Here is a 57487-nt window from a genome sequence, read left to right as displayed (position 1 = left end):
GTTCGATTGATTCAAGCACTTGAGTCTCGTTAAACAAAAAACCGATGCACATGCATCGGTTTTTTATTATCTGTTACTTCTAACTTCCATTACTTCACAAGCAACAGCACTTAGAGCACACGTTGAATCACTTTTTCGGCAAGTGCTTCATCGTCATCTTCACTCAATCCGCTGATACCAATAGCACCAATCACCTGCCCCTTTAACTCAATAGGAACACCACCTTTAAAGCCAGTGATCTTTGAGTCGGTCCAGTAACTTAAGTCTTTACCAGTTTCTCTCGCCCAAGCACCTAAGTTACCACTTGGCTGCCTGTCTCTTGCAGACGTATAAGCTTTGTTCTGTGCTAACAATCCGGCTTGAACACTCACATTATCCATGCGAATAAACGCCAGTAATTCACCATGCGTATCACACACGCTCACCGCGATTGCTTGTTGATTACGCTCAGCAATGTCGAGAGCATTAGACACCAGTTGTTGTGCGATCTTTTGATTCAACATATTCATTCCTTATGGCAGAGCTTGACCACGTGAGTACACGTATAGGTTGTACCACTCTTCACGCGACAGGTTTATCTGAGTCGCGATTGCCGAAGCTTTGATTCGCTCTAGATTTGTGGTGCCAATTACAGGTTGGATACGAGCAGGGTGACGAAGCAAAAATGCTAACACAATCGCTTCACTTTCTACGTCATATTGGTTCGCTAACTGAGCCACATAGTGCGCTGTCTTTTTCACATTCTCATGTTCTGAATACAAACCTTGCTCAGCAAATCGGCCTTGTGCCAAACAACCCCAAGCTTGCAGTTGGATGTTATTCATTTGGCAATGCTCTAGCGTGCCTGCGGCGAAGTCTGATTGATGGTGCCCTTGCGAGTTAATCATCACCCCATCGTTCAACCAATCCAGTTTGGCCAAGCTCATCTCAACTTGATTCGCGACAATGGGCTGCCCAAGTGCAGATTGCAGGTACTGAATTTGATGGCTGTTCATGTTCGACACACCAAAGAAATCGACCTTACCTTGCGCTTTTAAGTGCTCTAACGTTCTTGCCAGCTCATCGAGTTCCATCAAAGGATCGGGGCGATGTAATAACAGCACATCAAGCTTTTCAGTGTTCAAACGGTTGAGAATGCCCTCTACCGATTGGCCTACCCAATCAGCCGAGAAATCATAACGACCAACATTGCCCTCGCCTTCAAAACGAATCCCACACTTAGATTGAATGAACATCTGCTCTCGCAGTTCAGGCGCTTGTTGTAATGCTTGACCAAAGGCTTGCTCAGCTTTGCTGAAGGTATAGATATCAGCATGGTCAAATAGGTTAATTCCCGACTCTAGTGCTGTGTCAATTACGCTACGTGTTTGAGCCACATCCGCACTCGTCACTGGATTATCATTCCAGCCACCACCTAACCCCATGCAGCCATAGGCAACTTGCCCAACATTCGGCAGATAATTTGATAATGGAATACTCTTTTGGGCATTCGTTTTATTTGTAGATTCAATGCTGTTCGTCATATCGATTCTCACTTAGAAGATTTGCTGACCAGAAATATGCCTCTATCATATTGTTCTTTTTAAAAAACAGAATATGCTAGTTACGAAATGATTGTTTGATATGACGAACAATAGATTGGTAGGAATGCGCGAATGAACGAACACAAAAGAATAGAACGACTGATCCTGTTTGTAGAACTTGCTCAGCAACTCAACTTTACCAAGGCAGCCGAAAAGCTCGGTATCTCTAAGAGCTACCTTTCTGAGCAGATCAAACGTTTAGAGAACGATTTACAGTGCCCGCTTTTGGTCAGAACCACGCGCAGTGTTCGTTTAACCCAAGAAGGCGAACGTGCGTTACAACAAGGCTTAACGATTCGCTCTCAAGTCTTACTGCTTGAACACAGCGTTTCAGAGCAACATGACATCGTAAAAGGTCTATTACGCCTCACCGCGCCAAAGATGTTTACTGAGGTATATCTATTCGATATCTGCCAACAGTTTAGGCAACACTATCCAGAAATCCGCTTCGAGATAAACAGTAGCTACACCAACTTTAATCTCAACCAAGATGATATCGATATTGCGTTTCGTGCCACTAATACGCCACCTGACAACATGGTGGCGAAACACTTGATTAGCTATCAGCATGATTTAGTCGCAACTCCCGATTATCTTAATCAATTTGGTCGCCCTACCAATGTGAGTGACTTAAGTGATCATCAATGCTTAGCAACGCTGCACCAAACCGAGTGGCCTTTAAAATCGGCAAATATTGATGTGTCCGGCTGGCTTTCAAGTAATGACAACCACTTACTTAAGCAACAAGCTATGGCAGGTAGTGGCATCATCCGTATCGCAAGTTACTACGTTGCGAAAGAAGTCGATCTTGGAGAGTTAGAGCGAGTGCTGCCTGAGGAGTGCCTACAACAAGGCAACAGTATTTATCTCTTCTATCCGCAAGTTATTTATCCAGCAAAGAAACACCAAGTGTTCGTTAAATTTGTTCAGGCTTACTTTGATGGTTTGAGTTTAACCAGCTGACAAGAAACCGAATGAAGCATCACAAATTCAGCAACAATTGAAAGGTTGTTTGCTGCATTTTTGTTTCTGCCTACCACAACACCTTTTCTTATTATGGCTTGTACCTGTATCTCCCTTGGATTAAACGGACAATATTTCAGGCCCGTTATGGCTTCGCTAGACTTAGTTCACCTTATATGGTCTTGGTCTTATTACATTTATATTAATGCCTAGGCATTCATTCTCTGAATCATTTTCACTGACTTAAAAATGAAATCATAACGACACACTAATTTGCATAACTTAGAGGGTGCAAATAGGTAATCAGATTACAGTGCCTATCAGGAGGATGTATGAAACCAAATCGATCTACGGTACTCACTGGACATGTAAAACACTGCCCATGTTGTTCTACCGAACTGGTCATCAAAGACCACATTCACGTTTGCCCGCGCAATGAAATTGGCGACTGTTACTTCGATGGCTACGACCAACACGAACAGCGCGCTAATACCGATTTTATCGATCATGCAAGTGCCAATGATAGCCTTGTTTACGGCATTTCAGAACACTAAGCGTTATTCAGGATTTGTAGAAGTCATTTCGCGCCAAAAAAAATGCAGCGCCAATCGAGTGATTGTTCGCTGCATTCTTAGATCCTGTAAACTTAGCTAACCATTAAAATGGAGCTAGGCAAAACGGATTACCACATTAGATCATCAGGGATAACGAAGTCTTTATACGGGTCATCTTCATCCATTTCATCAGAGCTTGCGGTTTGAGTATCAACAATAGATTCTTCATCACGCATCGCAATCTTGTTCGCTACCGATGTGGGAATCACAACATAACTTTCGCCTTGACGAGCAATACTCAGGATACCTTTACTTAGTTGCTTTTGAGTCAGCTCTTCTACGTATAAGTATTTGACCAAAGTACCGTCAGTGAAGTTGTATTTAATATCACCATCTTTTTGTTCGATCTTGTTCATCTCAATCAGTTGCTTTACCTGAGCTTTAATCTCTTTGCTCAGTTGCTGTTCTTTCAACTGTTGGTTTAACTCTTTGTCTTTCGTTTGCTGCGCCAGTTTCGTTTCTTCTGCTGCCGCTTTTGCTTCACGAGCTTGAACGCGAGATTTTTTAGAACCTTTCTTCGCCTTCTTTAATTTTTTCTCATTTACCAAGCCAGCTTTAAGCATCTGTTCTTGGAGTGTTAACTTTGCCATGACTTTCCCAGTTAAGGATTAAAAACGGCACTATCATACCTGTTTTTATGGTTTCTGTTTACTGAACAATAGCAAAATATACGCCTATCACTCACACACTTCTATATCGCAGTCCAAACCGCATTATACACCCTCCGTCTAGATCAAGACCGCCGATCATTGATCATACAAATATCATACGGTAAGAAACGAACCATAGACACATATCTACATCTGATTACCATACTCAATTTCAATCAATAAAATTAACAAACAGAAGTTTGGCATATCTCTCATATTTGAACAAACGCCTAGAGTTATCACTCCAATGTCATAAGTTTTGACTACGTTATTCTAAACATCAATCAGTAAGGATAACGTAACACATGAAAGCTCAATGGACTTGGTTAGCTGCACTAATGGCATCAACATCAATCGCCTCGACGTCCGCAATGGCAGATACAGATGTGTACCTCACCAACAACACCAATCAAATCATGACCATTCAAGCTCGTCACAGTGGTACAGACTTACTTGAACTCGGTAGCGAGTGGCAACAGCATGTCGAACAAATAGGGCCTTGGGAGACCAAAAAATTGATCAGTTTCAATCGTTGGACTGGCGTAAAATCTGGGGAAACGTATGAGTTTGACACTGTGGTTTCAAATTCCATTGGAGAAACAGTCACACTGAATCAAACCATGGAGGGGCATTGGTATAACTCATCATTACAACATGGTTTGAGTGCGGCCGACATTGGTTTAGCACTGCACGATGACCGCAACATTCACCGTCGTTCGACCGATGCTTTTTACGAAAACACAGAACTGGCGCTCAAAGCTGACTCAACCGCTCGCTACGATGATATTTACTACACCATCACCCCGCAGAAATTGGACGAACAGCCAGAGCCAGACGCCAACACGCTGAAAGTCATGACCTACAATATTTGGGCCCTACCCGCTATCGCTTCTCACATTGGTGACCGTTACGATCTCATCCCTCAATATGTTAAAGGCTACGACGTGTTGGCGCTTCAAGAAGTCTTCGCCAACGGACGAGGCGAGTTTTTGCGTGAACTCGCGAAAGAGTATCCTTACCAAACCAAAATGCTCGACAAAGATGGTATCAACATCTACGACGGTGGCGTGATCATCGTTAGCCGCTATCCAATTGTTAATGAAGCACAATACGTTTTCCCGGATTGCACGGGAACGGATTGTTTCGCGGATAAAGGCGTGAATTACGCTGAGATCATTAAGAACGGTCAGGCCTACCATGTGTTCGGCACTCATACTGCTTCGTTCGATACGGACACGGCTCGTGATTACCGACAGCGCCAGTTTAGACAGATGCGAGAGCTTGCACAGTCACTGGAGATACCAACATCAGAAACGGTGATTTACAGCGGTGATTTCAACGTGAACAAGCTTAAGTTCCCAGGTGACTACCAACAGATGTTCGCTAACCTGCAAGCCGTTGAGCCAGAATATTCAGGTTATACCGCTTCAACCTTTGATCCTCGCATCAATAACTTTGCTGGCGAGCCTATGTCTGGTGGGGAGAATGTTGAATACTTGGATTACGTGGTGGTGAGTTCAGAGTACGCGCAAAAAGCTCACAACAATAACCGCGTTGATATTCCTCGCTCGACCAGCAGTGAATTATGGAAGCACTACAACCTTTCAGATCACTTCCCTGTTAGTGCTGTCATCAAGTAATGCGGTGAACAGATGATGCATCGAGTTATATTAATCCTAATGCTCGTCGTTGTGACGAGCATTGTTGGCTATTCATGGTCATCAAAATCGACTGAAACGCCGCTCTCTTCTTCCCAACACACAGAAGCAAAACAGCACGTTTCTAAAACGACTGATGACAATCGTCCCATATCCAATTCAGCTTCGCGAGGTACACAAATCCAAGCGAAAAAACCACACGAAAAAGCGTATGCAGAGAACTTAACTGAACTTGAAGGTAAGGCGCTGGTGAATCAACTCGATGAATTTTGGAGACTTTGCCAACAAGCTGATAACTGCACTGAACAACTCGCCCAGTTGAAATTTGACTTACCAGAAAAATGGCTGAAGTTATTGAGCGACTACCCACAACTTTCTGCCGACTGGCAAGTAGCAGAAAGCGCGATTCCACTCGAATCCATCGACTCTCTGGAAGAGCGTGTTGAGCTGTTTAAGCAGTCTGCAGAACAGGTTTGGGGAGAGCTAGCCCACCAGATATTTGCTGATCAATTTACGCATTTGGACTTTACGCTCAGTGCAAGCACACTTAAGGAAGTTGAAGCGACTGATTTTGTGTTGCACTACCAAGAGCTGATCGCTGAATGGGAGAATGAAACAGAAACATTAAACGTAGAGACTCCGTCTCAAAAATACGAACTTGCGGTCTCCTTGCTACCGAACAGCTACAGCTCTAGCGAGTTAGCGACTATCAAGTCAAAACTTCAAGAGACATATTTAGATGAAGCACAAGCCGATAATATTGCCGTGCGCGAACAGCAAATGACGCAACAACACCAGGCTGTGAGGGCTTATAACGAGCAGCTTGATCAGCTCAAAGCGACCTTAGACTCTCAACGCTCATCAAATTATGCAGCTTGGACTCAACAAGAATGGGACAGTTACTATCAACAGCAAGTCACCGATTTCCGGGAGCAGTTTTTTAGCAAGTAACGCTTTAACTTAAGCCGTCACGAAACTGCGTGGGCGTTTTGTGCAGCCAACCTTTAAACGCCCTTCTGAAGTTTGCAGGATCACTATAACCGAGTCTTTCACCGATATCGTCGATGTTCATGGTTGTACCGAGCAGTAGTTCTTTGGCTAACTCAACTCGGATTTCGGTAAGTAATGTTTGATAGTTGGAATTGTGAGAGACCAGTTCTCGTCTGAGTGTGCGAGAGCTGCAACCAAACTCTACCGCGAGTTGCTCTATAGTCGGGAAGTTACCTGCTGTTTGATAGAAGATCGTTTTGATCTGACTCGTCAGCAAATGCTTTGAATCGAGAGTTTCTACTATCGACTGACAAGAAGCAAGGTAGCGTTTGAGCGTTGTGGTATCACGCGTGGCTAATGTTTTTGATAGAACCGAAGCGCCAAAGCGCAGTTCGCAAAAATTGTCTCCAAAAACCACCGGACATTGAAAACGCTCTTCATAAAGCTTGGCGTAACTTGGCTGGTCATAAGGGAAAGAGAGTGTTTGAATGGCTAATTGGTCTCCCGTTAACTCCTTGAACAACGAAACAATCGAACTAAGGAAATACTCGTTACAGAATGGAAGTAACTCTCCTACCTCCAAGGTGTTTTCAATTTGAATTACCGCGTATTCAGTATCAACAATCAGCTTAACCGAGAATATAGGCCCATTTAATCGCAGGTATTTAAAGCCAGACTTAATAGCTTCGCCTACGTTGTGACTGGTCGACAATGCATAACCCAACACACCAAAATGGCTCAAGCTAGCATGTTCTCCCAACCATAAACCCAGACCATCATGTGGAAAGCTTTGGTTAGCCACACTGAAGATGGACAGTTTATCCGCGTAAGTCAGCTTCCCATTTGGGTTTTGCCAATCTAGGCTTTCTAACCCAGCACTAGCAAGCAGCGTGTCAATGTCGGCGCCTCTTTGCGCTAGTGTATTCAGCAACAACGCGACATCCAATGTGCCTAATTGGTGGCGATGCTCCGTTGGCATGTATTCAGCGATAATTTCCAATTGTCCCTCCTTATAAGAGCGCGCGCATAACTAATGTGCCGTAGCAAAGTCGTGATTCACCGCAATTTTTGTCCGAATTTGACCTCCAAATTCTACGTTACTCGTCGCACAATACTGTCAATTGTTAAATTTATGTGAACCATCGCAATGATAAAAACGAATCCAGCCCCACACAGTTTGATTGATTTTAATGGTCAGCCGACAATTGGACATTTTGATGGTATCCCTAAACAACTGAATATCGATAACTTTGACTACCGAAATACAATGGATGCAAAAGCAACCCCTTGGCAGAAGCACTTCCATTACAAGCAATTTCAATTTGTAAGCATTGTTACCGAGACACACATCATCGGTGTTGCTATTGCAGATATTCGCTACTTGGGCTCGGCATTTTGTTATCTGTACGACATCGAAAATAACCACCTAGAAGAGTGCTCTTGGTTAAGGCCGTTAGGGTTTGATAAACAGGTGGCTACTTCGCCATTTGACGGTACAACGTCCATTGCAAACCAACGCATCACCTTTGATATTGCAGGAGGACAATGGAAAGTTAGCTTGAGTACCAAGCACATCAAGGCCGAGATCACTTTAGAACCTGAGACGAATAGCTTACCCATAGCGATGTGTAGCCCAACGGGTTACTCGGGTTGGACCTACACCCAAAAGCATAACGCGTTAAAAGTAATAGGCAGCCTTGAGATTAACCAACAACCTATTTCCCTAGAGCAAGCTCGTGCTGGCTATGATTTCTCTGCGGGATACATGAGGCGCGAAACCAGTTGGCGGTGGGCCAGCATCAACACACAATCCAATAATGCCGACATCGGCCTCAACCTCGCGGCAGGTGTCAATGAAACTGGGGGATGCGAAAATGTATTGTGGGTGAATGGAACCAGACATCTTCTTAACTCAGTACAGTTTACGTTCAATCGCCAAGATGCGGATTTACCTTGGCAGATAACATCACAAGATGGACGCATTAACCTAACCTTTACACCCCTTAATAACCGCAGCGAAAAGCTCAACTTATGGCTGCTCAAAAGTAACTTCCGTCAGTTTATCGGTCACTTTTCTGGCTCAATTAAAGACAACGACGGTATAGCCCATGAGCTCGACAGTGTAATCGGCCTAACGGAAGATCACTTTGCTCGCTGGTAGAAGCAACACTCCAGCTCTGATTCTCAAACACGAGTATACGAATAGGAACCAGAAATGAATTTCGACGCATTGATCAATCACCCGGAATGGCTACTGTTAGTATTAGCACCTCTATTCGGAATCTGTATGCTGGCCGAGTATTTTATTGGTCAGAAGCAAGGCCAATTACCAGACAATTCAAGTTACAAGCTATCGGAAGTCATGTGTAACTTCACGCTAGCAGGCATGCATCAGCTATCCGATTTATTAACCGGGTTGCTGATCATTCAACTTTATCTTTGGCTATTTGGTTGGCGCTTAATGGATATTGAAATGGGTGTGTCGAGTTTCATTGTATTAATGGTTCTGCAGGACTTTTTTTACTACTGGTTTCACAGAGCAAGCCATCGAGTTCGCTGGATGTGGGCTGCACACGTCGCGCATCACAGTTCAGAACGCATGAATTTCAGTACCGCATTTCGTCAGAGTTTAATGTACCCAATCGCGGGTATGTGGTTATTTTGGGTACCACTAGTCATCATAGGTTTTGATCCTAAATGGGTGGTGTTTGTGGTGCTGCTTAACCTTGGACTGCAGTTCTTTGTGCATACCCAGTGGATACGAAGCTTAGGCCCGATGGAACACCTCTTCAACACGCCATCACATCACCGGGTTCATCACGGCAGAAACCCGCAATACATCGATAAGAACTATGCTGGCGTGCTTATTATCTGGGACAAGTTATTTGGCACTTTTGAACCAGAAGTGGAAACCGTTCGTTACGGCGTCACCAAACCTATAGAGAGTTTCAACCCCATAACGGTAACCTTTCAAGAGTGGAAAGCCATATTCAAAGATTTGAGGAACCGAGAGTTAACCATGAAACAGAAAGTCAAATTGATACTCTCCCCACCGTCGGATTAAACGAACAATAGACAGATTGTATTGACTAAGAAACGGTCTCAACGGGATTCAAAAGCATACCCACGCGACTCAATTGAATAGTAAAGCACCGTTTTCCGGCAATTTATTTGTGATCTGGGTTGCACGCGTACCACATCCTGTCAGATACTGAGCAAAACTAACCTTTAGCCACAGTAAACGGCCCCCGCTTGCTGTTCAGGAAATTCAATGAGTTCAGATAATCAGCCAACCTACTTCTTTTTCGATTACGAAACATGGGGCGTGAGCCCGGCAAAAGACCGTCCAAGTCAGTTTGCGGGGGTTCGTACCGACCAAGATTTCAATGTTATCGGAGAGCCTTTGGTTATCTATTGCCAGCCTCCTGCTGATTACCTGCCTGCACCTGAGGCGGCATTGATCACTGGTATCACGCCACAAAAAGCAATGACTCAAGGCCTACCTGAACCTGAATTTATCGCTAAGATTCATGCCGAACTTGCTAAGCCAAACACCACAAGCCTTGGCTACAACAGCATCCGATTCGATGACGAAGTAACGAGATACACCTGTTACCGTAACTTCATTGACCCGTATGCATGGAGTTGGCAAAACGGTAACTCACGCTGGGATCTACTCGACGTGATGCGCGCCGTACATGCACTTCGCCCTGAAGGTATTGTTTGGCCAGAGAATGACGAAGGCTTCCCAAGTTTCAAACTGGAACACCTCTCTGTGGCAAATGGCATTGAACACGAAAACGCGCACGATGCGATGGCCGATGTTATCGCAACCATCGAATTAGCGAAAAAGCTAAAAGCCGCACAACCTAAGATGTTTGATTACCTCTATAACATGCGCCACAAGCGTAAATTGAATGAGTTAGTCGACATCGTAAACATGACACCTCTAATGCACGTATCAGGCATGTTCGGCCGTGATTGTAATTACACCAGCTGGATTGTGCCTATGGCTTGGCACCCAACCAACCAAAATGCCGTTATCGTTGTGGATTTAGCAAAAGATCCAACACCTTTATTTGACCTAGATTCAGAAGCTTTACGTGACAGGCTCTATACTAAGCGCACTGAACTTGCTGAAGACGAGTTACCAGTACCAATCAAATTGGTTCATTTAAACAAGTGCCCTATTCTTGCGCCAGCAAAAACGCTGACCGCAGAAAACGCGGAAACTATTGGTATCGACCGTCAGCAATGTTTGAAAAACTTGGCACTATTACGCGAACATCCAGAAATACGTGAAAAATTGATTGGTTTGTACTCACAAGAAAGAGAGTACGAGAAGAGTGACGATGTCGACACTCACCTTTACGATGGTTTCTTCTCACCAGCCGATAAAACGGCGATGAACATCATTCGTGAAACAGACCCGAACAACTTGGCGGCTTTAGATATTACTTTTAGTGACGAACGAATTAAGCCTTTGTTATTCCGTTATCGCGCTCGCCACTTCCCATGGACGCTCGACGAATCTGAACAATTGAAATGGGCGAACCATTGTCGTGAGTTCTATGAGAGCCGCTTAGAAGAGTACATGCTGAATCTAGAAAATCTCGCGCACGAACATGAAAGTGACGAGAAGAAAATGGCGATCTTAAAGGCGGTTTATCAGTACGTTGAAAAGTTAGCTAGCTAATTCCATTATCAAGAGACATGACACTTTGAAAGAAAGATTGATCCAACTGGTTTACTGCTTAATCTCCTTCACCTTAATCATTGGTGCTCTCACAGCAGGTAACGCATTACAGCAATTTTTGGAAACCTCAATTCCCGGTAGTATTTTTGGCATGTTGATTCTGTTTTCCGCCATGGTGATTGGTATTGTCCCTCCGCACTGGGTACAGCCCGGCGCCAGCTTGATTATTCGTTTGATGATCTTGTTGTTCGTTCCAATCAGTGTTGGGTTAATGGATCACTTCGAATTGCTTATCGCCAATGCACTGCCAATCATGGCCAGTGCCGTTGGTGGAACGCTCATCGTCTTGGTTTCGTTATCCTGGTTCTTAGACCGCTTACTTTCGAGAGGTAAATAGTCATGTGGATTCTACTGACTATTGTGGTATTTCTGTTTGCTCGTTGGGTAAGCCAAAAAGTGAACTCTCCGCTGTGTAATCCTTTGTTAATCAGTATTGGCATCATTATCCCAGTTCTAATGTTCTTCAAAGTACCCTTTGAAGCCTATTACGCAGACAACACTTGGATTACTTACATGCTTCAACCTGCGGTTGTTGCACTTGCTTACCCTTTGTATGAACAGTTACCTCAAATCAGAGCTAACTGGCGTATTATTACCTTTGCCTGCACATTAGGCAGTGTGATGTCGATGACTACAACCTCATTAATTGCTGTAGCTTTCAAAGCGGATTTGAGCTTGATTGCGAGTTTATTGGGTAAATCAGTCACTACACCTATCGCGATGGAAGTATCGAGCCATTTAGGTGGTGAAGCAGCCATTGCGGCAATTTTGGTCTTGATTGTCGGCCTATTCGGGGCGATTTTTGCTTACCCTATTTACAACCTGATTGGCATTAAGAGCCCAGTTGCCAGAGGTTTAACCATGGGTACGGTTTCTCACGCGTTGGGCACCGCGACTTGTGCAGAAAAGAACCAAGAAGATGCCGCATTCAGTTCATTGGCATTGGTACTTTGCGGGGTTATCACTTCAATCATTGCCCCTAGCGTGTTTTCCGTCGTGGTTTGGCTCTATTCTTAACTAGCCAGATGACAAGATACGAGCAATAAGCCTCCACCAAACAACACTTGCAAGCTCTTTTAATCGCTTACAAGTGTTTTCAAGACCAAATCAGCCCAAGCAGTATTCTGTTTATTTCAGTGTCTGTTTGGGCTTCTTATTTTGGACAATAAATGCGATATCACGTGTTGTTTTCAATCTTGCAATCGATTTCATTTGTGACCTCACTCTAATTATGCAATACAATGTAACAATGGAATTGAAATAGTGATAATAGTCACAGAAATATCCTGAACATTGCATAAGATTAAAGTCTAAGGTCAATTAAGGATTCAACATGAACAGTCGTATTACCCTGGCGCTGGAAAGTGCTCCCTCTTCAATTCAAGTACTTTTAAGCGACATCGTATTAGCAGACAACTTTGACGCAACATTCTCTCCAGAACAATTTGCCAGCCTACTGCAAGCAAGTGGATTAGCGGATGACGAACTGCGTATTGCGTTGCTTCCTTTTGCTGCAGCCTATGCTTACGTACCGCTCTCAAACTTCTATGTTGGTGCAATCGTGCGTGGTTTGTCTGGTACTTTGTATTTTGGTGCAAACCTTGAAATCGCCGGAGCTCAACTTGGCCAAACCGTACACGCTGAGCAATCTGCGATCAGCCATGCTTGGATGAAAGGTGAAGAAGGTATCTCGGATATCACAATCAACTTCAGCCCTTGTGGACACTGCCGCCAATTCATGAACGAACTGACGACAGCAAAAGAGCTCAAAGTTCAGCTTCCACAACGCGATGAAATGTCACTGCAAGAATACCTGCCAGATTCATTCGGTCCAGCAGATCTAGGCATCACAACGGGATTAATGGCTAAACTGAATCATGAATATCAGTCGGGTGAAACGACCCCGCTTGTCGTCCGTGCCTTAGAAGCGTTAAACCGCAGCCACGCACCTTACACTAAGAACCTAAGTGGTGTTTCACTACAACTGACAACGGGTGAGATGTTCACCGGTGCTTACGCAGAAAACGCGGCATTCAACCCAAGCCTACCGCCGCTACAAGTCGCCTTGGTTCAACTTAAGATGGCTGGCTTCGATTTCGAACAAATTGAAAACGCTGCCTTAGTTGAGATTGCTGATGGTAGCATCAGTCACCTAGCCGATACTCAGTCTACGTTAGAAGCAATTAACCCCGATATTCCAGTGACTTACTTAGCAATCTAAGTACATCTGGTTAACAATATTTTTAAATAAGCAGCCCTACTTTTCGGAGCTGCTTTTTTTATGCCTGTAATGAACGGAACAACAAAAGCAAACGTTTGCTTTTGTCATGTAAATCAGTATGATCACCCCGTTTTCAATCAATCGTTCATAAGGTCGGAAGGAATATCTATGTTTGGTACTGCTACTCGTGAAAATGCTACTCGTGTACTTCTATTAGGTTCAGGTGAACTCGGCAAAGAAGTTGCTATCGAGTGCCAACGTTTAGGTTTGGAAGTTATTGCATGTGACCGTTACGCTAATGCACCCGCAATGCAAATTGCACATCGTAGCCATGTATTAGACATGTTAGATGGCGATGCACTGCAAGCAGTCATTGAACTCGAAAAACCAGATTATGTGGTTCCAGAAATAGAAGCTATTGCCACCAGCAAATTGGTAGAGCTAGAAGCACAAGGCTTGAATGTTGTTCCAACGGCTAATGCGACGAAAATGACAATGAACCGAGAAGGTATCCGTCGTCTTGCAGCTGAAGAGCTAAAACTGAGCACTTCACCTTACCGCTTTGCAGACACCTTCGAAGACTTCGCCGCTGCTGTTGAATTCGTGGGTATGCCTTGTGTTGTTAAGCCTGTAATGAGTTCTTCAGGCAAAGGCCAAAGCATTATCAGAACTGAAGAAGACATCCAGAAATCTTGGGGCTACGCACAAGAAGGTGGTCGTACTGGCGCAGGTCGTGTGATTGTTGAAGGCTTCATCGACTTTGATTATGAGATCACTCTGTTAACCGTTCGCGCTGTTGATGGTGTACACTTCTGTGCGCCTATCGGTCACCGCCAAGAAGACGGTGATTACCGTGAATCATGGCAACCACAAGTGATGTCAGACAATGCCTTGAAAGCGGCGCAATACACAGCAGAACAAGTGGTTAACGCACTAGGCGGTCACGGTATCTTCGGTGTTGAACTGTTCGTTAAAGGCGATCACGTTATCTTCAACGAAGTATCCCCTCGCCCACACGATACTGGCTTAGTGACATTAATGTCTCAAGACTCATCAGAGTTTGCATTGCACGTTCGTGCCTTTACTGGTTTGCCGATCAAAACAATCACTCAGTATGGTCCTTGTGCCTCTGCGGTTGTCCTAGGGCAAGGCACTTCAACGAATATCCGCTTTGAAGGCCTTGCAGAAGTGCTAGACGCACCACAAACACAAGTTCGTCTGTTTGGTAAGCCTGACATTGATGGTCGTCGTCGTCTTGGTGTGGCGTTAACTCGTCGTAACAGCACAGAAACAGCAATCGAAGATGCCATTAAAAGCGCTGCTAAAGTAAAAGTGATTTATTAACCCGCTATTCAATTCTGAACAATCACGAGTTCAAATCTGAACAATAAAAAAGACGGGCTATCGAGCCTGTCTTTTTGTTGGTGTTATCTTTTTATTTGAGCGCTCTTTTCGCTTGAAAGCCCATTGAAATTAAGCGTCTGACTCAATCAAATACACTTCTTCACAGAAACGCGACAAGCCTTTCTTAGCAATCTTAGGATGTTCATCGTCTGCAATATCTTGATTCAACAATGTGATTTTGTATCCCGCGAACAACTGATCGATTTCTAGTTTAGGTACGCTAAACGGAGGCCCTGCCATCTCGTTTTGATCATAATCCAGAGTCACCAGAAGAATCTTACCACCCGGCTTCAATAGTTGTTTCAAACGCTCTACATACTGCACTCGCATCTCAGCAGGCAGAGCCACTAAAGAAGCGCGATCATAAATAATGTCAACAGGCTGAATTGGCGCTGTGAAGTAATCACCCGTGTAAACACTCAGTTCGTCGAACTGGTAGAGCTCATGCTGGCCATTAATTTGAGTCACAGTCGGTGTGTAAAAGTGCTCTGAGAAAAATGCGCGAACCGCAATCTGGCTTAATTCAACCCCTTGAACCTCTTCATGCTTAGACGCTAACCAGATCAGATCTTCGCTTTTACCACAAAGTGGAACAAACACACTCTTCTCGTAATTAGGGTTAGTTTTTTCCCAAAATTCAATCAGAAGTGGATTTACATCTTCAAGGTGGAAACCAATTTGGTTGGCTGCCCATTTATTGTGCCAAAATTCAGGATTATTCATCTTTCGTTCATGTTAAACAGTCATACTGCAAGGGTACAGTATAGAGAAGTAAGAGCAACCTTCGCTTGGTTTAAAATTGCCAGTTAGACTCGCTAAAAATTAAACACTGACTGAGTTCAACATTCTTAAACAGAAGGGGCAAATGCTTGAATTATTTGTCTATATGTTCACATTTTAAAGCAATATTAAACGTTAGAGTTGGTTTCTACCTCAACTAGCCCCATTTAATATATAGTGAGTTTAGTTAGGCTGTTTTCACTCTTATGCGTTACTGGTTACCCCTTTAGACTATCCGTTTTTGTAACCTTGTATTTTGGAGTTTGAATGAGTGTATTTCTCCGTACGACGGCCCTAATGCTTCTAGTATTGAGCCGAGCGCCTGCATTCGCAGCAGCACCTGTTTCAACGAGTTCAACTGATCAATCGCGCACACCTGCGCAAAATCAAGTTTCATCTAACGTATTCCGCCATAGCCTAAGTGGCCTATACGGCATTAAAGCATTCGACTCGCGTCCGACTCAGCCTTACACTGACTTTGACATTCTTTACAGCAAAGCTCACCAAGCACAAGCTGAGCTAGAAACTATCTGTAAAAGTACCGCCCTACTCACTAACTCAGAAGCCCTATTCGCAGGCGTTAAATCTCAATCTCGCGCACAAGAAAAGATTGACCTTGAGCTTGATGGCGATGTAACAAGAATTACCGACCTAGCTCGTGCAACGATCATCGCAAACGACGTAGAGAGTTTGGTTGAAGTGTACGAATCGCTAAGCCGTGAAGCGGACGTAGTGAAATTGAAAAACAAGTTTAAGTCTCCTGCTGACTCTGGCTACCGTGACCTTAACTTGTTGGTTCGTTTACCTAAAACCAACATCATTGCTGAAGTTCAGCTTCACCTAAAAGCAATTGCTGATGTGAAAAGCGGCCCTGAGCATGAACTATATGAAATCATCCAAGGTATTGAGCGTCACGCGATTGCAGAAAAACGCCCGATGAATGACATCGAAGCTGCACAAATCAATAGCTTAAGACGCCAGTCTCTAGAGCTTTACCAACAAGCATGGCAACCGTATATCACAACTCACATCAAAGCGGCATAACGCGTCTACAACTGTAATCTAATAGATACTAATAAGGGCTGAAGTCACAGCCCTTTATTTTTCTTTGTTCTAGATACAAAAAGACCACGCTTGGCGTGGTCTATTGCTTGGCTACTTTTCGATTTTAATATTCTCGACTCGGGCCTTTAGTTTTTGTCCCGGTCTAAAAGTAACAACACGTCGAGCAGAAATTGGAATGTCTTCACCAGTTTTCGGGTTACGACCTGGTCGCTCGTTTTTTTCGCGAAGATCAAAGTTACCAAAACCTGACAGTTTTACCTGTTCGCCATTTTCAAGTGCTTTACGAACTTCCTCGAAAAACACTTCAACCGTTTCCTTGGCATCCCGCTTGCTGTATCCGAGTGTTTCAAACAGGTTCTCAGCCAAATCGGCCTTCGTGAGTGCCATAAAACTTTCCTCAAAGCTATGTTATACATTGCTACCATCACCAGTAGCGCCAAAGCATTTACCCTATTCAATCAAAGAGATAAGGTCATTTACAAGGAAAGTGTATGCCAAGCTTCTGATTTTCGCCAACTTTTTTATTTGAACAATTGGTTTATTCTTTCTAATCAGCAAGATAACCCACTTCGAAACTCACACATATGGCTAAAAATGCTCTCCTCCCGACAATCACAGCAGAACTTAAACCTACCAAAAACAAAAACAACGGAATTTAATACTTTAGTTTTCTAAATGTTAACTTCTGAGACTTTTATCGTATATCTAATTAAATCAGCCACTTGATTTGATATCAAACTCAACAAAGCACAATAAATAACCACCTTCTAATATGAGATTAATATCACCTCAGTATTTTATTCGTTCAACAATCTAGAACTTTACAACCATTGCTTACGTATCAATATTGGTTATTCGATCGAAGGGGAAGTAAAGCATTAATTAGACGACTTAATCGGAATTACCCATCAATGTTCAAACTGAATTTTTGATTTTATGTCCTTTGCTTATGACTATTAAGTCACCAAGTTGTTCATCGCTTTTTGTCATAAAAACACTGACTATTATGCTCATTACAACGAGCGTAGTTCCCCGGGACTGTAAGGAAAAACACTTACCTTAAAACCCTGAAATGCTGAGTTTGCAAGGGGGCGCTAAATTATGCAACTCGGCCAATGACAGCTCATTTATTTTTTCTAAGTATATATCCGTCAGCGCTGGCGTTTTCCTGTATTCGAAGAGAACTTATTATGAGTAATAAATTTGGAAATAAACCATTACCTTCCTTTATCGAAGAACGCTTGAACTTTTATGTTCAAGACCTCATTACCCCAAACAAAAACCAAAGGCACTTGGTATTAGGGAAACGCCCCAAGTCGAACGCCGTGGTTATGCAGAGTAATGACTACCTATCACTATCGCATAACGTGAACATCCAAAAAGCACATAGGGATGCGATCTCAAAGCACGATGATAATGTAGTGATGTCTGCCATATTTTTGCAAGATGAACAATCTAAGCCAGCGTTTGAAACCGAACTCGCAGCCTATGTCGGGATGGAAACCTGTTTGCTGTCCCAATCTGGTTGGGCTGCTAATATTGGGCTGTTGCAAACTATCTGCCCACCTAATACTCCGGTGTATATCGATTTCTTTGCACACATGTCCCTATGGGAAGGAATTCGTGCTGCTGGAGCTCATGCTTACCCGTTTATGCACAACAACATGAATCATCTGCGTAAACAGATCCAACGTAATGGATCAGGCGTGATTGTGGTCGACTCTGTTTATAGCACCATTGGCACTATTGCCCCACTACGCGACATCTACGAAATGGCGCAAGAGTTTGACTGTGCTTTGGTCGTTGATGAGTCGCACTCGTTAGGTACTCATGGTAAAAATGGGGCGGGTTTGGTTCAATCTTTAGGGCTGACTAACAAAGTGGATTTTATTACCGTGAGTTTAGCCAAGACATTCGCTTATCGTGCCGGTGCCATTCTTGGACCTAAACGGCTGTCAGAGACCCTTCCATTTGTCGCTTACCCAGCGATTTTCAGCTCTACCGTGCTGCCACAAGAAGTCATTCGCTTAGAAAAAACGTTAGAGGTAATCAAAAACTCTGATGATAAGCGAGACACCTTATTCAAACGAGTCAAAACGCTCACAACAGGCCTAAAACAAATAGGCTTTAACATTCGTAGCGAGTCACAAATCGTGGCCTTAGAATGCGGTAGCGAAAGAAACACGGAGCATGTGCGTGACTTTCTCGAAGAGCGGAATGTGTTTGGTGCTGTATTTTGTCGCCCTGCAACTGGAAAAAACAAGAACATCATCCGCTTCTCAGTGAATGCTGACATGACTTCGCAAGATATAGACCACGTTCTCAGGGTATGCGATGAAGCATTTCATCACCCTGAGTTAGAGTTCATTTAATAATACCGTTCATGTAATCAATAAAGACGATTGAACGAAACGCACTCTACCATGTCGCAATATAAAAGAGCCCAGCATTTAACTGAGCTCTTTCTTGTCGCTTGTTATGTATGAAAAACAGCAAACACCCTTGTAACGATAAACTAAATCCAATGTGCAATTTTATCAAATAATCGGTTCTTGTCCGCCGGCTTAACAATAAAATCAGACATGCCTGAAAGATCCATCTTCTCCAGAGTGACAGGAGAGCTATCCCCCGTATGCGCAATGATAGGCACAGAGGAGAACGCTTTGTTTGCACTTCGGATACGACGAGAGGCTTCAACACCATCCATAATTGGCATCTCGATGTCCATCAGAATTAAATCGATATGATCAGTATCCAAAGCATCTAGTGCCTGCTGACCATTTTCTTTCTGAATAACATCAAAGCCTTGTTTTTCCAACAGCATAGCGGTAAAACGACGTAAGGATTCATTGTCATCGACGACCATAATTGTACGCTTGTTAGTCGTATTTAACGGTTTTACAGACGTGGAAGATATCGCATAACTAGACTCAAACAGTAGGCGATCAACTGTCGTTTGGGTATTCAAAAGCCACACTTGAGTTTCAACCCAAATAGGTTCAAAAGATACATTGTGGACACGTTTTAGCGGGGAATACTCATACAAATAGACGATACGAGATTCCGTGAATGACAGTAAAGATTCCATTCTATCTAGGTAATTCGCTTTTAAATCTAAGCTCTCTATATCAACAAAAATCAAATCGAACTCAAATTGATACTCTTTTCTGTTGAGTGTTGAGGCAACATCTAGAACCGTTAATTCAAACCCCATAGTGCGAGCTAATTCCCTAACTTTAGCAGTGAGTATGTTTTGTTCGCTCACCATCAACACATTCTTTAATTTTGTCAGCTCACTCTTAATCTCTTTTACTGCGTTCGAAGTAAGCTGCGGGAAAGTCATTGTAAACTGTGTCCACTCATTTATTTCAGACTGGCATTTTATTTCGCCACCAAATGACTTCATGACCTTTTGGCAAAATGGCAAGCCCAAGCCATAGCTTCCCGATTTCCCCGTCGTATAGAAGTCTTGGAATATGCGTCGAATCACATCACTTGAAATACCAGAACCGTTATCGGAAACCACTATTTGATTAGCGATATCATCACTTTTTATAGAAACATGAATATGGAACTCTTCTGGGCTACGGTGATGGAACGCATTTTTTAACAAATTGTACATCACATACTTCAATAAAGTATCACTGCCTAAGAAACTGAACTCCCCCTGTATGTCCAGAGATATTGCTTGTCTATCTGACGCACGTTTATAGTTAAAACTATCTATCGCATCACCGACCACCGTTTTCGCCGAATGCTTTTCAAAGGTAGAACGGGATACACGGTTCTCATCAATTGAGGTCAACAACAGATCAATGGTTTCGTTGCCTGAATGAATGATATTCATCGCCTCATCACTCACTTCTCGTAGCTGCCTCACTTCTTCATCGCTCAGAACATATTGCCCCTTGTGATGACCAGCTTTTGGATTCGGCAATATAGACTGCATGACATCAATTGAGGTCAATAGGCCACTAAGAGGATTTCGCATCTCGTGCGCAATACCTGCACCAAACGACTTAGCCAAAGACACCTTCGCTTCATGCTCTAGCTGATTACGGAAATAGAATAAATTACCAAACAAGTAAATGAACAAAAAGATAGGCACGTGCGTCCAGTTCATTGTGAGTTCAAGATAAAAGCCCTGCGCCGCCCATGCACCTATTGTAGCAATGCTGATTCCAGCAAAGGTCTGCGCGAACATAACCCTCGTTACATGCACGAGTAAAATATGAAGGAATATGGCGGACATGAACGACATAACCCAAACATTGGACCAATTATTCATTAACAACATGAAGAAAAAGAAGCACGGTAGACAGAGTGTAATTGCCACTTGATAATAGACCGGAAGATATTTTCTCCACTCACACGGGATGTGATTACGATAAATGATCCCGAAGAACAATACAGAGCATAACAAGCGCAACGTTAAGTTTTCATAAGGTTGGGGGAACAGAAACTCCCAAACAATATAATAGATTGGGAAGCCGACAAAACCCATCCAACCAACGAGGGAAAGGTTTGGTTCTGCATACTGATAAACTTTACGAATAGCGTTCATACGAAATTCTTTGCACTCTGGGCCCTGACATGACTAGTTGTATGGTTGTTTTTATATGGTTCTTATTGAGTATATTATACATCATTCATGATCAGTGAGGTTTCAATCATATAAGTAATAAAACTTTGTACTCGATTAAGCATATTTGGCTCGCAAATATACATGATTTACCCGTTAGGAACACTCACTGACAAAGAACTTAATATCGTCAATTGACACATATATAGCCCAAACACATACACGCTACGCGTCATGCCAACTCTTATGCAACAACTATTTCATGATTGGCACTATCACCTATAAACTCAACCGTCGTCGCTTCACTTTGATCAAATACAAAACCGCACGCTCAGGAAACAAAAAATGCCCCTAAATAGGAGCACTTATGTTACTTACTGTATCAATAAAATTTATTTTAATGCCACTGCATTTCGCCGCTAAGAACCTTAGCACCAAGCTCAAGATCACCTTCAGTTGTCGAAAACTGCGGGTAGGCCTTCTTCATATAACGACTGATATCACCGGATGTTGGGTTGTTTTTACTTTCCAGTGCCTTTTCAATGTCAGCCACGTAATCAATCGTAAATTGAACACCGTTAACGCCAGATGGCATCTTACCAAGGTAATGACCTGGAATTACAACCTCTGGTTCAAGTACCTTCATTCGTTCTAAAGATTGTGCCCATTGATGACGAATCTCTTTCGACTGCGTGTCTGCCATCCATACATGCACTCCGCTATATACCGAAACCCCACCAAACACCGTTTTCTCCGACGGCACCCATAGGTAAGCTTGATGCGTGTTTATTTCTTTCACTTCGATGGTTTCGCCTTCAATACTAATCGTTGTGTCGTTTAATACTGTCGGAACAATCACTTTAGAGGGTGAGTTTTCACCTAAGATTGGGCCCCAATATTCTAGTTTCGCATCTTTAGTTCGTTTGATATGCGCAACTACCGCCTCACTGGCAACGACATCAACACCTGGGAATGCATCCATCAGAGGCTCTAAACCAAAGTAAAAGTCTGGGTCACCACTGCTGATGTAAATCATCGACAATTTTTTACCCGTTGCTTCGATCTGTTCCACCAACTTCTGTCCATCTGCGACGCTAAATTGAGCATCGAACAGAACCACTTCCTTTTCACCAGAGACAAGTACTGAGCTTGCTGGGAATATCGCATTTTCACCAGGGTTATAGTGAGTGATGTTTAAATCAGCAGCAGAAGCAAAACTCGATACTGCCGCTGTTGCTAAAAATAGTGCAGTTGTTGAAAAAACGTTTGATGACTTGTTCATTGCTTTATTCCGTAATTAAGAGCTGAAACTATATAGGCTCGTTGAATATGTAACACATCTTATTTGATTAAATTTAGATTAAATAGATATCAAATTAACTTTCACTGTTGCGATTTTCGGACATATACTATGATTCACTCGCTTTCTTTAGATGGTAAAAACAATGGATAAACTTGAGGCCATGAATGTCTTCGTCACAATAGTGGAGCGTGGCAGCTTAAGCGCGGCCGCAGAGCATCTTGAGCTCTCTCGAACCAAAGTGACACGCTATCTAGGAGAGCTAGAAGGTTGGATGGACACACGCTTGCTTCACAGAACCACTCGCAGCTTGAGCCTAACCAGCGCAGGAAAAGAGACGCTTGAAGTCGCAAGGGAGTTACTTGCCCTTGAGGCATCGTTAGCAGGTATCAGAAATCAAAACCGCCAGCACTTAAAAGGCCAACTGCGTCTTACCGCAAGTTATTCCATTGTCGATAGCTTCTTGATGGACGTAATCAGCCGCTTCATAGCGAATTGGCCAGAGGTAACAATTGATATTGTCTCTACCGATAAAACAGTCAATCTTGTTGAGTCGCGTATCGATTTGGCGATTCGTATCACTAACGAACTTACCCCTAATATTGTTGCTAAACATCTAGGTGAATGTCGCTCGGTGATTTGCGCGTCGCCTCAATATCTAAAAGAGAACGGCACCCCAAAAAGTGCGCAAGATTTAGCGCACCACAACTGTTTGTCATTCAGTTACTTTGGTAAGACCGCATGGACGTTTAATGGCCCCAATGGACTCGAATCGGTGCCGATTAAAGGGAATATTAGTGCGAATACATCTGAGGTTCTGCTTTCTGCGACACGAAAAGGTAACGGTATCTGCTTGCTGCCCTTTCCTTCTGTAGAACACTTGATAAAAAATGGTTTGTTGGTTCCGCTGCTCTCTGAATGGAAACCTAAAACGCTCGGTGTACACGCGGTTTATGGGACGCGTAAACAAGTCACACCACTGCTAAGAGCCTTTATCGACCACCTATCTAACGAGATGGAACAGTCGACAAGCTGGTAGGTAACTGCCTTCATTAATAATACTGATATGGAATAAGTATTATTCATTTTACTTATGACACATTAATTCCTATCGTAGTTCACACCATTCAAACTAAGCAAAGATGATAATCGAAATAATGTTGACTCAAATAGGACAATAAAACATGACTGCCATTACTGATTTAGAGGTTCTGTTGAAATCCATGTCACCAGAATTGATTGAAGGGAACTACGTATTTTGCACTGTAAAAGGGGTGCAATCGGATTACTTTCAACTTAACCCGATAGCGACTTTTCGAGAAAAAGAGGGCTTAACTTTAGTTCTCGAAGAATCCGTAGCCACCAAATTCCAGCTAGATTTCGATGGTGTATTTAGCCTCATCACACTATCCGTACACTCTAGCCTCGAAGCTGTCGGATTAACCGCCGCTTTTGCTACTAAGCTTGGATCATATGGCATTAGCGCCAACGTTATTGCAGGCTACTATCACGACCATATTTTTGTGCAAAAAGATAAAGCTGAAACCGCGATGAAAGCGCTACAAGAATTCTCAGATTAAAAATAACGAAACCGTTAGGGGCTAAGTACAAAAAAAGCGACGTAATCTACGTCGCTTTGGGTTATTGCTCACCGCTCTCTAATTGATCAGGCATCAGCTAGCTAGCCAGTTAAGCAAGTTTAAATGTCGCTACTTTGTCACTTAAGCTAGCGGCTTGATTCTTAAGTTCATTCGACTCAGTTAAGCTATCTTGTGAGCCTACGACCAACTGATCGGTCACATCTTTAATAGACGTAATGTTTTGAGTGATTTCACCCGTCACATGAGTTTGCTCTTCAGCTGCAGTCGCGATTTGCGTCGCCATGTCACTAATTAAAGCGACGGCAGTGTTGATTTCTTCTAACGCATGAGAAGCTCTGTCGGCATCTTCCACAGAATGTAATGCCAGCTTAGAGCTGCTCTCCATAAGCTCAACAGCTTGACCCGTTGTACGCTGTAGAATATCAATCGTTGATTTGATTTCTTCTGTTGAAGAGTGTGTGCGCTGTGATAGAACACGTACTTCATCGGCAACCACCGCGAAACCACGCCCCTGCTCACCAGCACGAGCCGCTTCAATCGCAGCGTTCAAAGCAAGTAAATTCGTTTGCTCTGCAATGCCTTGGATTGTCGCTAATACGGTTGAAATCTCTTGAGCGTGCTTGTTTAGCGCACTAATCACATTACCCGCTTCGTTAACTTCATTTGCTAAATTATTGATTGAACCTTTAGTATCAACCACTAACGCGTGGCCATTATTGGTGCTTGTTGCTGAATCTTGTGCCGCTTTTGCGGTTTGCTCTGCATGCGATGCAATTTCTCGTGTTGCGCTGGCCATTTCGGTTACAGCCGTCGCCACCATAGTGATTTCTTGTTGCTGATGATTAAGCTCGCTCACCGAAAGGTTAGCTCGCTGTGCGCTTTGTTCTGATTGGCTATTCAGTTGTTCTGATTGACCACGAATATGCCCAATTAACTGCTGTAAGCTACCAACAAACGTATTGAAATTCTGTGCTAACTCACCGACTTCATCTTGGTTCTCTACATGAATACGTTGAGTTAAGTCACCACTACCATTCGCAATTTGTGCCAAAGCGTTAGAAACATGATTAAGTGGACGGAATAGAATGGTACATAACAGGTTAAACAGCACCGTACATACAATCACTACAAATAACGTCACTAAAATTTGGCCAATAACAGCATCAAATAACGGTGCAACCAAAGAGTCATGATTAACAACGCTGACGGTAATCAGGCTCGTCCCGTCAATAGAACGCGCGTAAAGAACATAATCGCTTCCGTTCAACTCTATTGTTGTGTTTTTTCCGCTAGCTAGCGCTTTCTGGACATCAGAAAAATCCAATCCAAGTGAACTGATATTCTTATTCAATAGCTTAGTATCAGCGTGTGTGTAAACCGTGCCCTTATCAGTCGCGATAAACATGTAGCCTTCCCCAGGAAGGATCACTTTCTCTAAACTATTTAAAATATCGGTAATTTCAACATCTGCTCCTAGGACAACCTGATCGCCATGCAATTGCATCGCTTTACCTAACGATACAACGTTTGCACCAGTGGCAGCTGCAACCGTTGGGTTATCCATAAACACTTTGCTTGGATTCGCTACCGCATTGGTGTACCAACCCCATTGGCGAGGGTCATCATTACCTGCAGGAAGTACAACTCCGTTCGCGTTCTTTTGCGAACCATCAGGAAACGCTAAGAAGACATTATCAAAGGAGGCTGAGTCACGAACTTGTTTAAGGTGAGTAACCAAACTTTCTTGTTGGGACTCTTTCGACAGAGACGTCAACGCACGCTCTTTAGATAAAATCCAATCCGATACGTACTGGTTATAAGAAGCCGATGTCCCTTCTAAACGTTGCTCAACCTCAGTATCTAATCGTTGCAATGAAGCCCGGAAAGAAAGAGCTTCGACCAAAATCCCCCCCAGGATAATGGCCATGCTGGCAGAGATAGCCAATTTATTTTTAAGCGAGAGTTTCTTTAACATAGGAAACCTATAATTTGTAAGTAAAAACCGAGGCGAACAAATTCGTTGCCAAGACGGTTGCAAGCTGAATATATTTTACGCTTTAAAATAAATTAAAAAAACTAACCAACCAGCTGTATTACCAAGATCTGTGAGCTAGAAATTAGATCTAGATCAACTCACAAACCAGAACGACATACGTTAAAAATAGATGACAATGTTCAGATGATTAAATGCCAAGCCTTTTGCTTCATTGATAATAATCTACTCAACAAAAAAGGCTTTAAAGTAACGAGGCCTCTGATTAACATCCCCCTCCCTGAAGAATGATTCACATTAACGATATGAGTTGAGGTATCACTTAACAACAGCTATCGACTTTTAGCTAAAGTTTGATTGATAAACAATGCGGACAAAATGACCACCAACGCTAACCACGTTGTTGTTTGAACAGACTCATCCGCAAGTAGTACACCAATCAAAACACCCACTGCAGGTACAAGGTAGTTAGTCATCGAAGTGAATACCGCGCCAGCGTTTTTTATACTCATCATATAAAGATAATAAACAACACCTGCACACAGAACTCCTAGGTAAATCAATGAAAACATTGATGATGCTGACGGCTTAACAGTTGTGATTGGGGCTGTTAAAAATGCGATGAACAGTAGTTGAATACTCGCCATACAAAGTACATTTCGAGCAACAACCAGTGGATGCACATCTCGTACACGATTAAGCAAGAGAAGCGCAATAGCGAAACATACGGCTGCAACGATAATTGCAGCAGAACTCACTAAATTAATAGCGCCAGTATTCGATGACAGCTCTGGGGAAAACAAGATCAATAACCCACTAAACCCAACTATGACACTAACGGTGTTCCCTTTACTTATCGTCGCACCTTTAATAAACACAGGTGAAAGTAGTAAAGCGTAAAAAGGCAGTGTGCCCATCAATATAGCCGCGATTGAACTCGTTAGGTTTTGTTGAGCCCAAGGAACCAGAACAAAAGGAACAGCGGCTTCTAGCAACCCAATCAGAGCAAAAAGGCCCCATTGCTTACTCGCACTTTTAATTCCCATTATTTTGCATATAACAATAAGGGTCAGCGCCCCCAGTATTGCTCGAAGCGTCCCTACCCAAACAGGAGAAAAACCCTCAAGAGAAATTTCCTGAAAAACAAACTGTGAGCCCCAAATAAGCCCTATTGCGATTAACGTTAAGTAATTTTTTAGCATGTTTATATTGCCTCGAAGATTAAATCTCATTGAAAGTACAAGGTTTAATATAATGAAAATTTTTCTTTATTCTTTGCCTACTCTATTGGGGCTTAAGATTTAAAAGCCACAGCGTCGACTTCTATTTTCATTCCATCTAACGCTAGTTTGGGAACCGGAATCAATGTACTTGCGGGTAAGCTTTTTGGGGACCAACGTTTGAGCATTTCTTCACTCCAGATATGCAGTTTATCTGAATCATGATCGACGATTAGCACTGTAATCTTCGCGACATCGCTAAAGCCCAGTTCATGAGCCTTTAACGCAATATCAAGGTTGGATAATACAACCTGAACTTGACGACGAAAGTCTTTGTCTAATTCATGTTCTAACCCTTCACCACCACTTTGCCCTGAAATAAAAATAAACTCTCCATTCGCGGATGTCTTCACCGTATGACAAAACCCAAAAGGAGTTGGGTTAAAAAGTTTTTCAGGATTATAAAAATTCAATGTTTTACATGACATTCTGTTGACCTATTGAGTTATGTTTTGAACGTTAGAGAGTGTAAAACTTCAAGCAAACTTTAAGTCAATAGGTATTTTAAAAATCACAACCAAGCAAATAAGTACTTATAAATTAGCAACTAATGATAAAATCAAGCCCTATTCCTAACACGCTAATTCATGAAGCAACGTAGCGTTCACCTTACCAATGCATTAATCTCATAAGCTGTTAAGTACTCAGAGTTTTCCTATGTCCCGAAGTCAACGTCTCTTCGACCTGCTCCAATTATTGCGCTGTCATAAATACCCAGTATCTGCCGATCACCTAGCTAAAGAGCTCAACGTGAGTACTCGCACCATTTATCGCGATATCGTGACACTACAAGCGCAGGGCGCTGAAGTTGATGGTGAAGCCGGAGTTGGTTATCAATTGAAACCCACCTTCACTCTCCCACCTATGATGTTCTCAATGGAAGAGTTGGAAGCGCTGCGGCTTGGCGCTGAATGGGTAGCCAAGCAAGCCAATGGGGAATTCAGTAACTCGGCTAGAAATGCCATCGCCAAGATTTCTGCCGTGCTACCTGCTGACCACCAGGCCAAACGCAGTGATGACATTGTGCGTGTTGCTTCAATCATTGAGGTTGCAGAGTTAGCCATCGAACTTTCAGATATCAAGTTAGCAATTAAGCAGCAGAACAAAGCTGAGATTCATTACACAGACGCAAAAGCTAATGTGAGTTTAAGAATCGTTTGGCCAATGTTGATTGGTTTATTCGAACAGCACTATGTTTTGGTCGCTTGGTGTGAAGCGCGAAATGCGTATCGTAATTTCAGGCTAGATAGAATGGCTGAATGGAAAATGCTTGAAGAAAAATATCAGCGTCCGCGTCATGACTTGATCGAAGATTGGCAGAAAATAGAAGGCATTGCAGATAAAGTGATTCGCTACTGACAAAAACTGTCACTGGTACACGCTATATTTCTCTCAACCCAATCGAACTCGATGCAAATCGAATTGACCAGCCTAGGAGCTATTATGTTTACCATTGATTCATTCGTTCTTTATGTCGCAGACATTCATCGCAGCATGGACTTTTACGCCAAAGCATTTGATTGCGAGCCAAAGCTTCTATCACCGACCTTTGCTGCCCTAGACTTTGCAGACAACGTTAAAATCACACTCAAACAGGCTGACTTTCTAACACCAGCAAGTACCGTTAAGGGCGGCGGCACTGAGATCTCTATGCCTCTCGCTGACAAAGAGACATTGGGAAACCTCTATGAAACATGGGCAGAAAAAGGGATCCAGTTTGAGCAAGTGCCAGAAGAGTCCGTTTACGGCATCAACTTCCTTGCGGTTGACCCAGACGGACACCGTATCCGCGTCTTCACTTAAATTAATAGGAGCAAGCTGCACTTAGCCGCTTGCTCATCTCATCTCATCTCATCTCATCTCATCAAAAAAGCTTACTAGCCGAAATCTAACGTCAGCAATAATCGAGTCTCGTCAGATGAAGTAACGGGAGAACGATGCACAAGGCCCCCATTTTCATTGCCACTCCAACTCTCTCCTTTCAATAACGCCACATCACCACTCGCCATTTGCTGAATATCAGGTTCATGAGCGTATAGGCCTGAAGCCGAATCTGGCTGTCCGCAGCTTCCGCGACCAAGCTTCGAACGATCGACCACGTAATTTGGCAACCATTGAGTCGCGACACCATGATAGGTAGTCACTAAGCGGCAAGGTACTTGGTCAACATGGAAACGGGGACACATCGCTTTATTCAGAACCGCTAGACGCAGCCCTACTTCTTCAAGATCGAACAAACAACAGAACATATCCACCAACTCCGACATGTTTTCTAACAGCGCTTTAGAAGCCGTTCCGTCGGTCGCGAATTCCAATTTCTCATAAGCGTTGTTGGGTGAAAGGCTAATAGACTTACTAAAGTTTGGGTTAGACGCGATAAACTCACCGATGGCACCTGTTAAGTCAGCATCAAGTGTACGCTGCCAAATCGTCATATTAATATCGTTTTGATAGATATCTGCCAGTACCGTTGGCTGCTCAGAAACACTAAAGCATGGCTTGTGACTCACCTGGTCCTTGATACTCACGGCGGAACTAATGTTAAGAGGCTGATTACTATTGGTCGCCAAAGGCTTCGTTAACACGGCATTCATTACGTCATCTCCTTGATACATGCTTATCGTCTTCCTCTTGCCTATACGATCGTTAGTCACAGCAAGAGTGATTTATGGTTATGTTATAACATAACCATAAATACACAAGTAACTTAGCCGATCATGGTTCCAATAATATGTCGATGCTCTACTTTCCTCAGGTAATTTGGTGGATGCTAAACTAAGCTTTATCGACCTTTCTTTTCCGAAAGATGTGTCAAAGAAGTTCTTCAAGCGAACAGCTCAATAACGTTAAATCTATAAATTAATCAACATGGTGACAACTTATGAAAAAACGAATACCTACGCTCGGTCTTTTTTGCATTCTCATTTCTGCGCCATCTTTTTCAGAAACGGGCTACACGTTAGATCCGAAGTTATCGAACGTTACATTCGCAACCATTAAGAAGCAGTTTGTTGTCGAGCCCGCATCCATAAAACCTCTATCGGGCGGGCTTACAAAAGAGGGTCAGTTTTCCATTTTATTAGATTTGAAGACCGTCAACACCGGAGTCTCGATTCGCGACCAGCGACTGAATGAGCTCTACTTTGAATCGATGACTTTCCCTGAAGTGGAGATTTCAGGAAAGGTTGACCCTTCAATGCTATCTGGCAACCCGAAAAATACGACCATCGAAACTGAAGTCACCTTACACGGCGTAACCAAAACCATCGACTTCCCGGTTATGGTTGTTCCGTCTGAAGGTTTTGTTATGGTCAATTCAACATCAACCATCATCGTCAATGGCGCTGATTTTGGGATATCGACTGAGAACCTAAACAAGCTTTCAGCAACTGTCGGCGGGCTAGCGATTTCTGACAAGGTTCCGCTAAACTTCAATCTACTCTTCGATAGATAATGGAATCGCACCTCCCCCTTTTAATTCACCACCGAATAGCATCCAACGATCTCATTCAGTTGGTCTCAGAAGGGGGGGCTTTGGTGTTGCAGATGTTAGTCCGAACTCTAAACATTCACTTCGGTATTTGCTTGGAGTTTTATTGAATACTTTTTTAAAAGCATAGATATAAGTGGAATCAGAGACATAGCCCAATTCCATAGCAATATCCTGAATAGTTTTGTTTGTGCTTAACAATTTCAACGATAACACTAGCCTAATATTCTGACGCCACAATGAGAACGACATCGAGAACTCTTTTGAGCACAGTCTAGATAATGTTCGCTCTGATGCCCCTACCTTTTTAGCCCACTCTTTTAGTGTAAATGACAGGTCAGGTTGTTCTGTTAACTGAGTAAAAATAGAGAGAAGCCTTTTATCAGTAGGGATCAACAATGGTATTTCGTAGCTATCTGCTACAGAAACTTGATCCCTTAACACCATCAAAAGGTGCGTAATATTAGATTCTGGTTGTGATTGTTTTTTTGTGTCGAACAACAACAGTATTAACTCTTTTATGAATGAGCTTACGAGGCATGATTTAGGCTCTATTCCAAACTGTACAAACTTATCCGGATTAAGATAGATTGCCAAAAAATGCGTATCTGTTACCGCTACAGATTTATGAATTGTGTTGGCCGGTATGTACAACATTGCATTATGAGGCACTACTGCGCACTTTTCACCAATATTGGATTGCAATAACCCCTTCATTGGAAAAACGATTTGATGCCAAGCATGTAAATGGAGATCATCGATATAACCGGAAGGCATCTGAGTTTTTTGGGCTATGAATTGTTTGGCCGGAAATTGTTGTATCAGTTCATTGGCTTGCATTGTTGGCGACTTATCGACATTTAATGCCATATAGTATAAGACGCGCCAGATTTTTTTGATATAGCATTATATTTCTTTCATTAAACTAGAGAAACAAAGATGCATATACACTTCATTATCCATGAACATTTTGAGGCTCCGGGGGCATACGAGACTTGGGCCCAAACACATGGTTACGCGATTAGTTATTCTCGTGTATACCTCGGTGACTCCCTTCCAACTAGTATTGAGGACATTGACTTGTTAATTGTGATGGGAGGACCACAGAACCCACAAACCAGCCTAAAGCAGTGTCATTATTTCGATGCTGACGCAGAACAAGCTCTGATATCAAAAGCAATTAATGCCCGAAAATCAGTATTAGGGGTTTGCTTAGGCTCTCAATTGATAGGTGAGTCGTTAGGAGCCACGTATCAACAAAGTCCTGAACGTGAAATTGGTAAGTTTCCCATCACGTTGACACAAGAAGGACTAACTCATCCTTTATTCGCTCACTTTGATAAGGAACTCAAGGTTGGTCATTGGCACAACGACATGCCAGGGCTCACGCCTGTCGCTAAAGTTATCGCTTACAGTCAGGGCTGCCCAAGACAGATCGTCGCCTACAGTGATTTAGTGTTTGGTTTTCAATGCCATATGGAGTTAACCAAAGCTCTAGTTACAGATCTCATCGACAATGATGACCTGAGCAACTCCAAAGAGCACCGTTTTGTAGAAGATGCAGAAGTTCTATTAAACCATGACTATGATGAGATGAACCAAAAACTGATGACCTTTCTAGATAAGCTAACAGATTACTATCAGCTAAACCCACCGAGCGTTCAACTTTAGTCTAATGAACCATGACTCTTGGCATGCCTAATTAAAACAGTTGCTGAATACCTCCCCTACTGGTGGGCCGTATCTGAACCTAAGCATTCAAACACATGAGCTATTATGCCTGGCTAATGGACGCTTTAGATTCAGATTGGTATGACTAACAGCGTAATGATATTGATAGGAAATCATGTCAGTATTAAGCGTAATACAAAGCCTAAACTGGAAATCAAAGGCATACCAAAAACCTTAACCCGTTGCTAAAACACCTAACGTTGCCAAAGAGAACTTCTTTTCTATGCTGAATAAAAACATTGTGAATCAAGACAGTTTAGCCGGAATGGGTGCGACCCTGATAGGCAATGGAATCGGTAGGTTCGCATACATAGCCTTAATGCCAGCTTTGATCCAAAGCGGCTGGTTTAGCGAAAGTGATGCGTCTTATCTTGGTGTGGCAACGCTTTTGGGATACATATTAGGGGCTCCTGCTGCCAACATATTATTGCGTTACTTTAGCGCAGGCCAGCTGATTCGTGCAGCCATGTTAGTAAGCAGTTTTAGTTATCTTAGCTGTGCAATACAGGATGCACCTTTATCATGGTTTTATGCTTGGCGCACTTTAGCTGGTGTAGCCGGTGCTATGTTAATGGTTGTCGCCCCACCGGTTATTGTTCGTAAATTCAGCTCCGATGTAAAAACTAGAGTCAGCGGCGTCATATTTTCGGGCATCGGTATCGGCGCGATGTTATCGGGTACATTAATCCCAATACTGATTTATTTCAGCCTAATATCTGCTTGGATAGGAATGGGAGTCATAGCACTAGTAACGACTATGCTCACTTGGAATGCATGGAAAACCCAGCTTAACTCTTCAAAAGCGCACTATATCGACGCATCTTTCTCGCAACTTTCGAGACCTAAATTAGTGAGCGTATTGCTTATTCTAATCGCGTATACCTTCGACGCCGTTGGGTACCTTCCTCACACCCTGTTTTGGGTCGATTACATTGTACGAGAACTAAACATGTCGTTTACTAGTGGCGGCTTGTTCTGGGCAACCTTCGGGATAGGCGCAGCCATTGGCCCGCTGATTACCGGTATCCTAGGAGATAAGCTCGGCGTTAAAAACTCGCTCTGCATAGCATTTAGTTTAAAAGCACTAGGCGTAGCACTACCGCTATTAAGCTCCCACCCGGTTACCCTTGCTATTTCTTCATTATTGGTTGGTATTTTCACTCCAGGAACCGTAACACTGATATCGACTTACACATTGGAAACCGTGGGTTATGAACTGCACACAAAAGCATGGGCTGGGATGACCCTATCTTTTGCTATATCACAAGGAGTGATTGGCCTGTTAATGGCGTACTATTTGAACCACGCAGCGTCATACAATTTGCTGTTTGCGATTAGTGCGAGCGCTTTAGCGTTGTCTGTGGTTTGTATTTTGTCGACATCAACTTGCCCTACTTCTAAATCAAGGTTTCAGTCGGTCAAGTAACTCATTAAATAAGGGATTATCATGCAACTTTACCTCAACGAAACGTCGCCTTTTTCACGCGTCGTAGTAGCAACGGCACTGCTATCACGCAGCTCACCACTATCATTTGTTTGGGTTGACCCATGGAATTCGCCAGAGAACCTAAAAAGAGTCAACCCGTTTTGTCTAATCCCTGCGTTAGAACTTGAAGACGGCACATCGCTCACCGAAAGTTTGTGTATTTGCCAGTACCTCATTGAAATCTATCAACCTCAAACACTACGCCAAGTGACGTTAAGTGATACCAATGAAATGCAACAGTTGGGAACAGCCAAGACATTAATGGAGATAGCGTTTCGAACCGCAGCGATCACTCGCTATTCAGACAACGATAATCCACTTATACAAAGAGGAAAAGAAGGCATTCTTGGTTCATTAAAGCAACTTGACCAAATGATAGAACAACACGGACTAGACGCTCACCTTACAAATAACCTCTCTACTCTGTACCTCCATGTTGCTCTAGATTATGTGAAATTCCGTCATGCTACATTGTTTGGTGAAGTTGATAGCCGCAACATAATCGATTTCATGCGACAGTCTCCCTTTGGGAGCATATTGTCTCAAATCAATATCGACGCTTTAGCTCAAAAGCCCACCTATGATCAATTATTTGTGGCCTGTAGCCTGTAGCCATAAAATAACAAGTATGACTAACGTAGAGAAAAGCACAGTTAGAATGGGTTATACTTAGGCTGACATTAATATATTTCCATTAGTGTCACATGTCGTTACATAGCATGAAGCCTTAGTGCTTTACATCTAGGACTGGGTAAAGAACAATCCCAGAGAATAAATCCATAACATAATGTATTTAGAATTATGAGTAACACAGAAAACAAACAATCGAGCCCTCTATTCGAGATTCTTTTTAACGTATTTCTCCCTTCTTTCATCCTAATGAAGTTCAGTGGAGATGAACACCTTGGAACGGGTTTAGCATTACTTGTCGCGCTAGCCTTCCCTATCGCTTATGGTGGTATGGAGCTCATACGTAACAAAAAATTTAACTTCATCGCGGCCCTTGGCTTTGTTAGCGTACTATTAACGGGCGGCATCGGTTTCTTCGAGCTGGACACTCGTTGGTTAGCGTTAAAAGAAGCCCTGATCCCAGGGCTAATAGGTTTAGCGGTTCTTGGATCGACGTTTACTCGATACCCATTTATCCAAAAAGTCATCTTCACGCCTGCGTTACTAAACACTCCTCTGATTGAAGAGCGCTTAAGGCAGTTCGGCAACCAAGCGCAGTTTTACCGTTGTCTGATGACATCAAATTACCTGTTCGCCAGCACTTTCGCATTCTCTTCTGCGATGAACTATTTTCTAGCAACTTGGATTGTAACAAGCCCAACAGGAACACCAGCCTTTAATGAAGAGCTTGGTAAGTTGACACTTTACAGTTACCCAGCGATTGCCATACCAAGCCTTTTAATGATGCTTGGTATTTTCTATTACATCTGGCGCCAAGTTCGCTCCATGACGTCGCTAGAAACAGAACAAATTTTTGTTACTAAATAGTCTAGACACTATTTCTCACTGTATGACCCAAAGCCCAGCTTATCGCTGGGCTTTCAGTCTCTGTCGCCTCGTTAGGCTGCGGCTTACGATTGAACTTATGAACCAAACGATAAGTTTGAGGTCACATTTCTCGAATAAACTTAGATAACCAAACTTTAAGCGACTACTAATTAAAGGGTTGCAATTAATCGAACTGAAAAGGGTTTTATCATCAATCTTGTTGATTACTTTACAAAACCCTACTCAAGCGTTAACACCATTTCAGTCCCTATTGCTAAGATAGAACAAGCTCGGTGTAAGAATAAGCACCTGCCGTACTCAATAAGGAATATAGAATATGAACAAATCTCAATTAGTTGAACACATCGCTACTTCTGCTGATATCTCAAAAGAGCAAGCGGGTTCAGCGTTAAGTGCTCTCGTTGAAGGTATCTCTGGTACACTAGCTAAAGGTGATGACGTAGCGATACTAGGATTTGGTAGCTTTAAAGTTAACACCCGTGCTGCCCGTACTGGCCGCAACCCACGCACAGGAGAAGAAATTCAAATATCCGCCTCAAAAGCGCCAGCCTTTAAAGCAGGAAAAGCACTAAAAGAGGCGTGTAACCTTTAACGAAGCAAAAAAACAAGGAAATTTACGATGACTACGCCAAAGGAAAAAGCGAAAACCAGTCGCAGTAAGAAAGCAGGCAAGTCAACCAAAGCACCCGCTGAAACGCCTAAAGTCCGTCAACGCATTGAAGTGCTTCTTGAAGAGCGTGAATTAGCCAAACTGTTAGCGTTATAGTTTATTCTACTTTTAATGCCACTGCAGTCTTGCAGTGGCATTATTCGTTAGGAAACAATGCTTATTAACTGGCTAAATGATGCTTATTAAAATCGGGCTACCCCTTTTCTTAACTCATTCAAACTGAACACACTTTGCTCATATTGCTTTTTACTGTCTTCCATTAGAGTGTGCGAAGCTTCTGCTTTACTGTGAATAGAAAGAATATTCTGGTTAATCTCTTCTGATACATTGACTTGCTCTTCAATAGCTACGGCTATCTGATTATTCCTATCAACCACTCCCTGTACTTTTTCACTCAATGAAGTGAGACTTTCTAGGGTTGATTGAATCGTACTTTGAGTGCGCTTCGCTTTTTCAGTACCATTGTTAACGGCAATGACTGACTGGCCACTTCCCGCACATAACTTTTCAATAACAGCTTGGATCTCTGTTGTTGCTTCTTGCGTTTTTTGAGCAAGTACTCTTACCTCATCCGCCACTACCGAGAACCCTCTTCCTGAATCGCCCGCACGTGCGGCTTCTATCGCGGCATTAAGTGCTAACAGATTGGTTTGGTTTGCAATCGCGTTAATCATCTCTATGACGGAACTAATTTGCTGCGTCTCCCTTTCTACAGAAAGTGATATTGTCGATATGTTATCCAATTCATTAGTGAGGTCGACAAAATTTTCTTCGACTTGGTTTAACTCTTTCTGACAAGATAAAAGCTCTTGCTGCGTACTAAAAGTGGAGTCCAACGTACCTTGCGCATTTTGAGAGATTTCACTTGAAGCCGCCTGCATTTCGTTGATAGCAGTAGCTGCCATATCAATTTCTGTCTTTTGGTTTTCCAGATTGTCAGACACAGTAGCGTTCGATTCTGCCGTTTTATTCGCCTGCTTGAGGGTCATTTCGCATGAGTCACTCACCGAAATCCGTATTCTACCCAGTAATGCTTTTGTATATTGCTTCCGCGCTTTCATTCCCAAAGCAATTTCAGATAAATCATCCACCTTACCGAAATAAATATGCTCCATCAGAGGGTTGTTAAATTCCTCTTTTGCTATTTTACAAATACTTTCTAAACGGCGCGTCAAAATATAAATTGAGATTGCCCCCGCCAAAAATAACATGAAGAAACTTTGCAGTACCGTTATGACTTGATTAAGGTGAAGCGCATAAGCACCTCCCATTAACCATATCGAAATGAAAGTTTGACGCTGCCAAAGCCTTGTTTTAGGTAATATAAGCTTAAGCGGTGTTTTTCCCTTATTCAAAGTACTATATGCTTTAGCTGCTCGTGCAACATATTCTCTTTTTGGTTTAAACCGAACAGACTGATACTCAACAATCTCATTGTCTTCTTTTAAAGGAGAAGCAAAAGCATCAACCCAATAATAACCGCCACCTTTTCGTTGGTTTTTTACCATACCCATCCAGTTATTTCCTGACTGAATGTGCCCCCACAAGTCCTTAAATGCGGCTTTAGGCATATCACTGTGGCGAACTACATTGTGATACTCACCTATTAGCTCTCCTTCCTTATAGCCTGCAACTTCATTAAAATGGGGGCTTGCATACTTGATTTTGCTAGAAGGGTCCGTCACTGAAATTAAATTATACGAATCGGGGTAATCATACTCTTGCTCTGCCATAAATATTCCCTATTTAAACGAGATAACAGCCAATTTATTGTGCGACCCGTCCATGTCACACTGTGCTAAAATAGAGCGTGATTCACCACCTCGCCCTATCAAAAACCACTAGCCATTGATTTGATATGATTTTTCATTGAGTAAAGTAGATATCAGATCAGCCCAAAGGTTACTCAACAAATCCAAACGGCATACTCACTCATATCAATTCAATCTATTTCATATCAATTCAATCTATTTCATATCAATATAAAATAAGGTTAGCTTATGAAAAATAAAACGGGATTGCTCAACATCACATTCCGCAAGGTCATAGCGTATCGCCCCAAATATTTCGTTATATTCGATTTTTATCACTAAAAACTAACAATATTGTACAATTAAAGTCTAATATAAACTTGAAATAAAAATATCATCTTAAAATGGCTTAACAGATCCCAAAGGTAACCACTTTACCGAGAATAAAGGCACTGTTTTTATCTCGTTAGTAATAAGCAAATATACTGGCGTAAAAATTTTGGCTCTTTTGGCACTCTTATTTATTTTTTAAGCTAACTCCACCTTGCAGTACAACCCACTTCCAAAAACGAAACTTTAGCTTACTGGTTTTCAACTGATATCGCGTTGACGGTTACGTTTGAGAAGCGCATGCTTTTATTTCCGAGCAGGGCCGTTCTTGGTGGCATTAATAACTTAACCCGCCGATAACTGGTTCTGTGTAACGCATCTAATAAAATGGCAGGTCACATGAATAAAGTTATTATGTTAGTGATGGGGCTGCTTTTCACCAGTCGATTGTTTGCTAGTATCGTGCCTCACGTTAGCCAACTTGAGCATGATGCGCCGATTCTCCTTCGCTCAGCATTGATTGTGGGTGTTGCCGCTTATGTTGTTTGGACAGCGTTCAAATACTTCAAGAAAAACAAAGCCTCTGGTTCAGACCAGCAGTAACGAAACACCACCAAAAATCCTTGGCGTATGTAGCAGATGTCGATTACTTGTCCGCAAAGTATTCGACTAAGATTTCACGTCACTTCCAAGACTCCCGAATTTGCAGCAGTGCGCGGGTTATCTCTTCTTCATACGGGTTATTTTCTGTGATGATGAAACCGTAGTTGGACTTTTATAGCTGATAAAGCAACACCGCTATACCAAGCTTAAGTTTGATAGCTAGAAACTGACATAAACTGGCTCTGTGCTGACGAACACAACCTCCCATTCTGAGTGATTTTACTCTCTAAGAAGTGAATGTTGCGTCTGCTTTTGACCCAATGTGCGCGAACTTCTAGCTCCTGTCCAATCGCTATTGGGTGATGAAAGCGAGACGCTAAACTCACCGTCATCGCATTGATACTGTTTTGGAACAGGCAATGCAGCATCGCGCAATCGTGTAACGTAGAGACTATGCCGCCCTGCATAATGCCATCGTAGCCCTCAGCTTTATCTGTTGGTACAATCTTGGCCTTGGTTTTATATTTAGCTACTGCCTCATGCTCGCCAATAGCTTCAAAACAAATGGCGCTGTCGTTGAAAAAACCTTGGCTGCACACTTGGCAACGCCGATGATTGTGTGGAATGAAAACCTTCATACTGACCTTTACCCTTAGATTCCTAGAGATTGATATGGCTCGACCAAAAAAACATCGCCAGTTGTGTACCCGTGCGGCTTACTCTTGTTTTAAGCCCAATGGTGTTCCTATGGACGAGCTTCATAAAGAAGAATTGCTCTTAGAAGAACTCGAAGCCTTGCGCTTGGCTGATCAAGAAGGCCTGAGCCAGCTTGAAGCAGCTGAACAAATGCAGGTGTCTCGCCAAACGTTCGGCAACATTATCAAGCGTGCACGAGCTAAAGTCGCCAAGTGCATCGTCAATGGTCACGCGTTGGTGATTCAAAGCAGTTAATTCACGTGTTAGCCAGAAGTTATTTAACTCAGCGAGCGAGAACTCTTGATGCTTAGTTCGATACTAAGCTTGATGGCTCAATAATCTGATACAGCTTTCTACTTTGCCCTTCACACACATCCTTGCAATTGCATTCGCGCTCAATATCTAACTGCGCCAATCCTCCACAACTGCCTTTGATTGGCTTGCGCGAAAAAATGACACCTATCGCCATCAATGTAACGACTCCTACAAATCCCAATAGCGTCAACAAAAAAGTCATTTTCGGAACCCTCGAATAGCGCCTAACTGATTAGGGTGTGCCATTAGAATCGAAGCTTGTTTTTTGTGCCCTTTCTCGCCACACGTTTTATTACTACACCCGCTATTTCTCAACTCGCGACCATAATCGAGATCAGTCACTTCCCGTAGATTGTCGAAATCCAAAGCCCCGATTTCTGCCTTACCTCTCGATGCCAAGACTCGAATATCGTTATTGAACAAGTGCGCCAGCATCTTCTTACCAATATAACGAACCACCACAGATTTCACATCGAAAGAACGGAGAACCGAAATCCATTGCTTCTTTTTATTACAAGAGGTGTCGGAGTCAATCAAAGGAACAATCTGTTTTATCTGTCGTTGTTCATCGACAATCGCTATCTGTGGGGAACGGGCAAAATGGTTGGCGACATGGAGATCGCGACAAGGTACTGCGTATAACATGGTAACTCCCTGTTATTGATGATTAAGAGTTCAGCATACGCCCCATTATTGGCATATACCAATAACTGTTGTGTGAAAAATTAGATTACATACCTAGCGTCGTGTGTTTAGCTCAACGAGTAATCCACGACGGTATTATTGATTTACAAAATAGAATCAAAACCGCTAAAGAAAAGCACCGAGAAACGATACAATGCTCGAGTTGCGAGAGCACGGCGTAGAATTCCCATTCACAGAAAGCCCATTCACAAAGAGCACTAAAGTAGCCACACATGTCTAAAGAATCCGGTTTCACCACAGAATACACCCTCGATAAGACGTTTTTCGCAGAGTGTTATGATCAAACTAGCCTTCCAACTCAATTTCCAAAAGCCTATTTAAAGGGAATATTGTTTCTTGTTTTTGGTGTGGTTCTATTAGAGTTTGAGCTACTACCGAACGGTTACGTTGGCTGGTTTTTTATTGTTTTGAGTGTGATTGAAGCGTTCAGTGTGTATTTCAAGAGAACTTGGTGGTTATGGCGACAAAGAATAAGCTCTGGTGCTGGCAGCAAAGTCGTGTTTCAAGGTGATGCTAACGGAGTGAGTTACAAAAACCATAAAACCACGAATACTATCGCGTGGAATCAAATCGACGAACTTCAACAAACTGATTTAGGGTTCATCCTTCATATCGGTAAACAGCGCCAGTATGTCAGCAAGTCTTGTTTAAGCGAAGAAGCAATCGCGTTCATGATTGAGCAGCACGAAGCATCAAAGTAAGCCAGTCTTTTTTGCTTAGCTTCCCTTCTAACGCCCTCTAATTTAGGTTTATCAATATATGTGTAAAATAAAGAGAAGGTTAGGAGGGAGCCTGTTTGACCATGACTTGAGAGCCATTCATCAAGACTCATGATGAATTCAGTTTGATCATTTTATCAACGCCATTTTTGATTTTTCTGTAATAAGGCCCAATTAGCTCTATTTGAATAACCCTAATTGAGTGCCTGTATTAACATTTTAAAACTTAGAAGAACACACAGAATACCAACTATCTTCTTAAGTGTTTTACTCGGGAAATAGTCAGCGCAACGAACGCCAAGGCTAGTCGTGAAATAACTACTAATGGAGAAGCTAATCATAGCTGGTAGATATATGTACCCTAAAATTAAACTGTCCCAGTCTGTGTTTCCCCAGCCATTTAACATGTACCCGAGGCTTCCAGACAACGCAATAGGAAAACCTATGGCAGCAGATGTGCCGATAGCGCGTTTTACCTCAAAATTTTGCTGGACAAGATAAGGGATGATCAAACCCGCACCACTTATTGAGACAAGTGCTGAAACCGAACCAACCACGGAACCAATTGCGATATTACCAACGGCTCTATGTGGATTTTGGTTGTACTCATGCTCTGTGTTTCGAAACATTTTATAAGCAATGTACAACATAAATACGCTGAAAAAACCCGCTAAATAGGCCCCCTGTAGATAGGATGCTACGAATGTAGCGCAAAATGTACCAACTAAAACTCCACATAACATTTTGATCACCATGATTGAGTCAACATTCATTTTTTTGTAGTGAGCGCGCATACTCCCCAGTGTTGTGATAATCATAGAAGCCATGGACGTTCCTAATGCTAGGTGAATCACTTCATTATTAGCTATTCCTTGTATTGAAAATAGAAACGCAAAAATAGGAACAGCCATTCCTCCCCCTCCTACTCCAACGAGCCCTGCAAGGAAACCAACCCCTAAACCTGCAGCTATGTAATATAAAATAAAGATAGGTTCGCTCATAATGGCTCCGCTTTTAATCAGTATGTTAGTTGCGGAAATGTTACGTGAAAGCTAACCTGTCATGGTAACGTTAATTGGACAATAAACAATGAATAGTGGCCAACCGTGAAGTGCGAAAAGCAAGGAACAAACTGTGATTACAGTGAATGGGAAAATGGTGCAACATTAATAGTCAAGGAGTGGCAACATGAACGAAGTGATTTTAATCATTTAGATAAACGGCCGCATAACTGGCACACGCATTATCGAGGCCAGCTACTCTGTATAGATCAAGGGCTGATACAAGTTAAAACTGATGAAGGGACTTGGATATTACCGCCCCACCGTGCTGGATGGATACCACCAGGTGCGATGCACAGTGTGTATTTTTGCGGGTCTTTAAAGGGGCGGTCACTGCTATTTACCCCTGAGAGTTGCAATCAGTTTCCAACCAAACCTTGCGTGATCGAAATGAGGGATGTCTTGAAAGCCCTGTCGAGCAGAGCATCCACCTGGAGTAAAACCGAGAAACTTTCTGTTCAAAATTTACGAATCCTTGCCGTTATTTCTGATGAAATCTGCAAAAGCCCTCACGAATCACTTTATTTTCCACAGCCTAAAGATCCACGGCTCCAAAAGGTAACCCAAGCGATTTTAATTGATCCAAGCAGTAAGAACTCTGTCGAGCATTGGGCAAGTATAGGAGCTATTTCATCTCGAACATTAAGAAGGTTGATTCGGAATGAATTAAATATGAGTTTTAACGAATGGCGGCAACAAATACTGCTAATACATTCGTTAGAAATGATGGCGCGCGGGGAGTCAGTTGGAGATGTTGCGTATGCTCTTGGTTATGCAACGCCAAGTAATTTTATCGCAATGTTTCGTCGGGTTTATGGTGAATCACCCACGCGTTACTTTTCCAATCGTGGCATATAATGACCACACCCATTTAATTCAGGCAACTTCCATCTCAAAGCACCTTCTATCTAAATAGAGTCCTTTTTATCAACACTTTACCATTGATGACTAATCATTCGATTCTCCTATGACAAGTGCCTGAGCAAGTGTGCCGTTCTAAAGCCATTACAACAAATGATCTCGCAGCTCTTTTTCAATCAGTAGGCTCATAGCCTCCGTATTTTATGTTATTTTTGCACGTCTAGGTTTGCTTGACGCTGTAGGTGTTCAATGAATATTGGCACCTTTTTCGCTATGTGTTTTCTAGCAGCATAAAAGGCATACAACACTAAGTCTTCAGGTTTGTATTCAAGTTCTATAACTTCCAGATAGCCAGCATCTATTTCATCGCGACAGAATTCGGCAGGGAGTATCGCAAACCCCAATCCGGCCAATGCGCCAGCTTTAGCAAGCTGCCCACTGTTGACCTTAAATGCAGATTGCACCCTTTGCGTGATAAGTTCACCTGTTAAGGATTTGAAAACCCAAGGAGTCCCGTTCAATGCGGTAAAACTGTTAATGCAAGGTATGTGTTTCAAATCGGTAATCTTGAAAGGTCTAAGGGATTTTTTCAGAAGTTTAGGGGCCACTACAACAGCACTTGGCCATCGCTTGATCTCCTTGGCTATCCAATTATTGTCTTCGAGCTTCCCTCGGTGAAAACTCAGAATAACGTCAAAGCCGTCCACAAAGTCTTCTTTAGGGCTGATGTTCGTATCACAACACAATGAAATGGAAGGGTGCTGGGTACAAAAAGAAACGACGGCTTGGGCTAACTCCGGTGAATCTGGCATGAGTACATTGAGCTGCCCCATCACCTCACGAGAATGTTGTGTGACCTCTTCAAGCGCATCATTGAGCTTGTCCAACAATGGCTGAGTTCGCAGGTAAAGGTGGTCCCCTGCTTCTGTTGAAGCAATTCGGCGCGTCGTTCTATCAAAAAGTCGAGCATTTAGCTGCTCTTCTAACAACGCGATATGACGACTGACATTTGAGGTCGGCAAACACAGAAACTCCGCAGCTCTCTTAAAGCTATTATTCTCATAAACACAGTGAAAACTCTTAAGCCATTGTTGGTCAATCTTTTCAAGCATTACATCACCCCCTCCTATCTCTCTAGCCCCATTAATCCCATTAAATTGGATTATAAAGCCAATATTAGACACTTTATTACCAATAACAGGCTAATACAATACTAATCACTAGAGCGATTAGAATAAGGTCTCACCATGAGCTGGTTAGAAAAACTGTTAGATAAAAAGAAGTTAATAAGTACACGTAAGACGTCAATTCCCGAAGGGGTATGGACCAAATGCCCATCCTGTGATCAGGTCCTTTACCGCATTGCCCTTAAGGAGAACCTGGAGGTGTGCCCTAAATGTGAGCACCACATGCGAATGACAGCACGTCTTCGTTTGGATACATTTTTAGATAAAGGCGAAAGAACTGAGTTAGGCAAACAACATGAGCCGAAAGATTTACTCAATTTTAAAGACAATAAACGCTACACCGAGCGCCTTGCCTTAACCCAAAAAAGTACAGGCGAAAAAGATGCATTAGTCGCAATGCAAGGAGAGTTGCTCGGAATGCCTGTTGTGGCGTGCGCTTTCGAATTTTCTTTTATGGCTGGATCTATGGGATCGGTTGTCGGTGCTCGATTTGTGGACGCCGTCAATCAAGCAATTGCATCAAACTGTGCACTGGTTTGCTTTTCCGCATGTGGTGGTGCCCGTATGCAGGAGTCGCTCATGGCGTTAATGCAAATGGCAAAAACCAGTGCTGCGTTAAAGCGACTATCAGATGCAAAGCTCCCTTATATATCGGTATTAACCGATCAAACCTTTGGCGGTGTCTCGGCCAGTTTAGCAATGCTTGGTGACATAAATATTGGTGAACCCAAAGCGCGAATCGGGTTTGCAGGACGAAGAGTGATTGAACAAACAGTACGAGAAAAATTACCTGACGATTTTCAACAAAGTGAGTTCTTACTAGAACATGGGGCTTTAGATATGATTGTTGATAGACGTGATATGCGTAAACGTGCCGCCAGACTCATCGCGATGATGACCAACACTCAGATTCAAGTTGATCATTAAAAACCTTCCCCTCTAGCTCCCCCTCAAATGACGAACAACAATCTCTTTAGATTAACGACCGAGGGGGAGAACATTCTTTATCGCTAAGCAGACCCGTACCCAGTTACATTCCATTGGATTGCTTAATTTGAACTAGCTTCTTATGGTTAAAATGCCTATTGTACAAACCATAAAATTATAAAGACTCGCGGCCTTTGCCACAGAGACTCTCCATTTAAAGCGAAAAGACTTACTATGAACTTTGATATCAATGCACTGAAACACCACCAACTGGTCGAAGATGGTCAATTAGAAGGGTGTTACATTCATCAGCCAGTGCAAGGCAGTCAACCAGATGACAAAGCCGTTTTAGAAGAGCGCCAAGCGCTGGAAAGCCTCGGGTACAAAGTTGTTCAGGTTAAAGCGAAAGGCGGAACAACAACGTTTGCCGAGGCTATGCAAGAGCTTGCGAAAAAGACAGGCCACCAGCCTAAATAGTAAGCGACTTGGTAAACCAATATGGTCCCTAGGTTCTATATCGAGAAAGCACCCTACCGACTATTGAGTCAGCAGGGTGCTTTTTTATTTACGGCCTTTTAACTAACTGATCTTGCAAACTTTCCTTACTGACCTAAGTTACTGAGTAAGCTGACTGAACTTCGGCAAGCTCTTCACAAACCTTTGGTGCACATCCATATAGGTTTGCATATAGATTTCATCGATACTGTCACCACTAGGGAAGCTCGATGAGAAGTCGGCGTGCTTACGGTCAATCGACAATTTAGCGGCCTCGACAATATGAGCAATGAACATTCGAGGGTCTTCCAAACCGATAGAGATACGCATTGTGGTCGGTTTGATGCCAGCTTCATTGAGTGCCTCATCGCTGAGTTCTGAGTGCGTAGTCAGTGCCGGACACAGCGCCACGGTATTGGTTTGCCCCAAACTCACTTGCATGCCGATTGCAGGTTCAAGCATGTCGAAGAACTGTTTGAACCCATCTCGATTGATTGGTGCTCGGTCTCCGTTACCTTCCATATCGATAGTAAACAGCGCTGCTGGTAGCCCTAAATACATGTTGTTCTGGCAGTGCTCATAGTTATCGCTGTCTGGCAAAGCAGGACACGACACATTGATATCAGGATGTGCATCAAAGATCTTCGCAAGGGTCAAAGTATTGATGGTTTTCTGCACCACTCGCATCTCATAGGTTTTCATACCATTAAGCACTTCGAACGCTTTGTCTGCATCTAAGAAGGCGCCTTTGATGTAATACACATTCCAAAACAGCGTTTCGTTCCATGGAATGGTGACCTCATCACCGTTAGGTTTGGTGAAAGTGACCTCCTCTCCTTTTGGCACAAACATAGTCTCATTGCGACCAATCACAACCCCAGCAGTTGTGATGCCAGAACCCGCCAGTTCTTTTGTGTAAGAGTGAATGACATAATCGGGCCTTTCCATCACATCAACACGTTTCAGTACTGGATGTAATAAAGGCGTGCCCACTGTCGAGTCAACAATCACATCCCAGCCACGAGAGTGACCAGCTTTGCTGATACTAGCAACATCCAACACGTATCCATGCGGGTTACACGGTGACTCTAGGTAGACGTAGATTTTCTTGCCCGCAGCGAGGCGATCTGCGTATTTATCGGCAAGCTCATCAAGTCGCGTCGCAAACTCATCACCGGAGTAACCATCCACCCACTCTACCGCGACATTCAAATTAGAAGGCTTGCCAAACCAATCTTCCAACAACTGGTAAGAACCGCCGTAGATATTACGTGAAGCCAAGACAATGTCTTCATGCCCGAGCAAGTGGCTCAACAACCCATCAATGGCCGCCATCCCTGAGTTGAAGTTCCAAGCTAGGTACTCGTTCGCTCTAGAACCAGCCTCAATATCAACCATATGATTAGCCAGAGAAATTGAGGTTGGGTTAAGCAGTCGAGAATAGATATCGTGCAGCGGCTCTTTACCGTTAAACGCATCTTCGATCCATTCTGTACACGCAAACAAATAGGTCGCGGTGCGCGTAATAACAGGGCTTGCAGAGAAGATAGCCGCCACATTATCAAAGATAGGATACGCACCTTTAGAGGCAAAGTTACCATTGTTAGTAGCGATAGATTGGTAAGTGGCACGCATTGGGTTTTGCAGGTTATCGAGGATCTTCGCGATCTGGAATGACAAGAAGCGTTTAGCGTTAAACCAAGCGATTCGGTCACTTTTGTCGAGTTCTGAAAGTCCATCAACAGTCAGCGCCCAAAGGTCGTGTGTCTTGGTATTGGCTTGGTACAGCGTTGTAGCCAGTTCAATCAGCGTGATGCCGTAATCACTGTTTGGGTCGATACCAAAATGCTTGGCTTGCTCAATGGCAAGTGCTTCTGCTTGTTCGTGTTTGGTGGTTTTTCGCAGCGGGCTAAGTTGAGTTGAAGTATTCATAGTTCCTAAGTCATTCCATGCTTGTTATTCCTCCTTTAATTTTAGTTTTGGGCAGATGTTAAAAATTGCTATTTGCTAAGTAAGGCATACACTTTGAGCAATAATATTGCCAAACTAAATTCAATATTGATGGATTATGCTAATGGACGAGATCGACAAGAAAATACTGGCTGAACTGCAAAGCAACGCCCGTCTGACTAATCAAGAGTTAGCCGATCGCGTGTCGCTATCGCCCTCTCCTTGCTTACGCCGAGTTCGAGCACTAGAGAAACAAGGGATTATTCGCGGCTATCACGCCAGCGTTGACCAAGAAGCGTGTGGTCTGCCTGTGAATGTGTTTGTGTTGGTAAAGCTCGAAAAGCCGACTGAAGAGAACATGCGAGACTTTGAGCAACACATTGAGGTGATTGATGAAGTGTTGGAGTGCTTTTTGATGACAGGCAATCACGACTACCTATTACATGTGGTCAGTGAGTCGCTCAAAAGCTACGAGCAGTTTATCCGTAAGCAATTAACTCGCCTGCCTAATATTGCGTCTATTGAATCCAGCTTCGCCTTTGGTCAGGTAAAAACAAAGACCAAGTTGCCCGTGAGGTAAATTCCACTAGGGCTGAGCATTGTGTAAAGCTATTTTATGAAATACGATAGATATGTAGCGTATCTTGGAATTTCATATCGTGGCTAATACTGTTCGTGACATCAATCAGCAATTTTGGAGTAGCAAACGTGTTCCACACCTGACAATTCGAACCACATATAACAGTACTCAAGGTTACAAAGCCCATAGCCACTCGGAGTTATCAGTTGGGATCATTAAGTCAGGATCGACTTGTTTATCTATGAATGGGGAACATGTCATCCTCAATGAAGATGATATCATTCTGATTGAACCGAGTAAGGTTCACGCTTGCAATCCAGTTGGCGGCAAGCCTCGTAGTTACCACATGCTTTATGTCGATAAAGCATGGTGTTGTGAAATGCTTTCAACTTTATATGGATATGAGGTCACTCAATTTATTTGTGACCAAAACCTGTTTACATACAGTGGAACAGAGAAGAGTCTGACAGACTTAATTTGCGAACTGCTAGAGCAGGAATCTCAAGAACTTGTTTTGGAAGTCAATCGTGAAGTGTTAAATCTACTGAGTTTTTTTTGCTCACCATTGACCGTTCGAGAAAATGATGACGAGTTTGCCTATAAGGTAAGAAATTTACTGTTAGAGAATATAGCTAACCCACCATCACTAAATGTTATTTCTCAACAGCTTAAACGACCTAAAGAGTCATTAATCAGAAGTTTCAAACGTCGCTTTGGTATAACTCCCAAATCATTTTTAAATAATACCCGCGTTGAAAAAGCCAAGCTCTTATTGAAATGCGGCATGAATATAGTTGATGTCGCCACAGAAGTTGGTTACTCAGATCAAAGTCAATTACATCGTGCTTTTGTTAACTATACTGCTTCTACACCACGGCAATACCAGCGGGTAACGTCAATTTTCGACAATAATTCCTAGACGCAAAAATCTATAGTTCGATAATAATTTAACTATAGGTAATTATTAATGTTGTTTACTACCCTTTTCCCTGTGGCATTTCCTGCTTTGGCAATAGCCCATTTCGTCGCACTATTAAGCCCTGGTCAAGATTTTTTCCTGATCGTAGCTCATTCAATCCGACATAAACTGCAAGGAAGCCAGTTTATTTGTCTTGGAGTTGCGATGGGAAATGCAGTCTATATCATGATAGCAATACTTGGATGGACGAGTATTCGTGATAATCCAGTGATCTTTTCGGTGGTTGAAGTTTTAGGTGCTATTTACCTACTGTGGATTGGTACAAGGCTACTTAAAAGTAAAAGAAATGAGACTCTCCTTGAAGCAGAGCAAGAAAAAGTCCCTTCTGCAATAAAACAACTATTACTCGGCCTAAATTCAGCACTACTTAACCCTAAGAACGCTTTATTCTATATGAGTCTCATGACGGTCATTCTAGGAAGTGAAGTTACACTAGTTCAGCAAATGTCTTCTGGTGTATGGATGTTTCTTGCTGTTCTTCTTTGGAATTTATTGATTGCTGTGGCAATTGGACAACCTCGTATACAACAATATCTGAAGCGCAGCATACACCTAGTGGAAAGAGGTGCGGGTGTTGTTCTTATCTTTTTCGGCGTAGTACTATTCGTAGACTATCTGCCTGCTTAAAACACAGCATTTTTCGTAAACATATCAGCGTGAATTGTTGACAATGAAATACCCATTTCAACGCAAATCGACCACCGCTAACAGCGGTGGTATTCGATGTTAGGGATGTTAACAGTTATCTGGTGCGTAACAACAGTCCAATCCTCATAACTCAGAAATGTCCATCTTCGCGCAAGCAGAAATAACGAGTTCAGACCAGCCCCATTCCTTGTTAGAGGTGCCAATTAACCAACCTAAACCTTCGAATAATTTTCAGTTCATTCGGGTAATGAAGGTTTGCTCGTCATCGACAAAAGCCACATAGTCGCCGTGGTAGATAAACACCCGACCACGCCCTTCAACGATACACGCAAGCTGTGGATTCAAATCTTCTTCAAGATCTTTACTTTGAAACGTACCGGTATCGGTGATCACACCGCGGAGTGTCGGTAAAAATCCATAGCTGCGCTTGGCTTGATCAATCAGGCTCAATTCACTGGCGGTAGAAAAGTAAGATGGAATTGGACCAGCATCTTCGATAAACATCGGTTTTAGTTCTTCAAAAGCTGTAATCACCAGCCAGTCGATGCCGTTAACATGATGGATAAACATTGTTTATAAATACCTAGTTTCTCGATAATTCAGATGCGGGGATTCTATCATTATCAAATACAGAACGTGGGAGAAATTAAGGAGCTACAAATAATCAGACACACACTATCTACAAAGCCTAATACTTGTCTACTTACTCTACGACTAATGTCTAACTGTCTGAGACTGTTTGTTTTTTTTGGTTTGATATAAGGTACTAACAACTAAATGTTAATGAATTTTTAATTATAAGTTGACACATTGTTTGCGCTTCTGCGTGAGTCAATAACGTTTGTTGGAATAACACATCTAGATGTGTGAGCGAAAGGAATCAGAATGAGCAGTACTTTAGAGTCCGTAAATATACGACCAGATAAGCCTCAAACCAATGAGGACGAACTCACTTATGAACAACAACATAAACCAAGATCGGAATTTGAATCCCGCGAACAATATTTAGAGCATGAGTTACAAATCATGGCGCCTAAACGCTGGCGTCCCAATTTGCCGTTTAAAGATTATCGATTTGAGATAGAAGACACCATCCCAGCGATGGCCGCTACCATTGGTAAAGTGGTTATGGTGGGAGCGATTGCTGCCACATTTGCCGGGGCGCTCGGGCTAAATGAAGGCTTTATTTTAGAAAACGTTCGTTATGAACTCCTCATCGCCTCTGTTTTCATCATTCTATTCTCTGGCTTTTTATTGCCGACTGCTAACCTCGCCGGTACACACGGTCCACTCATCCCTTTAATTCCAATTGTCGTTGCAGCTGGCGGACACCCTATGGCCTTTGGGTTACTGATTGGCGCTTTTGGCCTAATCTTAGCCATCAGTAAAGGTGGCAGCATGTTGGCCAACCTCACCAGTAAAGGCGTGTGTGGCGGCTTATTACTCTACCTTGGTTTTGTTGGAACCGCCTCTCAAGTTAAGAAACTGTTCGCTTGGGCTGAGGGAATCGGTATGAGCCATATCGCGTTTGTCGTAATCTTTTGCACCATTATCTTGTACGCGCTATTGGAACACTTCCGCAAACGTTGGTTAGCCGTCCCTCTTAGTTGCTTACTGGGTGGTACGATTGCGTTTGCCATGGGTGCACCATTTGCTTTCCACACTGAGCCAGGCTTACCTAACATGAACCCTATGTATTGGTGGGGAGAAGATACAGGTTGGATGCTTGGTCTACCAACGATTGAACACTTCATGGTGGTATTGCCGTTTGCGATTTTAGCCGTCGCTATGTGGTCGCCAGATTTCTTAGGGCACCAAGTATTTCAAAAAATCAGCTATCCAGAACGTACCGAAAAAGTACACATGAACATTGACGATACCATGACCACGGCTTCAATTCGTCAAACGTTCGGTTCTCTGCTTGGTGGTACTAACTTTACGTCTTCATGGGGTACTTATATCGTACCGGCGGCGATTGCTAAACGCCCTATTCCTGCTGGCGCTTTGCTGACGGCTCTGTTCTGTATCATCGCCGCAGTTTGGGGCTACCCTATGGATTTAGCGATATGGCAACCCGTACTTTGTGTTGCGCTCATTGTTGGGGTATTTGTGCCATTGCTAGAAGCTGGAATGGAAATGACGCGTGAAGGGAAAACCACGCAATCGGCAGCGATTGTTGTATTTTCTTCAGCGCTCGTTAACCCTGCATTTGGCTGGTCTCTCACCATGCTGTTGGATAACTTAGGCCTGATAGGTTGTAAAGAACGTAGCGGTAAACTGAGTAAAATGAGCCGTTGGGTGTTGCCGGGCATTATGTTTATTGTACTAAGTGGTGTGATGGCGTTGGTTGGTCTTCTACCAGGAGTACCAGCGATTATCCCAAGTTTTCGTTAACCTCTAAATAAGAGTTATTGAATATTTGGCCCTTGCTGTTATTAAGTTTTGGTCGGAATACAAAAGGCCTCGTAATCGCGAGGCCTTAGTTTAATAAAGATATATCTATTGCTGAATAACTTCGCACTTGGTTTCATCTAAACCAAGCCCTTTTGCAGTTAACTGACATTGCTCTTTAATGTCTGTTATCTGGTTCTCCCACTGCTGATCAAAAGATGGAAGTGAATTACTGTTGATAGTTGCGAAATACTGATCGCGCATTAATAAAAAGTTTGACCTAATAGCCTGTTGATCAGCATAAACCTTAACAGCCTTAGTGAGCAGTGTTGCGATATCTTTCGGATCGTATGATATTGACTGTCGACCATCCTTATCTGCCCCACCGAGGGTAATTTGATACAAGATGTCATAATAATCACGCTGAATACGATGCACTTGTTTCTGATATCTATCGTAACTGGCTTCTTTTACGGCCTTGTTTAGCTTATCAATATTATCTTCCGTAAATTCATTAAGTATTTCAAAGGTATTGTTTTTTATTATTTCCGATTTGTCCTTCTGCGATTGCACAATAATTGAGTATGAAAGCTCATTGAGACGCAATGCCCTGCTCAATGCTAATTGTTTTGCTTGCGGTGAAATAACAAAGTTGATGATATCGTCCGCATTAGGCTTGGTGTTGGCGTACACTTCTTTAATATCAGTGACCTGTTTCACTTGAAAGTCGGACATAAGTGTTGAGTTAGTTAGTACATCTCCTTGTACAAATTTAGGTAAAGGCCTTGGAGCACACCCGATAACGGTATCTAGGGCTCTCGCGCCTAACGTAAGTTCGTTGCTAAAAACTTCAGTAAGTTGGTCGTTGTAAGGTTGGCACCAAGATTTGTCTGCAACTTCGTTTGTAGACACACACCCAGCGAGTAATAAAACGATTAGTGTTAGATACTTATACATAAGAAATCTCTTTATCTGACGTTGAATTTAAAGCCTCCCCACATGATGAAAGGTGCTGTTAAAGTTATTTTTATCAGTAAAGAGGTCATTACAGGTTAGATTAACCATTAACAGACAAGTGTGATATCTGTTGTACATTTAGCAGTGAAGATATAAATATTCCGTATGTTCGATACCTAGTTTGTATGTGACGTACATACCCCTCGAATGGAGTGACCCGATCTCTTGAGATATAAGAATGAGGGGGAGAACATTCTTTGCCGCTGAACATATAGCAGCACATGTAGCGATCGGTATTCAGTTCCTCCCCTTTATCGTTGCCAACAAGAGATTGGAGATGTAAACCAAGGGGAGGTTAGGAGGGGATTATCAGCCTATTCTCACGTACAACTGCCCTACTTCACTGACTTCACCGCATTCATCAACGTTGTGTTGAACTGCTGTGGTTGCTCAAGCATTGGGAAGTGACCTGAGTCTTCAATGTAGTAAATGCTGTAATCCTTAATGTGTTTCTTGTTCGCTTCTGAATCGGTTGGCCATAGACGAGCGTTAACCAATATTACTGGCACATTCACGTTCTCATACACGCGGTGTGCTTCGCCTGTCACGTATTGTCCTAGATAATGGCGAAACTGGTTTATCGCGATAGCTGGCGGTGCTGATGCCATGTCTTGTGTTACCCAGTAAAGTAAATCCGCGTCTACGTCTTTTGGTAGCGAGTCTTTCACGAACGTAGTGATACCCGCTTGGAAGTCTGCTTCAAATGGTTTGGTCATTGCATCTAGATCGCTTTGTGAAACCGCTAGTGCGACGTTTTGCGATGTGTCGACACCAAGAATGCCCTTCACTCTTTTCGGCATCAGTTTAGCGGCTTCTGCAATTACGCCACCCGCCATGGAGTGGCCGACTAAGATGACTGAATCGAGTTGTTCTTTTTTGATGACTGCTTTGATGTCTTCAGCGAACGCGACCATGGTTTACTCTTCACGGTTGAACGATGAGTTACCGTGCCCTGCTAAGTCCATAGTGATCACTTGGTACTGCTTTGAAAACTCACTCACTTGGTTTTGCCAAAGCCTGCTGTCTAAGCTCCAACCGTGAATGAAGATCAATGCCGTTTCCCCGCTCCCACTTTTGCCATAAGCAATTTGCTCACCATCGTGAGATATCGCAATACCGTACTTAACCGTTGAAGCATGAGCCATGGCATTAAAGCTACCCAGCGCCATGAATACCAAGAGTGTAATGTTTAGAATTAAACGTTTCATAGTGTCTCTCTACATACTTTAAAAGGAGCACAGGAAGCGCCCCTCTCAATCAATATAGTCACTATAAAGTGTGAAGCTTTAGACGGGTCAATAGAGATTTAGATAAAGAGCTCTTCTGTTGTGGTGACTTGACCAGCTCATTTTTGCCCTGTTCCTTGTCTCGACTGATTCAACAGCCACTCAACCAAAGTAACGATTGACTCACTTTTCCTCATCTAATTATGTGGCCAAATATACTACCCCACTACAAGCACCATATTCCTTTGGGGCAATCATTTTCTCTTACTTTTATTGTAGTTATAAAGAGCAACACATGACATTATGCTATACGTCTCGTATTAAAGGCACCACCATAAATATTCAGTAGTAACTGATAAATTGAGGATCATCCATGAAACTCCAGCTTGATTTGGCTAACTGTTATGGCATCAACCAACTATCTAAAGAGCTAGACTTTACAAAGTCGGCTACTAACGATGGCATTAATTCGCTCTACGCTCCAAACGGAACGTTAAAAACTTCGCTAGCTAAGACCTTTAAGGATGTGGAAGAAAACAAGGATACAAAGGATCTTATCTTTCCAAGTCGTACAACGTTAAGAAATATCAAAATTGATGGTGCCGATCTAGTGTCAACCCAAGTAATGGTGATTGACTCTTATAATGGAAGCTATAGCTCTCAACAACTTTCAACTTTGTTGGTTAACGAAGAGTTGAAACAACAATATGACACGGCTCTTAAGGAAGTAGATGGCAAACGTTCAACTCTCATAAACGGGGTTACTAAAAAGTCAGGGAAACGAGATGTCCCGAGTCTATTCAATGAAGCTTTTGGGATACCTCAAAAAGAACTATTAGGGTTACTTGTAACACTTTCTGAGCAGACAAACCCCGACTATACCCAATATGGAGAATATAAGTACGATACTTTATTTAACCCAAAAGCTCTCCAGCTCATTGCCTCAGAAGACTTAAGCAAAGACCTTGCAGACTATGTCGATACTTATGAAAAGTTGATTGAAAACTCTACAGTTTTATCCAAAACTTTTAATCACCAAAAGGCTGATGTCGTTTCAAAGAGTTTAACAGATAACGGCTTCTTCATTGCTTCGCATAGTGTCAATATTTCAGTCGATGGTTCTAAGCAAGAGGTTTCTTCAAAGTAGGAGCTCAATGAGTTACTACAATCCGAGCAAGATAAAGTACTACAAAACCCCGAATTAAAAGAAAAGTTTAGCCGTGTTGATAGCAAGTTGAAAAACAAAGAAACTCAAGCTTTTCGAGATCTAATTTCAGAGCATCAAGACTTGCTAGGTGAATTTACCGATGTTGATGAGTTTAAAAGAAAAGTTCTAATCGGGTACTTACAATCTAATCAAGCTGCTTGGGATGACTTAGTTGCGACATATAAGTCTAATCAAGAGTTGGTGGCGAATATTGTCCATCAAGCACAGCAACAAAAAACAACTTGGGAAACCGTCGTTGATACTTTCAATAAACGCTTCAAGGTTCCATTTAAACTTAGCGTAGAAAATCAGGATGAGGTAATTCTAAATAACGTCGCTCCAGCTATAAAGTTCGAATTTAATGACGGGCGGGGTGAGTCAGAGGTCGTTAGTCAATCAAGTTTGGTAGACGTTTTGAGTCAAGGCGAAAAGCGAGCACTTTATATCCTTAACGTACTTTTTGAAATTGAAGTGAAACGAAACAATATTCAGCCACTTTTGGTTGTGATAGATGATATTGCCGATTCTTTTGACTATAAGAACAAGTATGCCATTGTTGAGTATCTCCGTGATATTACAAAAGTGGCTCATTTCAGCTTGCTATTACTCACTCACAACTTCGATTTTCATCGAATTGTGAGTAGTCGACTAGGCGCGAAACGTCAGAATCGTCATATGGCAACAAAGTCATCAACGGAAATTGCTCTAAAGCCAGAAAAATATCAAAAAGATGTATTTAATGCTTGGAAGCAAAACTTAGCTACAAATGAAGCTTACCTGTTAGCCAGTATCCCATTTGCTCGAAATCTTGCAGAGTATTGTGGTCATGAAGATCACTACAATAGTTTGACATCTCTTCTGCACCTAAAAGCAGATACTAAAAACATCAAAATTAGCGATATGCAAGCGATGTATCGTGAGATCTTTGTAGATCAACCAGCACTAGAACTGCCAAACAGTGAGTCATTGGTGTTTGATAAGATAATAGAGCATAGTGATGCGCTTGTAGCTGATCCTCAAGAAACACCCGAGCTTGAATGTAAAGTTATTTTGGCTATGGCTATCAGGTTACAAGCTGAGCACTTCATGATCACCAGAATAGCTGCCCCAGCTTTTCTTGAGGGGATTAGTTCAAATCAAACTCGTGCACTTTACGATAAATTCATTGAGCTACACCAAGCTGAGCAAGACACCATTAGTTTACTGGATCAAGTTAACTTGATGACTCCAGAGAACATTCATTTGAACTCATTCATGTATGAACCAATCTTGGATATGTCCGCTCATAGCTTGTATCAGCTGTATTCTGACATACAGGTGTTAGTAAACGGTCAAGGGTAAGGAAAGTAGAGTTACTGACCAAGATGCGATCTATTGATTTTCTTAATGGGTGTTTCTTTAGCACCCTTTAAGCATTATTCGATATACACTGTTGTTCCAACTGGTTGTAGATTTAGACCGCTCCAAAACGACAAAGCTCTTGACATGTTAGCAATGGTTGATA

At 42.6% G+C, this 57487-nt stretch carries 58 protein-coding genes and 1 pseudogene; 36 read left to right on the top strand and 23 right to left on the bottom strand.

Annotated features, from left to right (window positions below; all coding sequences use genetic code 11):
- Nucleotides 1-110: 110 nt before the first annotated feature.
- Nucleotides 111-503 (bottom strand): heme-binding protein, encoded by a 393-nt coding sequence (locus tag ACED48_RS08305; protein WP_017057436.1) that lies wholly within the window; start codon nucleotides 501-503, stop codon nucleotides 111-113.
- 9 nt (nucleotides 504-512) lie between these two features.
- Nucleotides 513-1523 (bottom strand): aldo/keto reductase family oxidoreductase, encoded by a 1011-nt coding sequence (locus ACED48_RS08300; RefSeq protein WP_017057437.1) that lies wholly within the window; start codon nucleotides 1521-1523, stop codon nucleotides 513-515.
- A gap of 132 nt (nucleotides 1524-1655) precedes the next feature.
- Here ACED48_RS08300 and ACED48_RS08295 point away from each other — a divergent pair, with 132 nt between their 5' ends.
- Together ACED48_RS08295 and ACED48_RS08290 are read left to right on the top strand one after the other, a co-directional pair.
- Nucleotides 1656-2546, top strand: coding sequence for a LysR family transcriptional regulator (locus tag ACED48_RS08295; protein ID WP_017057438.1), 891 nt, complete (start codon nucleotides 1656-1658; stop codon nucleotides 2544-2546).
- 332 nt (nucleotides 2547-2878) lie between these two features.
- Entirely contained in the window at nucleotides 2879-3100 is a 222-nt protein-coding gene (locus ACED48_RS08290; protein ID WP_017057439.1) for a hypothetical protein, read from the top strand.
- 128 nt (nucleotides 3101-3228) lie between these two features.
- Here ACED48_RS08290 and ACED48_RS08285 read toward each other — a convergent pair whose 3' ends face one another.
- Nucleotides 3229-3750, bottom strand: coding sequence for a DUF2058 domain-containing protein (locus ACED48_RS08285; RefSeq protein ID WP_017057440.1), 522 nt, complete (start codon nucleotides 3748-3750; stop codon nucleotides 3229-3231).
- A gap of 365 nt (nucleotides 3751-4115) precedes the next feature.
- Between ACED48_RS08285 and ACED48_RS08280 the strand changes: the two genes are divergently transcribed.
- Together ACED48_RS08280 and ACED48_RS08275 are read left to right on the top strand one after the other, a co-directional pair.
- On the top strand, nucleotides 4116-5450 hold the full coding sequence (locus ACED48_RS08280) for a sphingomyelin phosphodiesterase (protein WP_017057441.1): 1335 nt from the start codon (nucleotides 4116-4118) through the stop codon (nucleotides 5448-5450).
- Between the two features lie 39 nt (nucleotides 5451-5489).
- Entirely contained in the window at nucleotides 5490-6419 is a 930-nt protein-coding gene (locus ACED48_RS08275; RefSeq protein ID WP_029627137.1) for a hypothetical protein, read from the top strand.
- A 4-nt stretch (nucleotides 6420-6423) separates the two neighbouring features.
- Here the strand turns inward: ACED48_RS08275 and ACED48_RS08270 are convergent, their stop codons facing one another.
- Nucleotides 6424-7458 (bottom strand): AraC family transcriptional regulator, encoded by a 1035-nt coding sequence (locus tag ACED48_RS08270; RefSeq protein ID WP_017057443.1) that lies wholly within the window; start codon nucleotides 7456-7458, stop codon nucleotides 6424-6426.
- Between the two features lie 147 nt (nucleotides 7459-7605).
- Between ACED48_RS08270 and ACED48_RS08265 the strand changes: the two genes are divergently transcribed.
- From ACED48_RS08265 to purT, 7 genes are all read left to right on the top strand, one after another.
- A complete protein-coding gene (locus ACED48_RS08265; protein WP_017057444.1) occupies nucleotides 7606-8619 on the top strand; it encodes a DUF2804 domain-containing protein in 1014 nt (337 codons plus the stop codon).
- Between the two features lie 54 nt (nucleotides 8620-8673).
- Nucleotides 8674-9522: a sterol desaturase family protein gene (locus tag ACED48_RS08260; RefSeq protein ID WP_017057445.1), complete on the top strand. Its 849-nt coding sequence runs from the start codon at nucleotides 8674-8676 to the stop codon at nucleotides 9520-9522.
- A gap of 207 nt (nucleotides 9523-9729) precedes the next feature.
- Nucleotides 9730-11154 (top strand): exodeoxyribonuclease I, encoded by a 1425-nt coding sequence (gene sbcB / locus ACED48_RS08255; protein WP_017057446.1) that lies wholly within the window; start codon nucleotides 9730-9732, stop codon nucleotides 11152-11154.
- 25 nt (nucleotides 11155-11179) lie between these two features.
- The gene (locus ACED48_RS08250) at nucleotides 11180-11551 is read left to right on the top strand and encodes a CidA/LrgA family protein (protein ID WP_017057447.1); all 372 of its coding nucleotides are present in this window, start codon (nucleotides 11180-11182) and stop codon (nucleotides 11549-11551) included.
- 2 nt (nucleotides 11552-11553) lie between these two features.
- Nucleotides 11554-12231: an LrgB family protein gene (locus ACED48_RS08245; RefSeq protein WP_017057448.1), complete on the top strand. Its 678-nt coding sequence runs from the start codon at nucleotides 11554-11556 to the stop codon at nucleotides 12229-12231.
- A gap of 316 nt (nucleotides 12232-12547) precedes the next feature.
- Entirely contained in the window at nucleotides 12548-13435 is an 888-nt protein-coding gene (gene cdd / locus ACED48_RS08240) for a cytidine deaminase (RefSeq protein WP_017057449.1), read from the top strand.
- A 168-nt stretch (nucleotides 13436-13603) separates the two neighbouring features.
- On the top strand, nucleotides 13604-14779 hold the full coding sequence (gene purT, locus ACED48_RS08235; RefSeq protein WP_017057450.1) for a formate-dependent phosphoribosylglycinamide formyltransferase: 1176 nt from the start codon (nucleotides 13604-13606) through the stop codon (nucleotides 14777-14779).
- Between the two features lie 129 nt (nucleotides 14780-14908).
- Here the strand turns inward: purT and ACED48_RS08230 are convergent, their stop codons facing one another.
- Entirely contained in the window at nucleotides 14909-15562 is a 654-nt protein-coding gene (locus ACED48_RS08230; protein WP_017057451.1) for a thiopurine S-methyltransferase, read from the bottom strand.
- 324 nt (nucleotides 15563-15886) lie between these two features.
- Here ACED48_RS08230 and ACED48_RS08225 point away from each other — a divergent pair, with 324 nt between their 5' ends.
- Nucleotides 15887-16663 carry a RelA/SpoT domain-containing protein gene (locus tag ACED48_RS08225; RefSeq protein ID WP_017057452.1) on the top strand — a complete coding sequence of 259 codons (777 nt, stop codon included), beginning with the start codon at nucleotides 15887-15889 and terminating at the stop codon, nucleotides 16661-16663.
- A 111-nt stretch (nucleotides 16664-16774) separates the two neighbouring features.
- Here ACED48_RS08225 and ihfA read toward each other — a convergent pair whose 3' ends face one another.
- Complete coding sequence (gene ihfA, locus ACED48_RS08220; protein WP_004734853.1) at nucleotides 16775-17071, bottom strand: integration host factor subunit alpha; 297 nt, start codon at nucleotides 17069-17071, stop codon at nucleotides 16775-16777.
- 803 nt (nucleotides 17072-17874) lie between these two features.
- Here ihfA and cqsA point away from each other — a divergent pair.
- Nucleotides 17875-19056, top strand: coding sequence for an alpha-hydroxyketone-type quorum-sensing autoinducer synthase (gene cqsA, locus ACED48_RS08215; protein ID WP_017057453.1), 1182 nt, complete (start codon nucleotides 17875-17877; stop codon nucleotides 19054-19056).
- 143 nt (nucleotides 19057-19199) lie between these two features.
- Here cqsA and ACED48_RS08210 read toward each other — a convergent pair whose 3' ends face one another.
- Both ACED48_RS08210 and ACED48_RS08205 read right to left on the bottom strand, forming a co-directional pair.
- Nucleotides 19200-21248 carry a response regulator gene (locus tag ACED48_RS08210; protein WP_029627140.1) on the bottom strand — a complete coding sequence of 683 codons (2049 nt, stop codon included), beginning with the start codon at nucleotides 21246-21248 and terminating at the stop codon, nucleotides 19200-19202.
- Nucleotides 21249-21663: 415 nt separating this feature from the next.
- Nucleotides 21664-22548, bottom strand: coding sequence for a Vmh family MBL fold metallo-hydrolase (locus ACED48_RS08205; RefSeq protein ID WP_017057456.1), 885 nt, complete (start codon nucleotides 22546-22548; stop codon nucleotides 21664-21666).
- 163 nt (nucleotides 22549-22711) lie between these two features.
- Here ACED48_RS08205 and ACED48_RS08200 point away from each other — a divergent pair, with 163 nt between their 5' ends.
- Nucleotides 22712-23605 carry a LysR family transcriptional regulator gene (locus ACED48_RS08200; RefSeq protein ID WP_017057457.1) on the top strand — a complete coding sequence of 298 codons (894 nt, stop codon included), beginning with the start codon at nucleotides 22712-22714 and terminating at the stop codon, nucleotides 23603-23605.
- 145 nt (nucleotides 23606-23750) lie between these two features.
- Nucleotides 23751-24146, top strand: coding sequence for an ACT domain-containing protein (locus tag ACED48_RS08195; RefSeq protein ID WP_017057458.1), 396 nt, complete (start codon nucleotides 23751-23753; stop codon nucleotides 24144-24146).
- 109 nt (nucleotides 24147-24255) lie between these two features.
- Here ACED48_RS08195 and ACED48_RS08190 read toward each other — a convergent pair whose 3' ends face one another.
- The 3 genes from ACED48_RS08190 to ACED48_RS08180 form a co-directional block, all read right to left on the bottom strand.
- The gene (locus tag ACED48_RS08190) at nucleotides 24256-26142 is read right to left on the bottom strand and encodes a methyl-accepting chemotaxis protein (protein ID WP_017057459.1); all 1887 of its coding nucleotides are present in this window, start codon (nucleotides 26140-26142) and stop codon (nucleotides 24256-24258) included.
- A gap of 350 nt (nucleotides 26143-26492) precedes the next feature.
- Entirely contained in the window at nucleotides 26493-27362 is an 870-nt protein-coding gene (locus tag ACED48_RS08185) for a DMT family transporter (protein WP_029627142.1), read from the bottom strand.
- Between the two features lie 92 nt (nucleotides 27363-27454).
- A complete protein-coding gene (locus tag ACED48_RS08180) occupies nucleotides 27455-27868 on the bottom strand; it encodes a RidA family protein (RefSeq protein WP_017057461.1) in 414 nt (137 codons plus the stop codon).
- Between the two features lie 229 nt (nucleotides 27869-28097).
- Between ACED48_RS08180 and ACED48_RS08175 the strand changes: the two genes are divergently transcribed.
- Together ACED48_RS08175 and ACED48_RS08170 are read left to right on the top strand one after the other, a co-directional pair.
- Nucleotides 28098-28799 carry a YafY family protein gene (locus ACED48_RS08175; RefSeq protein ID WP_017057462.1) on the top strand — a complete coding sequence of 234 codons (702 nt, stop codon included), beginning with the start codon at nucleotides 28098-28100 and terminating at the stop codon, nucleotides 28797-28799.
- An 84-nt stretch (nucleotides 28800-28883) separates the two neighbouring features.
- Entirely contained in the window at nucleotides 28884-29243 is a 360-nt protein-coding gene (locus ACED48_RS08170) for a VOC family protein (protein WP_017057463.1), read from the top strand.
- Nucleotides 29244-29317: 74 nt separating this feature from the next.
- Here the strand turns inward: ACED48_RS08170 and ACED48_RS08165 are convergent, their stop codons facing one another.
- A complete protein-coding gene (locus ACED48_RS08165; RefSeq protein ID WP_017057464.1) occupies nucleotides 29318-30034 on the bottom strand; it encodes a DUF1826 domain-containing protein in 717 nt (238 codons plus the stop codon).
- A gap of 287 nt (nucleotides 30035-30321) precedes the next feature.
- Between ACED48_RS08165 and ACED48_RS08160 the strand changes: the two genes are divergently transcribed.
- Nucleotides 30322-30894 (top strand): YceI family protein, encoded by a 573-nt coding sequence (locus ACED48_RS08160; protein WP_017057465.1) that lies wholly within the window; start codon nucleotides 30322-30324, stop codon nucleotides 30892-30894.
- Between the two features lie 51 nt (nucleotides 30895-30945).
- On the opposite strand, the gene ACED48_RS08155 is transcribed toward ACED48_RS08160, so the two are convergent.
- Nucleotides 30946-31770: an AraC family transcriptional regulator gene (locus ACED48_RS08155; RefSeq protein ID WP_050546273.1), complete on the bottom strand. Its 825-nt coding sequence runs from the start codon at nucleotides 31768-31770 to the stop codon at nucleotides 30946-30948.
- A gap of 99 nt (nucleotides 31771-31869) precedes the next feature.
- Between ACED48_RS08155 and ACED48_RS08150 the strand changes: the two genes are divergently transcribed.
- The 6 genes from ACED48_RS08150 to ACED48_RS08125 all read left to right on the top strand — a co-directional run bounded on the left by ACED48_RS08150 (nucleotide 31870) and on the right by ACED48_RS08125 (nucleotide 36431).
- Entirely contained in the window at nucleotides 31870-32601 is a 732-nt protein-coding gene (locus ACED48_RS08150) for a type 1 glutamine amidotransferase (RefSeq protein ID WP_017057467.1), read from the top strand.
- A 283-nt stretch (nucleotides 32602-32884) separates the two neighbouring features.
- Nucleotides 32885-34087 (top strand): YbfB/YjiJ family MFS transporter, encoded by a 1203-nt coding sequence (locus ACED48_RS08145; protein ID WP_017057468.1) that lies wholly within the window; start codon nucleotides 32885-32887, stop codon nucleotides 34085-34087.
- A gap of 21 nt (nucleotides 34088-34108) precedes the next feature.
- Complete coding sequence (locus ACED48_RS08140; protein ID WP_017057469.1) at nucleotides 34109-34759, top strand: glutathione S-transferase N-terminal domain-containing protein; 651 nt, start codon at nucleotides 34109-34111, stop codon at nucleotides 34757-34759.
- Nucleotides 34760-34948: 189 nt separating this feature from the next.
- Nucleotides 34949-35644, top strand: a complete 696-nt coding sequence (locus ACED48_RS08135; protein WP_017057470.1) for a VC0807 family protein — start codon at nucleotides 34949-34951, stop codon at nucleotides 35642-35644.
- A 337-nt stretch (nucleotides 35645-35981) separates the two neighbouring features.
- Nucleotides 35982-36257, top strand: coding sequence for an HU family DNA-binding protein (locus ACED48_RS08130; RefSeq protein WP_017057471.1), 276 nt, complete (start codon nucleotides 35982-35984; stop codon nucleotides 36255-36257).
- Nucleotides 36258-36284: 27 nt separating this feature from the next.
- Entirely contained in the window at nucleotides 36285-36431 is a 147-nt protein-coding gene (locus ACED48_RS08125; protein ID WP_017057472.1) for a hypothetical protein, read from the top strand.
- A gap of 86 nt (nucleotides 36432-36517) precedes the next feature.
- On the opposite strand, the gene ACED48_RS08120 is transcribed toward ACED48_RS08125, so the two are convergent.
- Nucleotides 36518-38068, bottom strand: coding sequence for a PAS domain-containing methyl-accepting chemotaxis protein (locus tag ACED48_RS08120; protein WP_017057473.1), 1551 nt, complete (start codon nucleotides 38066-38068; stop codon nucleotides 36518-36520).
- A gap of 747 nt (nucleotides 38069-38815) precedes the next feature.
- Between ACED48_RS08120 and ACED48_RS08115 the strand changes: the two genes are divergently transcribed.
- Nucleotides 38816-39019 carry a hypothetical protein gene (locus ACED48_RS08115; RefSeq protein ID WP_017057474.1) on the top strand — a complete coding sequence of 68 codons (204 nt, stop codon included), beginning with the start codon at nucleotides 38816-38818 and terminating at the stop codon, nucleotides 39017-39019.
- 206 nt (nucleotides 39020-39225) lie between these two features.
- On the opposite strand, the gene ACED48_RS08110 is transcribed toward ACED48_RS08115, so the two are convergent.
- Nucleotides 39226-39657 (bottom strand): PaaI family thioesterase, encoded by a 432-nt coding sequence (locus tag ACED48_RS08110; protein WP_017057475.1) that lies wholly within the window; start codon nucleotides 39655-39657, stop codon nucleotides 39226-39228.
- Nucleotides 39658-39691: 34 nt separating this feature from the next.
- On the opposite strand from ACED48_RS08110, the gene ACED48_RS08105 reads away from it, so the two are divergent.
- Complete coding sequence (locus ACED48_RS08105; protein WP_017057476.1) at nucleotides 39692-39970, top strand: DUF134 domain-containing protein; 279 nt, start codon at nucleotides 39692-39694, stop codon at nucleotides 39968-39970.
- Between the two features lie 52 nt (nucleotides 39971-40022).
- On the opposite strand, the gene nqrM is transcribed toward ACED48_RS08105, so the two are convergent.
- Together nqrM and ACED48_RS08095 are read right to left on the bottom strand one after the other, a co-directional pair.
- Nucleotides 40023-40232 carry a (Na+)-NQR maturation NqrM gene (gene nqrM / locus ACED48_RS08100; RefSeq protein ID WP_029627143.1) on the bottom strand — a complete coding sequence of 70 codons (210 nt, stop codon included), beginning with the start codon at nucleotides 40230-40232 and terminating at the stop codon, nucleotides 40023-40025.
- Nucleotides 40229-40675 carry a NifB/NifX family molybdenum-iron cluster-binding protein gene (locus tag ACED48_RS08095; protein ID WP_017057477.1) on the bottom strand — a complete coding sequence of 149 codons (447 nt, stop codon included), beginning with the start codon at nucleotides 40673-40675 and terminating at the stop codon, nucleotides 40229-40231. The genes nqrM and ACED48_RS08095 overlap by 4 nt, the downstream gene beginning before the upstream one ends.
- 272 nt (nucleotides 40676-40947) lie before the next feature.
- Between ACED48_RS08095 and ACED48_RS08090 the strand changes: the two genes are divergently transcribed.
- Nucleotides 40948-41436: a YcxB family protein gene (locus ACED48_RS08090; protein ID WP_017057478.1), complete on the top strand. Its 489-nt coding sequence runs from the start codon at nucleotides 40948-40950 to the stop codon at nucleotides 41434-41436.
- Nucleotides 41437-41648: 212 nt separating this feature from the next.
- On the opposite strand, the gene ACED48_RS08085 is transcribed toward ACED48_RS08090, so the two are convergent.
- Entirely contained in the window at nucleotides 41649-42455 is an 807-nt protein-coding gene (locus tag ACED48_RS08085) for a sulfite exporter TauE/SafE family protein (protein ID WP_017057479.1), read from the bottom strand.
- A gap of 105 nt (nucleotides 42456-42560) precedes the next feature.
- Here ACED48_RS08085 and ACED48_RS08080 point away from each other — a divergent pair, with 105 nt between their 5' ends.
- Nucleotides 42561-43373, top strand: a complete 813-nt coding sequence (locus ACED48_RS08080) for a helix-turn-helix domain-containing protein (RefSeq protein ID WP_017057480.1) — start codon at nucleotides 42561-42563, stop codon at nucleotides 43371-43373.
- Nucleotides 43374-43582: 209 nt separating this feature from the next.
- Here ACED48_RS08080 and ACED48_RS08075 read toward each other — a convergent pair whose 3' ends face one another.
- Complete coding sequence (locus tag ACED48_RS08075; RefSeq protein ID WP_029627144.1) at nucleotides 43583-44488, bottom strand: LysR family transcriptional regulator; 906 nt, start codon at nucleotides 44486-44488, stop codon at nucleotides 43583-43585.
- A 135-nt stretch (nucleotides 44489-44623) separates the two neighbouring features.
- Here ACED48_RS08075 and accD point away from each other — a divergent pair, with 135 nt between their 5' ends.
- The gene (gene accD / locus ACED48_RS08070) at nucleotides 44624-45490 is read left to right on the top strand and encodes an acetyl-CoA carboxylase, carboxyltransferase subunit beta (RefSeq protein WP_029627145.1); all 867 of its coding nucleotides are present in this window, start codon (nucleotides 44624-44626) and stop codon (nucleotides 45488-45490) included.
- 234 nt (nucleotides 45491-45724) lie between these two features.
- Entirely contained in the window at nucleotides 45725-45967 is a 243-nt protein-coding gene (locus ACED48_RS08065) for a hypothetical protein (protein ID WP_017057483.1), read from the top strand.
- 138 nt (nucleotides 45968-46105) lie between these two features.
- Here the strand turns inward: ACED48_RS08065 and ACED48_RS08060 are convergent, their stop codons facing one another.
- Nucleotides 46106-47917 carry a PLP-dependent transferase gene (locus ACED48_RS08060; RefSeq protein ID WP_017057484.1) on the bottom strand — a complete coding sequence of 604 codons (1812 nt, stop codon included), beginning with the start codon at nucleotides 47915-47917 and terminating at the stop codon, nucleotides 46106-46108.
- Nucleotides 47918-48059: 142 nt separating this feature from the next.
- On the opposite strand from ACED48_RS08060, the gene ACED48_RS08055 reads away from it, so the two are divergent.
- The 3 genes from ACED48_RS08055 (at nucleotide 48060) to ACED48_RS08045 (ending at nucleotide 50121) form a co-directional block, all read left to right on the top strand.
- Nucleotides 48060-48515 (top strand): Lrp/AsnC family transcriptional regulator, encoded by a 456-nt coding sequence (locus tag ACED48_RS08055; protein ID WP_017057485.1) that lies wholly within the window; start codon nucleotides 48060-48062, stop codon nucleotides 48513-48515.
- A gap of 79 nt (nucleotides 48516-48594) precedes the next feature.
- Nucleotides 48595-49434 carry an AraC family transcriptional regulator gene (locus ACED48_RS08050; RefSeq protein WP_017057486.1) on the top strand — a complete coding sequence of 280 codons (840 nt, stop codon included), beginning with the start codon at nucleotides 48595-48597 and terminating at the stop codon, nucleotides 49432-49434.
- Nucleotides 49435-49482: 48 nt separating this feature from the next.
- Entirely contained in the window at nucleotides 49483-50121 is a 639-nt protein-coding gene (locus ACED48_RS08045; RefSeq protein ID WP_017057487.1) for a LysE family translocator, read from the top strand.
- A gap of 252 nt (nucleotides 50122-50373) precedes the next feature.
- Here ACED48_RS08045 and ACED48_RS08040 read toward each other — a convergent pair whose 3' ends face one another.
- Nucleotides 50374-50712, bottom strand: a complete 339-nt coding sequence (locus ACED48_RS08040; protein WP_017057488.1) for a hypothetical protein — start codon at nucleotides 50710-50712, stop codon at nucleotides 50374-50376.
- A gap of 315 nt (nucleotides 50713-51027) precedes the next feature.
- Here ACED48_RS08040 and ACED48_RS08035 point away from each other — a divergent pair, with 315 nt between their 5' ends.
- Nucleotides 51028-52536, top strand: coding sequence for a DUF3360 domain-containing protein (locus tag ACED48_RS08035; RefSeq protein WP_017057489.1), 1509 nt, complete (start codon nucleotides 51028-51030; stop codon nucleotides 52534-52536).
- Nucleotides 52537-52641: 105 nt separating this feature from the next.
- Here ACED48_RS08035 and ACED48_RS08030 read toward each other — a convergent pair whose 3' ends face one another.
- Together ACED48_RS08030 and ACED48_RS08025 are read right to left on the bottom strand one after the other, a co-directional pair.
- Nucleotides 52642-53490: a hypothetical protein gene (locus ACED48_RS08030; RefSeq protein ID WP_017057490.1), complete on the bottom strand. Its 849-nt coding sequence runs from the start codon at nucleotides 53488-53490 to the stop codon at nucleotides 52642-52644.
- A 395-nt stretch (nucleotides 53491-53885) separates the two neighbouring features.
- A pseudogene (locus ACED48_RS08025) lies at nucleotides 53886-54758 on the bottom strand (alpha/beta fold hydrolase).
- A gap of 391 nt (nucleotides 54759-55149) precedes the next feature.
- Between ACED48_RS08025 and ACED48_RS08020 the strand changes: the two are divergent.
- Nucleotides 55150-55923: a hypothetical protein gene (locus ACED48_RS08020; protein ID WP_017057494.1), complete on the top strand. Its 774-nt coding sequence runs from the start codon at nucleotides 55150-55152 to the stop codon at nucleotides 55921-55923.
- Between the two features lie 87 nt (nucleotides 55924-56010).
- Nucleotides 56011-57324, top strand: a complete 1314-nt coding sequence (locus tag ACED48_RS08015; RefSeq protein WP_017057495.1) for a hypothetical protein — start codon at nucleotides 56011-56013, stop codon at nucleotides 57322-57324.
- Nucleotides 57325-57487: the final 163 nt, after the last annotated feature.

It is taken from the genome of Vibrio sp. 5S239 (assembly GCF_041439575.1).
GTDB classification, from domain to species: domain Bacteria; phylum Pseudomonadota; class Gammaproteobacteria; order Enterobacterales; family Vibrionaceae; genus Vibrio; species Vibrio kanaloae.
The sequence above is the reverse complement of the archived record's forward strand: the minus strand, read 5'-3'. Positions and strand labels throughout refer to the sequence as shown.

Excerpts from the sequence above, each read along its gene's own strand:
- purT (WP_017057450.1), top strand. The coding sequence starts at position 13,604 with ATGTTTGGTACTGCTACTCGTGAAAATGCTACTCGTGTACTTCTATTA.
- ACED48_RS08125 (WP_017057472.1), top strand. The coding sequence starts at position 36,285 with ATGACTACGCCAAAGGAAAAAGCGAAAACCAGTCGCAGTAAGAAAGCA.
- ACED48_RS08075 (WP_029627144.1), bottom strand. The coding sequence starts at position 44,488 with ATGCTTGAAAAGATTGACCAACAATGGCTTAAGAGTTTTCACTGTGTT.
- ACED48_RS08085 (WP_017057479.1), bottom strand. The coding sequence starts at position 42,455 with ATGAGCGAACCTATCTTTATTTTATATTACATAGCTGCAGGTTTAGGG.
- ACED48_RS08095 (WP_017057477.1), bottom strand. The coding sequence starts at position 40,675 with ATGTTATACGCAGTACCTTGTCGCGATCTCCATGTCGCCAACCATTTT.
- ihfA (WP_004734853.1), bottom strand. The coding sequence starts at position 17,071 with ATGGCACTCACGAAGGCCGATTTGGCTGAGAACCTGTTTGAAACACTC.
- ACED48_RS08300 (WP_017057437.1), bottom strand. The coding sequence starts at position 1,523 with ATGACGAACAGCATTGAATCTACAAATAAAACGAATGCCCAAAAGAGT.
- ACED48_RS08115 (WP_017057474.1), top strand. The coding sequence starts at position 38,816 with ATGAATAAAGTTATTATGTTAGTGATGGGGCTGCTTTTCACCAGTCGA.
- ACED48_RS08060 (WP_017057484.1), bottom strand. The coding sequence starts at position 47,917 with ATGAATACTTCAACTCAACTTAGCCCGCTGCGAAAAACCACCAAACAC.
- ACED48_RS08275 (WP_029627137.1), top strand. The coding sequence starts at position 5,490 with ATGCTCGTCGTTGTGACGAGCATTGTTGGCTATTCATGGTCATCAAAA.
- ACED48_RS08210 (WP_029627140.1), bottom strand. The coding sequence starts at position 21,248 with ATGAACGCTATTCGTAAAGTTTATCAGTATGCAGAACCAAACCTTTCC.
- ACED48_RS08175 (WP_017057462.1), top strand. The coding sequence starts at position 28,098 with ATGTCCCGAAGTCAACGTCTCTTCGACCTGCTCCAATTATTGCGCTGT.
- ACED48_RS08285 (WP_017057440.1), bottom strand. The coding sequence starts at position 3,750 with ATGGCAAAGTTAACACTCCAAGAACAGATGCTTAAAGCTGGCTTGGTA.
- ACED48_RS08040 (WP_017057488.1), bottom strand. The coding sequence starts at position 50,712 with ATGTTTATCCATCATGTTAACGGCATCGACTGGCTGGTGATTACAGCT.
- ACED48_RS08030 (WP_017057490.1), bottom strand. The coding sequence starts at position 53,490 with ATGTATAAGTATCTAACACTAATCGTTTTATTACTCGCTGGGTGTGTG.
- ACED48_RS08190 (WP_017057459.1), bottom strand. The coding sequence starts at position 26,142 with ATGTTAAAGAAACTCTCGCTTAAAAATAAATTGGCTATCTCTGCCAGC.
- ACED48_RS08065 (WP_017057483.1), top strand. The coding sequence starts at position 45,725 with ATGAACTTTGATATCAATGCACTGAAACACCACCAACTGGTCGAAGAT.
- ACED48_RS08245 (WP_017057448.1), top strand. The coding sequence starts at position 11,554 with ATGTGGATTCTACTGACTATTGTGGTATTTCTGTTTGCTCGTTGGGTA.
- ACED48_RS08165 (WP_017057464.1), bottom strand. The coding sequence starts at position 30,034 with ATGAATGCCGTGTTAACGAAGCCTTTGGCGACCAATAGTAATCAGCCT.
- nqrM (WP_029627143.1), bottom strand. The coding sequence starts at position 40,232 with ATGACTTTTTTGTTGACGCTATTGGGATTTGTAGGAGTCGTTACATTG.
- ACED48_RS08130 (WP_017057471.1), top strand. The coding sequence starts at position 35,982 with ATGAACAAATCTCAATTAGTTGAACACATCGCTACTTCTGCTGATATC.
- ACED48_RS08120 (WP_017057473.1), bottom strand. The coding sequence starts at position 38,068 with ATGGCAGAGCAAGAGTATGATTACCCCGATTCGTATAATTTAATTTCA.
- ACED48_RS08055 (WP_017057485.1), top strand. The coding sequence starts at position 48,060 with ATGGACGAGATCGACAAGAAAATACTGGCTGAACTGCAAAGCAACGCC.
- ACED48_RS08290 (WP_017057439.1), top strand. The coding sequence starts at position 2,879 with ATGAAACCAAATCGATCTACGGTACTCACTGGACATGTAAAACACTGC.
- ACED48_RS08145 (WP_017057468.1), top strand. The coding sequence starts at position 32,885 with ATGCTGAATAAAAACATTGTGAATCAAGACAGTTTAGCCGGAATGGGT.
- ACED48_RS08135 (WP_017057470.1), top strand. The coding sequence starts at position 34,949 with ATGAGTAACACAGAAAACAAACAATCGAGCCCTCTATTCGAGATTCTT.
- cqsA (WP_017057453.1), top strand. The coding sequence starts at position 17,875 with ATGAGTAATAAATTTGGAAATAAACCATTACCTTCCTTTATCGAAGAA.
- ACED48_RS08140 (WP_017057469.1), top strand. The coding sequence starts at position 34,109 with ATGCAACTTTACCTCAACGAAACGTCGCCTTTTTCACGCGTCGTAGTA.
- ACED48_RS08265 (WP_017057444.1), top strand. The coding sequence starts at position 7,606 with ATGATAAAAACGAATCCAGCCCCACACAGTTTGATTGATTTTAATGGT.
- ACED48_RS08260 (WP_017057445.1), top strand. The coding sequence starts at position 8,674 with ATGAATTTCGACGCATTGATCAATCACCCGGAATGGCTACTGTTAGTA.
- ACED48_RS08150 (WP_017057467.1), top strand. The coding sequence starts at position 31,870 with ATGCATATACACTTCATTATCCATGAACATTTTGAGGCTCCGGGGGCA.
- ACED48_RS08020 (WP_017057494.1), top strand. The coding sequence starts at position 55,150 with ATGAAACTCCAGCTTGATTTGGCTAACTGTTATGGCATCAACCAACTA.
- ACED48_RS08280 (WP_017057441.1), top strand. The coding sequence starts at position 4,116 with ATGAAAGCTCAATGGACTTGGTTAGCTGCACTAATGGCATCAACATCA.
- ACED48_RS08035 (WP_017057489.1), top strand. The coding sequence starts at position 51,028 with ATGAGCAGTACTTTAGAGTCCGTAAATATACGACCAGATAAGCCTCAA.
- ACED48_RS08230 (WP_017057451.1), bottom strand. The coding sequence starts at position 15,562 with ATGAATAATCCTGAATTTTGGCACAATAAATGGGCAGCCAACCAAATT.
- ACED48_RS08205 (WP_017057456.1), bottom strand. The coding sequence starts at position 22,548 with ATGAACAAGTCATCAAACGTTTTTTCAACAACTGCACTATTTTTAGCA.
- ACED48_RS08045 (WP_017057487.1), top strand. The coding sequence starts at position 49,483 with ATGTTGTTTACTACCCTTTTCCCTGTGGCATTTCCTGCTTTGGCAATA.
- sbcB (WP_017057446.1), top strand. The coding sequence starts at position 9,730 with ATGAGTTCAGATAATCAGCCAACCTACTTCTTTTTCGATTACGAAACA.
- ACED48_RS08180 (WP_017057461.1), bottom strand. The coding sequence starts at position 27,868 with ATGTCATGTAAAACATTGAATTTTTATAATCCTGAAAAACTTTTTAAC.
- ACED48_RS08090 (WP_017057478.1), top strand. The coding sequence starts at position 40,948 with ATGTCTAAAGAATCCGGTTTCACCACAGAATACACCCTCGATAAGACG.
- ACED48_RS08170 (WP_017057463.1), top strand. The coding sequence starts at position 28,884 with ATGTTTACCATTGATTCATTCGTTCTTTATGTCGCAGACATTCATCGC.
- ACED48_RS08185 (WP_029627142.1), bottom strand. The coding sequence starts at position 27,362 with ATGCTAAAAAATTACTTAACGTTAATCGCAATAGGGCTTATTTGGGGC.
- ACED48_RS08195 (WP_017057458.1), top strand. The coding sequence starts at position 23,751 with ATGACTGCCATTACTGATTTAGAGGTTCTGTTGAAATCCATGTCACCA.
- ACED48_RS08105 (WP_017057476.1), top strand. The coding sequence starts at position 39,692 with ATGGCTCGACCAAAAAAACATCGCCAGTTGTGTACCCGTGCGGCTTAC.
- ACED48_RS08295 (WP_017057438.1), top strand. The coding sequence starts at position 1,656 with ATGAACGAACACAAAAGAATAGAACGACTGATCCTGTTTGTAGAACTT.
- ACED48_RS08155 (WP_050546273.1), bottom strand. The coding sequence starts at position 31,770 with ATGCAAGCCAATGAACTGATACAACAATTTCCGGCCAAACAATTCATA.
- ACED48_RS08160 (WP_017057465.1), top strand. The coding sequence starts at position 30,322 with ATGAAAAAACGAATACCTACGCTCGGTCTTTTTTGCATTCTCATTTCT.
- ACED48_RS08110 (WP_017057475.1), bottom strand. The coding sequence starts at position 39,657 with ATGAAGGTTTTCATTCCACACAATCATCGGCGTTGCCAAGTGTGCAGC.
- ACED48_RS08200 (WP_017057457.1), top strand. The coding sequence starts at position 22,712 with ATGGATAAACTTGAGGCCATGAATGTCTTCGTCACAATAGTGGAGCGT.
- cdd (WP_017057449.1), top strand. The coding sequence starts at position 12,548 with ATGAACAGTCGTATTACCCTGGCGCTGGAAAGTGCTCCCTCTTCAATT.
- ACED48_RS08225 (WP_017057452.1), top strand. The coding sequence starts at position 15,887 with ATGAGTGTATTTCTCCGTACGACGGCCCTAATGCTTCTAGTATTGAGC.
- ACED48_RS08305 (WP_017057436.1), bottom strand. The coding sequence starts at position 503 with ATGTTGAATCAAAAGATCGCACAACAACTGGTGTCTAATGCTCTCGAC.
- accD (WP_029627145.1), top strand. The coding sequence starts at position 44,624 with ATGAGCTGGTTAGAAAAACTGTTAGATAAAAAGAAGTTAATAAGTACA.